Origin of the sequence: Mycobacterium sp. 2-64, from assembly GCF_035918375.1 — a bacterium.
Classification (GTDB): domain Bacteria; phylum Actinomycetota; class Actinomycetes; order Mycobacteriales; family Mycobacteriaceae; genus Mycobacterium; species Mycobacterium intracellulare.
On record NZ_CP142361.1, the window covers coordinates 2,609,059 to 2,666,729 of the forward strand.

Genomic DNA, 57,671 nt, shown 5'->3' on the forward strand with positions numbered 1-57,671 from the left:
CGTCGTCGTTGCCGCCTACGTCTACGCGTCATGGATCATCGCGGGGAACGCATTACCGGTGGGTCCGGGTCCTGATCCGATCCCGGGCGGCACCCAGGTCGCGATCGCGGTCTTCCAGATTGTCTGCCCGCTACTCGCTCTGGTCGCCATCGGCTACGTCGTCCGCAAAAGCCTGCGCGAACGTCAACTCTGCGTCGAAGCCGCCATCGTGATCGGATCGGCGATCGCATGGTGGCACGACCCCCTGATCAACTGGTTTCAGCCGGTGCTGTTCTACAACGCCGGCCTGGTCAACTTCGGTAACTGGACGCAAAACATCCCCGGCTGGCTCAGCCCGGACGGTCGATTGATGGCCGAGCCGGTGCTGATGATCGGAATGATCTACATCTGGATGCCGCTGGCTATGGGCTCGATCGCCCGATGGACCATGGGGCGAGCGCGGCACCGGTGGCCGATGCTGGGGCCCGTCCGCACGTTCTGCACCGGTTGGCTTGCGGTGTACGTCATCGAGTTTCCGCTCGAGATCTTTGCGGTGCGCCACGGCCTGCTCGGCTATCCGGCGTCGATTCCCGGCGTCACGCTCTGGGCGGGTCAGACGATGCAGATACCGCTCTACGGACCCCTCCTGTGGTCGCTGGTGCTCAGCTCCAGCGGAGCGCTGATGTTCTTTCGCAACCGCGCCGGCCAGGTCCGGGTGGAGGCGGGTGTGGAGACGCTGCGGTGGGCCGGACCACGGGTCAGAGGACTGCTGAGGGCGCTCGCGGTGACCGGGTTTCTGCACGCGGTGGCAATAGGTGTGTACGACGTGCCGGTGAACCTCGCCGGCTTCTACGCCGGGCCTACCCAGACCTACCCCAGCTATCTGCGCACGCAGTTTTGCGGACCAGGCACACCTCGACACTGTCCCGACGGCACCCGTTTCGGCGATCGCTAGGTCGCGCTACTTCAGCACCGCGGGCAGAGCGGCGAACTCCTGGCGGATCAGGTCCTCGAGCGAGCGGCCCGGTGTCGACAACCACTGGTTGAGGGCCCGCTCGACCAGCAGCATGCCGACGGCCGCCAAGAGCCGGCATTCGGTGTCGGGTGCCGGCAATCGGCGTCGCTCGGCGATCACCTTGGCGACGGTCTCGGCGTTGGCCTCATGGTTTTTCCGCTCGCGGCCTAGCAGCACGAGCGACGACGCGACAGCGTCGTGGTACTGACCGATCCTTTTACGGATGCGCTTGAGGCCGGGCGCCAGCAACGCGAAGGAATTCGCCAACGCCTCGAAATCTGACACCTTGTCCGGTTGAGCGAGGTAGACACCGCTCACGGCGTCGATGAAGTCGTACTCGCCGAAGAAAAGCACCGACTCCTTGGTCGGGAAGTAGCGGAAGAAGGTTCTCGGCGAAACGCCCACGCTCTCGGCGATCTGGTCCGTGGTGGTCTCGTCGTAACCGTTGGTGCTGAACAGGTTCAGGGCCGAATTCAGCAGAGCATTGCGGATCCGGTCCGCATGCGCGTCCCGCGGTGATCGATCGCCCCGGGCCATCCGCCATCCCCTTTCAAGTCTGGGTGTCTCGACAGTACAACGACTCTGGGTGCCGGCACATCGTTGACACTCGTTGTGATACCAACGATACTTCCAATATATGACAGTGCACTGTCATAGTGAAATTTGAGCGCTAACCGGCGCGGGCAGAGAGGACCTGGTCTCAATGACCGAGCTCGGCATCACCGGAACGCTGAACATCAACGATCTGCCCTTCACGGAGGACCGCACGCGCGCGTGGCGGGAACTGCGGGAGGCCGGCGAGGCGGTGAGTTCTGGCGAAGAGGTCGTGCTCACCAGCGCCGAGGCCGTCGAGTTCGCGGCCAAGCGACCTGAGATCTTTTCATCGGCAAAAGCTTTCGACCGCCTGGGAAGCCCGGTCCCGCTGGTACCGATCGCGATAGATCCGCCGGATCACACCCGGTTCCGCCGAATGCTTGATCCGTTCTTCAGCCCCAAGAAGATGGCTGAGCGTGAGTCCGAATTACGCAGGCAGGCCGGGGAGTTGATTGACGCCATCGTCGCGCGCGGCGAGTGCGATGTGGTGCCCGATCTCGCCACACCGTTTCCTTCCCAGGTGTTTTTGACGCTGTTCGGGCTACCCATGGCGGACCGCGACCGGCTGGTGCAGTGGAAGGATGCGATTCTGCAATTCACCGATCCGAGTAGCACCGAGGCGACCCCGGAGGTGATGGCTCACGCGCTGGAACTGTTCACCTATCTAACCGAGCACATCGCCGAGCGGCGCGCCGATTCGACCGGCGACGACATGCTCACCCAGCTGATACAAGACACCGACGAGGGTGGCATGTCCGACAACGAGATCCTCGGCCTCTGTTTCATGTTCGTGCTGGCCGGGCTCGACACCGTCACCTCTGCGGTGGGGTTTTCTCTGGCCAGGCTCGCGGCCGACACCAAGATGCGCCGCCGTATCGCGAACGACTTCGGGCTCATTCCCGCGTTCATCGAGGATATGTTGCGCGTCGACGGACCTGTTCCTTTCGCACCACGTGTCACCACCGAGGAGGTCGAGGTGGCGGGCAGGGTCGTGCCGAAGGACACCACGGTCATGCTCAGTTATGGCAGCGCCGATCGTGATCCGCGGCGGTATCAGGAAGCCGATGAGGTTCATCTCGACAGCAAGGTTGTGCACTTCGCGTTCGGACGTGGACCGCACCGGTGTCTGGGTTCGCATCTGGCGCGTCTCGAACTCCGACTCATCCTCGAGGAATGGCACTCCCGCATACCCGAATACACTCTGGCTCAAGGCAAGCCGCCACAGATGCCGTGGCCGACTGGGACGATGTCGCTGCAATCGGTTCCGCTGAACATCAAGCCGTCATCGCGGGGTCAGTAAATCTGACGGTCGTGGCGCGAAGCCTCATCCGACCTTCGGGATGATTTCCTCAGCCACCCACTGCATGTGGTCGAGGTAGGCATTCAACCCGTCCAACGCGGGCGGGTTGACCCAGGTGTCCGTCACGCCACGCTCGGCCAGCATGTTGCAGTTGTCGATGACCTGCTGGGCGCTCTGGCCAAAATGGGCATTGGGGTCGTCGACGACGGCGTGCTCCTGACCGATCGACAGCACCGCAAGGCTGTAGAACAGGGAGAACGGCCGGTCGTCGAACCCGGGCTGCGAGCGTAGGTAGTCCATCTTGGCGGGCAGTTCGTCGGGCTTGGTCAGCCATGGCGCCCAGCCGTTGCCGAACCGAGCCGCGCGGCGCAGCACCGCGTCGGCGTCCCCACCCATCCACACTGTCGGGTGGGGTTTGGAGATTGGTTTGGGCCCGAATGCGATGTCGTCGAACTTGACGAAGTCGCCGTCGAAGCTTGGCGAATCGCTGTGCCACAACTCGAACATCGCCTCAAGACACTCGTCCGCTATACGGCCACGCTGGGAGAAGGGAACGCCGATCGCGTCATACTCCTCCTTGAGCCAACCGACACCGACAGTGGTCTGGGCCCGACCGCCACTGAGCCAATCGAACGTTGCGATCTGTTTCGCGGCGATGATCGGGTTGTGCAACGGCAAAATCGTGACCATCGACCCAATGGTGATCGTCGAAGTTGCGCCCGCGACGAAGGCCTGGGCAGTGGTGGCGTCAAAGTAGTGGTCCCCGGACAACTCCACATGACCCGTCGGGGTGAGGAAGTGTTCGGGCAGGAACACCATCGAATAGCCCAGCTGCTCGGCGCGTTGGGCAGCTCGCGCGATATCAGCGCCGGTGAGCTGGTGTTCCCACGGCTGCGTGATCGCTGCGACATGCATGCAGTTGGGTAGGTACACGGCGAATCTCATCTGGCACCTTCCGATTTCATGCCCGTTGGCGGAGCGTTGACTGAATGATCCGACGCCAGGCCGAGCGACTCGCTCATTATGACAGTCTACTGTCGCCCGTCAAGCACGGGGCTGCCGCGTCCGTAGATTCAAATCTGCTGACACAGCAGCTAGTCTGATGCGATACTCGTATGCGGATACGACAGCCTACTGTCAAGATATGCGAGCAGGAGAACCATGCATACCGGCCCCGCGGTGCCCTTAACCGATCCGATCCGGGGCAGGAGCGAACCTGATCGCCTCTGGACTCTGACGAACGTTGGCGAAGCGACGCCCGATATCCTCTCCCCGCTGTGCTGGTCACTGTGGGGGACCGGTGTCGAATTCGCTTCCCGCGGCGGCCTCTACGACTTCGGCGTGCTGGGGTCATCGGCACTTCGGGTACCCGACGACCCGAATCAGTGGAGCACCGCCTGCTTCTTTGGCAGACAAGCGATGAACGTCGATCGCGCCCGCGAACTCGCCGGATTGCTGCCCGGAATGACCGGTGACGACTTCGAACGCGACTTGTTGGGCGCAGTGCGGCCCGATGCGGCTCCGACCCGTAGCGACCCCCGCCGGTTGCCGGCAGTCGTCGTCAAGGCGCCGTTGGTGCAGGTGCGAGAGCGGTCTGCTCCGGTCCGTTTGCACCAACGCCAGATGAACTGGTGGCGGGCAACCGTGCTAAATGGACGATGGCCCGATCCGCGGACTCTGCTGACTGATTCGTCGCACCGGTTCAGTGCGGCGATGCGGGTACATGTCCGCACCCGGCTGATCCTCAATGTGTGTCGCGCACAGGTCGAATCGATCGCCGTCAAGGCGGGTCGTGGTGATCTGGTGCCCGCACTGTTGGCCGGGTACGGCGGCGTGATCGAAACCGAATTGGCCGATGACGTGTGGTCGTTGGGGCACCGACGGATTACGGTGGACGAGTTTCTTTCTCGGCACGGGTTCCATGGCCCCAATGAGGGCAATGTGATCGGGCATTCATGGCGGGAGGACCCAGAAGCGGTCCTGCGTGCTGCCGCCGCCCACAGCGGCAGGCCCGAGGCCGACCGCCCGGCGGTGCGCGCAGAACGTGCAGCATCGACGCGCCGGCACGCCGAGACCGATTTGCTCTCAACGCTTCCCCCGGCGAGACGCCTATTGGTGCGCCGGCTGCTGGCATTGACTGGGGCACAGGTGCGAGCCGTGGAACTGACCAAGGCCTCATTCCTGACCGCCGTTGATGGATGCCGCGCGGCCGCCGGCGGGTTCGGTGCTGAGTTGGTCGATGCCGGGACGCTGGATCGGATTGACGACGCCTGTTACCTGACTGTGGATGAACTGCTGGCTCCGCTTCCTGCGAACGTGCGCGATTTGGTGGAGTTTCGTCGAAGCCGGCGCGAGGAGTACCGGCGCCTTGAGGTGCCGTCGGTTTTCACCGGGATGCCCGAGGCTATCGAGATGTCGTGCGAACCGCCTCCAGCGGATGCCGTCGTTCACGGAACACCCGCAGGCCCAGGGGTCTTCGAAGGCACCGTAAGGGTGGTGGTCGATGCGGAATCTCACGACACCCTCGACGACGGCGAGGTACTGGTTTGCAAGTTCGTCGACCCTGGCTGGACCGCCTTGGTCTCGCTTGCGGGTGCCCTGGTAACCGACATGGGCAGTCCCGCCAGTCACGGGGCGATCGTCGCGCGCGAGCTCGGTATCACGTGCGTGGTCGGAACGGGGAACGGCACCAGGGCATTACGCAGCGGCGACGTCGTGAGGGTGGACGGGACCACCGGTGAGATCGTGGTGCTGGTCCGGTCTCGGGCCATGGTGGAGAAGTGAGCGTCGAGCCGGGCGCGCTCTCCTCGGGTCTGCCCGTGGCCAAGGAGCAAGTCGTGACCACTTGCCCGCCGGTGTCTTGCTGGACCGAAAATCTGCTGTTCACGCCCTACGACCCTGTGCACGACGTCGGCATGTGGCTGCATCTGGGCACCGTCGCCGACATGTGGGAGATGTGGGAGGACCGTGTCCTCATCGCGCTGCCCGCGGACCAGGGAGTCTTGTCCATGTGGGCGTATCACCGCACTGTGCCCGAGCGCCGGCCCGCAGGAGCCAGCCTGGCCTTCCGCTGTGAAGAGCCGTTCGTCAAGTGGCGCATCACTTTTGACGGATTCTGTCTGCGGTCTACCTATGACGCGATGCGCAGCGCTCCGTTGTCCGACGGGCCTAAGACCCACGTCCGGCTAGATCTGGAGGTGCACGGTGTGACCCCGGTGTGGGACGCCGAGGCCAGTCCGCTGACCGAGTCGGGCGCGGGAATGGCCGAACAGAGCTGGGCCAGAGAACACTACGAGCAGCTCACCCGTGTCGTCGGCGAGGTCACCGTAGGATCGGAGACGTTCCTGTTCGATGGTGGCGGCTGGCGCGATCATTCGCGTGGACCACGCGGTGCCGACACCCTCACCGACTGGGGCGGCCACGTCATCGCCGGGGGAGCCATGCCCAGCGGCCGCGCATTCGGTTTCTGCAGGTACTGGGCCCGAGATGGGCGTACCACGCTGCAGGGTGCTTACGCGGTAACCCACGGCTCACTGCGACACGTGGAACTGGAGGAGATCCCGCCACCGGCGATGTTGCAGCGCGACGGTGAGCAATTTAACTGCAAGCTCGACGGTCAACCGATCACGGGCACCATCTGCTCGTCGCTGTGGCTGTCGATGGCCGAGGGCCTGCCCTACGGGCTGGTGGATCCGGCGCGGGCCTACACCGTCAGCTGGGCCGAGCTGACGTGGGGCGGGGAGACCGGCTACGCCTACCTCGAGAGGTCGAGTCGCACCGTACCGCCGCGTCGTTGACTATGACAGTCGACTGTCATAATGTGGCAAAGGACCCTGGACGTCGAGAAAGGCGTGTGGCGTGGCTTCGAACCTGTTTATAGCTCTTACCAACCCGATCGAAGGCGAAGATGACGCCTTCAACAAGTGGTACGACGCCCAGCATGTGCCCGAGGTTCTCGATGTTCCCGGAGTCGTTGCGGCGCAACGCTACGACATCACCGAACTGAAGGTGCCCGACGATGAGGACCTGCCAGCTCAGTTACCGCCGCCGACGCACCGTTACATGGTGATCTACGAGTTGGACGACGACCCCGAGATCGTCATGGCGCAGTTCCTCAAGCGCGTGATGGCCGGCACGCTGTCATTGGGGGAGTGGCTCGATCTGACCACTGTTTCCCTCACCGGATGGGCGCCGCGCGGCGAACGTGTACTGGCGGAGCGCTAGTGGGCGAGTTGCTCGCGGGCATCCACGCCCAGCGTGCGTGTCGGCGTTTCGATCCGGACGGCAAGGTACCTGACTCCGATGTCGAGCAGATGCTGGCGGCCGCGGTACATGCGCCGAGCGCGGAGAACACCCAGCCTTGGACGTTCATCGTGGTCCGCGACGAGAGCAACCGTGCGCTGCTAGCGGCTTGGTGGACGGAGACGTGGAACGCGGGCGGCGGCGACTACGTCAGGTATAGCGTTGAGGACAAGGTATTGGTCGCCGACCTTGAATTCGGTTTCAGCAAGGGCGGCTTCGCCGCGGCGCCGGTCGTGGTGGTGGTGTGCGCCGATACCGATCGCGTGCCCGAGGTCTACGCACCGTCATCGATCTACCCGGCCGTGCAGAACATGCTGCTCGCCGCTGCCGACCTCGGCTATGGCTCGTGTCTGACTACCGGCCTGACCACCTTCGGTGTCGATCGCGTCCGCGAACTGCTGCAACTGCCCCAGAACCTGATCCCAATGGCGGCGGTCTACGTAGGCCCGCCCGCACGCAAGCTCTCGCCACCGCGCCGCCGCCCGGCGACATCGGTGACCCACCGCGAGCAGTTTGGCAACTCATGGTGAACATAACGGAGAACTGCCAATGCCCTTAGCGATAACCGAGGAGCATCGCGCGCTCGCCGACGTGGCGGGCGCGATGGTGGCCGGGCGCGCCGGCACCGTGAGTGCACGCCGGATCCTGCTCGACCGTGACAAAGGCGGTCGGTGGTGGTCTACCGACGGACTCTGGAAAGAGATGGTCTCCACCGGGTGGCTTGGCCTGCACATCGACGAACGGTTCGACGGTCAGGGTTACGGACTGCCTGAATTGACGATTGTGCTCGAGCAGCTCGGTCGCGCCGCGCTGGGAGGACCGTTTCTGCCCACCGTCGCAGTGTCCGCGGTGATCGCCGAAGTAGGGACCGACGGGCAGCGAGAGCGGTGGTTACCGCGGCTGGTGTCTGGTGACGTGATCGCGGGCATTGGCACCAAAGGCGATGTTGTTGTTCACGATTCGCAGGTCTCGGCCACCGGGGCGCCGGCACTGGCCGAGGCGGGCGCAGACCTGTTCCTGCTGCCCGCGGGTGACGACCTCGTTCTGGTGCAGGCCGGTGACGGCGTCAGTACACGATGCGTCGACTCGGTGGACCGGCTACTTGCACCGGTTGTCGTGGTCAGCCTGAGCTCCGTGCAGGTCGCCGACGTCTTCCCGGCCGCCGCCGGGGCAGCGGTGCGCATTCTTCGGCTGCTGGCCGCGGCCGAAGCCGTTGGCGGGCTGGGTGCGTGTACCGAGATGGCGACGGCCTACGCCGCCGGCCGCGAACAATTCGGCAGGCCTATTGGCTCTTTTCAGGCGGTCAAACACCACTGCGCGAACATGCTGGTGGATACCGAGCTGGCCGTCGCGGCTACCTGGGACGCCGCCCGCGCCGTTGGCGCGGAGGCTGAGCTGGCCGCGACGATGGCAGCCGGGCATGCGCTGACCGCCTATCAGCGGGTGGCGTTGCAGAACGTGCAGGTGCACGGCGGCATCGGCTACACCTGGGAGCACGACGCCCACCTCTACATCAGGCGGGCCACCGTGTTGCAGGCCTTCGTTGGTGACCAGGATGCTTTGCGGGACAAGGTTATCGCGCTGCAAGGCAGCGGAATGCGTCGGCGGCACTCGGTGGACCTACCCCAGGGCGCCGAGCAGTATCGCCAGGCCGCACTGGATTTCCGCTCTGAACTCGAGGCGTCCGACGCCGACGATCGCCAAAGGCTCTGGGCGCGCAGCGGTTACCTGCAACCGCATTGGCCCATCCCGTACGGGCGTGGTGCAGACAGCGTCGAGCAGTTGATCATCGAGGACGCCTTGGGCGGTTTGGACAAGCCGAGCCTCGGACTGGGTGAATGGGTGGTGCCGACGCTGCTCCAGCACGGCAGCAGCGAACAGATCGAGCGATTGATCTGGCCGAGCCTCGAGGGCGAGTTGCGGTGGTGCCAGCTGTTTAGCGAACCTGGCGCCGGCTCCGATGCGGCGGCGGTAGCCACGAAGGCCAGGCGCGTCGACGACGGCTGGGTGGTCAGCGGTCAGAAGGTATGGACCAGCGACGCGGTGAACTGCCAGCGCGGACTGGCCACTGTGCGCACCGATCCGAACGTGCGCAAGCACAAAGGCATTACGGCGATGATCATTGACCTCGCCGACCCGGCGGTGCGGATTCGCCCACTCACCGAGATCACCGGCGAGACGCTGTTCAACGAGGTGTTTTTCGACGACGTCTTCGTGCCCGATCGTGATGTGGTCGGCGCCGTCAACGACGGCTGGAGCGTGGCGATGGCGGCCTTCGGCAACGAGCGGGTGTCCATCGGCGGAGGCTCGGTCACCATGACCGCCGACACTTTGATCGATCTGCTGGCACGGCACCGGCCCGACGACAGTAGTGTCGCGCGCGAGGTCGGTGCACTGCTGATCGAGTCGTATACCTTGGCCACCCTGAATCTGCGGCAGGCGGCGCGGGCAGTCTTCGACGCCGGACCCGGAATCGAAGGCAACATCGCCAAGCTGTTCGGGGCCGAGCACGCCCAGCGCGTGGCCGAGTTGGGACTGCGTCTCGCGGGCCGCGCCATCTTGGTCGGCGAGGAACAACAGGTTGTGCACGATTATCTGTTCAGCCGGTGCCTGACGATCGCAGGCGGCACGTCGGAGATCGTCAGAAACCTGATCGCCGAGCGCATTCTGGGCCTGCCGCGCGATCCGGCGCCCAAGTAGATTGGAGAGCCAGATGACCTGTGCCGTCGTCGGGATCGGCCGTACCGAGTATTCCCGCAACTCCGGCCGCACGACCCGCGCCATGGCCGTGGCCGCCTGCCGCGACGCCATCGCCGATGCCGGACTAAAGCCGACCGATATCGACGGTATCTGCACTTTCATGGCCAATGACTCTGAGCAGCCGATCTTTGTCGGGTGGGCGTTGGGTATCGACGAACTAGCTTGGGCCAATGCCATGTACGGTGGCGGCAACCTGGTGGCCGACCAAATCGCCACCGCCGCTGCGGTGATTGAGGCCGGCATGTGCAAGGCCGTGCTGGTCTACCGGTCGCTCAACGGTCGCTCGGGTTACCGGTTCGGTCACGTCGAGGGGCCGATGCAGGTGCAGCACCACGACCAGTTCGACACGGCCTCCGGATTCATGGTGCCGCCGCAGTGGTTCGCGATGTGGGCCCGGCGTCACCAACATGAATTCGGTTCAACGAGCGAGGATTTAGGCCACATCGCAATCACCCAACGCAACCACGCGGGACCCAACGAGCACGCGCTGCGTCGCGAACCCCTCACTATGGATGACTATCTGGCCGCGCGCTGGATCAACGAGCCGTTCCGGGTACTGGATTGCACATCGGAGGTCGACGGCGCGGTAGCTGTGCTGATCGCCGGCGAAGACATCGCCCGCGACGCGAAGCAACCCCCGATGTGGCTCGTCGGGTCGTCGAACTCGCAGGGAGGCTCCGGCTGGACCGAATGGGACGACCCCACCGAGATGTACTCGCGCACAGCGGGACCGAAGATCTGGGAGAAGACAGGCCTGAGTCCCTTCGACATGGACGTGGCGTGCATGTACGACTGCTTCACCTACACCGTGATGGCCACCATGGAGGGATTCGGCTTCTGCGAAAAAGGCGAAGTGGGTAAATTCTTTTCGACCGGACGCGCCACCTACGGTGGTGACGTAGTGGTCAACCCGCACGGTGGGCTGTTGTCCGAAGGCTATATCCACGGCCTCAACCACCACTACGAGGCAGCGCTTCAATTGCGGCACGCAGCTGGCGTGCGGCAGGTCGACGACGCCCAACTGGCATTAGTGACCGCGGGCGGCGGGCCTTTCGGCGGTGCGAACATCTACAGCAGGGAGCATCCGTGACGAATCCTGCACTGGCGGCACCGGTTCCAGTGCCTGACCCCGATACGGCGCCTTACTGGGAGGGTCTGAAGGCCGGCAAGTTGATGCTGTGTCGCTGCGACGACACCGGCAAGTGGATCCACCCGCCGTTGGAACGGAGCCGCTACACCGGTGGCCCCGTACACTTCGAGGAAGTCAGCGGCGACGGCACGATCTTCAGCTACATTGTGGTGCGCCAGGCGCTCGTTCCCGGACGCGTGCCCCCTTACGTCGTCGGGCTCGTCGAACTCGTGGAGCAGCCGGGTCTGCGGATCAATGCGGTCATCGATGCGGATCCAGCCGATGTCCGAATCGGGCAACCGGTGCAGATGCGCATCGTCGACCTCGGTGACAGCGGTTATCGCATACCTGAATTCGTCATCAAGTAGAGGTAGGCGACCACTATGACAACTGGTCAAAAGCCCGCCGGCACGGTTAACAACCGGGGTTTGGCAGAAGGTACGCACCGGGCGGAACACATGGCGATGCATGTCGTTCCGCTGCATCGGTGTAGTTCGGAGCTAGGGGCCGAGGTAGGCGGCAAGGCGATAGGCCTTGGGGCGCTGACCAAACAAGGTCTGTCGGTTCCCCCAGGGTTTGTAATCACCGTGAGCGCCTACCGCGAGGCCGTTGCCGCCGCTGGAGTGGCGCCACGCATCGCCGAACTACTGACGACAACGGGTACCGACCGGGACCGGTCGGCGGCAATCACCGCGTTATTCGATCAAGTCGCCCTCCCGGAGCGCCTCGCTGTCCAGGTTGTGGAGGCTTACGCCCAGATCGGTGGCGGACCAGTGGCGGTACGGTCAAGCGCGATCGCCGAGGACACGGCCGAGGCGTCGTTTGCCGGTCAGCAAGATACCTATCTGTGGATCGAGGGTGAGCCCGCGCTGCTTGATGCCGTTGTCCGTTGTTGGGCAAGTCTGTATACAACGCGGGCGATCGGGTATCGCCGGCGGTTCAACGTGGCTTCCGATGATGTCGCGATGGCGGTGGTTGTTCAGCAAATGGTGCCGGCCGTGGCGGCGGGGGTGACGATGACGTTGGAGCCGGTGACGGGAGACCGTGACCAGATCTATATCGCGTCAGCCCTCGGCCTGGGTGAAGGCGTGGTCAACGGCGATGTGGAAACCGACAGCGCCTGGGTCGATAAGGCCGCCTTATGCGTGCGCAGGCGGGAGATTGCGCGCCAGACTCGCGCCCATCGGTACGAGTCCGGGGCGGTCAGGATTGTCGATCTCGCCCCCGGCGAGGGCGACGCACCCAGCCTCGATGACGACACGCTGCTACGGGTTGCGCGCCTCGCCCTACAAATTGAGCAGAACGCCGGGTACGCCGTGGACGTCGAGTGGGCCGTGGATGCCTCCGGTGAGGTTCATCTGCTGCAGGCCAGACCGGAGACGGTCTGGAATAACCAATAGCCCCAGCCCGAAGGATGGCGCGAGCCGAACGTCCTGCACCACTACGCCGGTGAGCGCTCGGCCGGCCCACCGATGTTGTGCGCCAACCCTACTCGTGCCTCATCGACCTGGTTCGCGGCGTCCGACCGACTTCTCGGAAACGGTGCCGTTCCTCAGCTCAGCAACTTACCGGTGTCGAGGTCCGAATAGGCCTCGGCGAAGCGGCCAAGCACAGCACGCACGATCTCGACGGAATACATCTGATCGGGCGTAATGGCCCACATGCAAAACCCCCACGCCGGACTCTGCCGATAGGCGGTCCACATCTGCTCGCGATCCGGCACGGATGAGACACCGGCATCGAGCAGTCGCCCGTGGTAGTTGTCGAGCAGTTCACGCTCGTGCTCGCGACGCGAAGCAGGCGGCAGCGCGCCGATCAATGCGTATCCGACGTCGTGGGACCACGAGCCCCGCCGCACCAACTGCCAGTCCAGTAGCCCCACTCGGCCGTCGGGGAGAACATATGTGTTGCGCGGGTGCGGGTCCCCGTGCAACAGCGTGATCGGATCGTGAGCCACGCGATCCTGCAGGGTCCAGAACGCTGCCTCCATACTGTCCATGTCGGCGCCGGTTGCGTTGAGAAGCTCCCGCTTATAGGGAATGTCGATGAACGCACGGATAATCGCGAATCCATTGGTGCGCAGGAATTCTGCGAACCCTCCGGTGACGGGATGCTGCAGCCACGCCAGGTCGCCGCGCCCATCGAGCCTCGGATTCGCCCAGAACGGGGCGTGCACACGGCTCAACGTCGCCAGCAGCTCGTCGACCTGCTCGACGGGCAGACCGGCCTCCGCGTCGGGCACCCGTGCTCCGCGCATCGTGATGTCTTCGCCGATCACCAGGAACTGGGACGGTCCGTCGAGATGTTCAGCGAAGTAGGTCGTCATGGTCTCGACGTCGAGGTCGTCACGAAGATTGCGATAGAACTTCGTCTCGTCATCCAACATAACCGTCCCGCCGCCGCCCTCCGATAGCGACTCGTCGACCGCGGCGGGAAGATCGTGCACCGTGCCAAGTTGTGTCTTGACGAAAAGCTTTGAAGGTAAGCCGGTGTCGTCATCGGCGTAGTCCACGTCGAGGTGGATGTGTGAGGTGGTCCCTTGCCAGGTGGTCCGGACCCGCACGTCGGTGACCGTCACCGCGGGCCGGTGGCGACGCAGCAGCGAGGTCAGAACGGCTGGTGTCAGGTCCGCGGGCGAGCGCAGCGTGACGGGCAAGGCTTGGCTGGTCATCTCACGTCCTCATCGACGGTTTGACAGTTGACTGTCACATTAGCAGCATCTGGCCCAGGGACGTGATCAGTTTTTGACCGGCCGAAACAACGGCAACCACACCCGGCTTTCTTCCTCGCCCGACAACGCGGTCCAGTCTTCGAAAAAAACTTCGACGGCCATCCCGACGCTGATCTCGTCCGGGGCAACGTCGACCACGTTCGAAATCAGCCGTGTATCGGGCTCCTCGGCAAGCTCGACCATCGCCACGATGTATGGCGGATCGAAACCCGGAATCCAGCTCTGGCGGTTGACGGTATACGCCGCGACGGCTGCCCGTCCGGAGACGGGCTCCGGTGCAACGTCTGTGCTTCGGCAACGCCAGCAGGCCGGCCCCGGCGGGTGAAAGAAGTGGCCGCAACCATGGCAGCGGGTGATCAGCAACTCGCCGTTGCGCCCTCCGGCCCAGAACGCATGCGACTCGGCGGTTGGGCTGGGCGCCAATCGCAACTGGGGGCGCTCGTAGGCGCCGTCAGTTGAACCGATCTCGACTGTCATGATCCGACCAACGATCGACCAATGACCAGCCGCTGAATCTGGTTGGTGCCTTCGAAGATCTGGGTGATTTTGGCTTCGCGCATGTAGCGCTCGACACGGTAATCCCTGGTGTAGCCATAGCCGCCGAAAACCTGCACGGCGTCGGTGGTGACCTTCATTGCGGCGTCGGTGGCAATGAGCTTTGCCACCGAGGCGTTGCGCGAGTAGGGCAGTCCGGCGTCACGGCGGCGCGCCGCGTCCAGGTACGTGGCGCGCGCAGAGTCGACCGCGGCTGCCATGTCGGCCAGCAGGAACGCCAGGCCTTGATGATCGACGATCTTGCGGCCGAAAGTCGTCCGTTGTTGGGAGTAGGAAACCGCCTCGTCGAGTGCGGCCTGCGCCAGCCCGACGGCCACCGCGGCGATGCCCAGGCGCCCGGAATCCAGTGCGCTGAACGCAATCTGGAGGCCCTCGCCCTCGGCGCCGATCCGCCGTTTGGCAGACACGAACGCATTGTCGTAGTGCGCTGTGGTGGTTGGGATGGCATGCAAGCCCATCTTCTCCTCGGGTTTGCCGAACGTAAGTCCGTCGGTGTCCTTTTCGACCAGGAAGCATGAAATGCCTTGTCCACCTTCACCCGTGCGGGCGAAGAGGCTGTAGAAGTCTGCTATGCCGCCATGGGTGATCCACGCCTTGGCGCCGTTGACGCGGTAACCGCCATCGACTGCGGCGGCCTTACAGGTCAGTGCGGCGGCGTCGGAACCGGCCTGCGGCTCGGACAAGCTGTAGGCACCGATCGTGTGACCACCCAGCATGATCGGCAGCCACCGCTGTCGTTGCTCGTCGGTGCCGTACGCGATCAACGGATGGCAGGCGAGCACGTGGACGCTGACAGCCACGGCGACTGCCGCCCACCGGGCGGCCAATTCCTCGAGAACCTGCAGGTATACCTCGTAGGGCTGGCCGCCACCGCCCCATTCCTGCGGGTGCGGCAGTGTCAGCAGCCCAGTCTCACCCAGAGTCGCGAAGACTCCCTCGGGATAGGCCTCGCTCTTCTCATGCTCGTCGACGATTGGATCAAGCACCTTGTCGGCGACCTCGGCGGCCAGTCGAACGAGTTCGCGTGCTTCTGGCGTCGGCAGCAGTCGTTCGATAGTCATGAATGGCTGTCCTGCCACTCGCAGCCCGTGAGCTCAGCCGAGATATCCCACAACCGTCGCGCGCTGTCCGCGTCGCGCGCCTTATCTCTGAGTTTGGTGGGCTTCGGTGTGCCCCACTGGTGCATCAGGCCGCGCGGCGCAATGTAGGTGCCGTTGGGCAATGTCGTGGTGATCGCCTGAATGGTCGAGCGGGCCCCGTCAGCTGGGCTCTGTGCGATGCGCGGCGAGAGCACTCGGCCCGCCCACTGCAATACTCCCGAGCCGTTACGCGTGATCCCGGTGTCGGTCATGCCGGGATCGGAGGCATAGGCGGTCTTGCCGCGGGCGACCAATTCCCGCACAAACAGCAGGTTCGCCAGCTTGGATTCCCCGTATGCCGACCATGGGTTGTAACGGCGATGGTGATAGTTGAGGTCATCGAAGTGCATGCGAGCGGTGGTGTAGTTGGTGCTGGCCACCGCCACGACCCGGTCGCGGATCCGGTCGCCGAGAAGGCACGTCAACGCGAAGTGGCCAAGATGATTAGTGCCCATGTGAGCCTCGAAGCCGTCCGCGGTTCGTGTCAACGGCAAGCCCAACACACCAGCGTTGTTCACCAACACGTCGACATAGTCGACGGTGTCGGCGAACTTACGCACGCTGGTGAGGTCGGCCAGGTCTAACTCGCGCACTTGGACGTCGCCGGGCATCGACGAAGCGGCCTCATACGCCTTCGTTGGGGTGCGGCAGGCGATCACCACTTCGTGGCCGGCGGCGGCCATCGCATGGGCGGTCGCCTTCCCGACGCCACTATTCCCGCCGGTGACAATGATCCGCACGCAGCCGGCCCTCCTTTGCGACGTTTCACGTAAACAGTAAACTATTTATCGTTTTGATCAAATGGCTAGGAGAGACGCGATGGCTTTCCGCCCGACGAGTCCGGTTCACCCACTCGGATGAAGTGGCTGGAGCGAATCTGCGCTGTCCACGAGCGCAGTGAACGTGCAGCGGTCATCGGCGAAGCGGGCTGTGTCACTGGGCGTGAACTGATCGGCATGAGCGTCACAGCTGCGGACCTGCTCGTCGATCTCGACGTTCAGCCAGGTCAGCCCATCCCTGGGTTGCTCACCACCAACGCCGATGCGCTGGCATTGCTGTTCGGCGGTGCCGCCGCCAATCGACCACTCGCTCCGCTCGGACCTAGGCAGACCGCTGCGGAGTTGGCCGAAACGGTGCGCCGGAGCCGCTCGCCCGTCCTTCTCGCCGACGCGGCGTTCGTCGAGACGGCTCGGCAGGTCGCCGACGCGGTTGGGATACGGGTGGTGTCAATATCTTCCCTGCCAGTGTCGAGGCGTCCGTTGCATCCGGAACCAGCTCCCACGGCAATCTACCTGCACACCGCGGGAACAACCGGGGTTCCCAAAATGGTCCCGCTCACCGAGCGAGTGCTCGGCGCCCGCGCCGAGCACGCTACGCCGCTTGATCGGAATCGGCCCCGACGATCGCTATGCCACCGGCTCACCGTTGCATCACATCGGGGGACTGGGCAACGTCCTGGTAGCGCTCACGGCCGGGGCAGCGGTTATCCCCACCAACAGGTTCTCCTTCGACTGGTGGCGCAACCTCAAGCAACTCCAGGCCACCCACTGCCTGCTCGTGCCGACGATGATCGAGATGTTGCTCAGCGAGCGGCTGCTCGACGCAGTTCCGCTTAAGACATTGATCTATGGTGCTTCGCCGATCACCGTCGAGACGTTGCGACGGGTCCTTGACGTGCTGCCAGACGTCGCCATGGTAAGTCTCTACGGCCAAACCGAGGGCAGCCCGATCACCAGCCTGAGCCCAGACGATCATCGATTGGCCGCGGTCAAAAATCCCGAGATCCTGTACAGCGTCGGTCGGCCGGTGAGCGGGCTCCGTCTGCGAATCGACGAGCCGGACCGAGCAGGAATTGGCGAAGTGTTCGCCGCCGCGGCGCACCTTTCCGCCCAGGCCGCCGATGGATGGTTGCACACCGGTGATCTGGGTGCGATGGATGCCGACGGTTATCTCCGTCTTTGCGGTCGTCGACACGACATGGTGGTTCGCGGTGGGGAAAACATCTATCCGCTCGAAGTCGAGAATGTGCTCAGCGCTCACCCCGCGGTTGCCGCGGTCGGCGTTGTGGGCGTGCCAGACCCGCGACTCGGAGAAACCTTGGCCGCGTTCATAGTTCCGACAGACTTGGCTCATCCCCCACGGCCCCAGGAGCTAGGGTCCTTCGCCCGGGTCAAGCTCGCCGGCTTCAAGATTCCGCAGTACTGGTATTCGGTCGCCGAGCTGCCGCTCAGTAGTGCCGGCAAGGTCGTTCGCGCCACACTTCGGGCGGCACATCTTGCGCGTCAGGACGATGCATCAACGTGAGTTATCTGTACACGCTGGACCAGGAGGAGGGGGCGTCGCATTCCCGAGGATTTGGCGAAGACGCAACCGTCGGAGCTCTACCCGTTGGCATTTCGCCGAAGGCAATCCCGACCAGCCCAGCTAGTAGCTGGTCTGGCTCGACTTCTATCGTGAGATCCCTGGACCTTATCCGTTATATAGTTTAACGTCTTGATCTATGCCCATAGCCGTGCGAAACTGGTCGGCTCAACAGGTGGACCGAGGGGCACATCTCATGGGCCTGATTGTGGCGACGCTGGCCATTTGGTTCGAGCCGCCAGCCATGAAGAGTCGGAAATCGCTGGTCGCTTTGATCGTCGGCGCAGTTTCCGTCGGCGGGTTTCTGTTAACGCCACCGCCGCGGGTACATGCCGCTCCCGCACCCGAGGTCGAGTACGTCTACGACGTGGTGGTGCGGCGGCATTACGGATTTCCTGACAACGACGCGCTCAGCTACGGCCACGGAATTTGCGATAAGGTCGGCCGGGGGGAGGGCTACGGGCAAGTCATGGGTGACGTCAAGAGTGATGTCACCCCCAACGACGAGTTCGCGGCTAATTATCTGGTCTCGTACGCGGTCAACTTGCTTTGTCCTGAGCTGATATGGCAGCTGCGGAACTCGGCGGCTGGCTACCAACCGCCGGACGGCGCAGCCGCGGCCGGTACCTATTACTGAGTCCGTCTTCTCGTACTGAGTCAGAGGGTTGGCTGTCCCGGCGCTCGACGTGACGTCGGGTGGTCGACACCTTGATTGTAAGGTCCTTCATGACTATTCGATCGCCGCCGTCCTCGGGTACTAATTCCGGTGACCGATCAACACCTTCCGCATCAAGCGCGACGCACCCGCATCCGAACCAGTGACGTCGCCGCAACGATCCGCTAGGTACGGAATTCGCTTCAAAGGTGTTTCCGCCATATCCCTCCAAGGATCGGCGTAATTTCGCCGCGCGCACGCGAAACAATATCCTGTGTTAGCAGCCAGTTAAACTGCTGCGCACCATCGGCTTTCGGTTACTACAGGCCGGGACGCGATCGAGGTGACGACAATCAGAGTTGTCGGGTGAGGTCTCGGACAGAAGTAGTGCGATTTGAGCGCTTCAAAAGGTCAACGTACAGCGTCAAATTCGCTTTGCCGCACGAAGACTGGTGGCACACTCTAAAAATGCAAGAACGACGGAAGCGAGGGCCAGGACGCCCGCTCGCCGTGAATGCCGATGAGACGCGGCTGCGGATCATGGAAGCTGCTTTTACAGTCTTCAGCGAACGCGGTTACGACGGCGCAACGTTCCAGGCCATCGCTGAACGCGCTGACTTGACCAGACCGGCCATCAATCACTACTTCTCGAGCAAGCGGGTGCTTTATCGCGAGGTGCTGAGGGCCGCCAACAAATCTATCCTCGAGGCCGTTATTAGTCGGGCAGAATGCGAGAACACGTTTGTGGCACGCCTGACCGCGTTAATCGACGGGGCGGGCAGAGCGAATTCCACGAATGCCGCCGGATCGGCATTCCTAATCACAGCCATACTTGAATCGCAACGTCATCCGGAATGGAAGAGCGTTGACAACGATTCCGTACGGATCACTCGGGAATTTCTTATGCGCGGTGTCAATGACGCGATCGAGCGCCACGAGGTCGCCGCGGATATCGATGCGCCGGCCTTGGTCGAGACGCTGATGGTCGTGCTTTGTGGGGTGGGCCTATATGCGGGTTATGTCCGTAGCCACCAGGTGACGTCGACCGTCATCGACATGGTCCAGCAACTTCTGGAAGGCGGGCTCTGGCGAACCAGCTGAGAAGATTACTGTCGTGCAGCCACCCACGCTTCCGCGCCAAGCAATGCGTGATGGACCAGTGCCACAGATCGCCGCGCTGACTTCGCTTAAGCCAACGGGGCATGTCCGTTGCTTGCGGTGGTCCTTCGATCGCACACATACATAGAAGGCAGCAAACACCGGCAGTGCCGGCGTAGTTGCGCCAAGACCGCCATGCGTGATTATTGCGCATGGCTCCGTCAACGAGCATGTGCTCAGCGGGCGGGTGACTTCAATCGGGCGTTCTGATTCAAGCGCCTGAACCGCGCGAATGGTGTGTTCGTATCCGTGCTGCAGCATCGAACCGGAGTATGTGGGTCTGCTGCCGCAGGGGGGCTGCAGGGACCACTCGGGGACCACACGTGGTGCGCGATGTTGAACGACCTGCGCATGCGTGAACGTCGCGTGCGGCGCATCGACGGCGAAAACCGAATGTGACCTGGGCAAACGCACTGCCGTAACTTCCTGGGGGTCAAGTGGTCGCAGGTTCAAATCCTGTCAGCCCGACCAGGCCTACGAATGGCGGCGGCGAACGCCTCGCCCGCGGCCGCCGCTCGCCGTGATGAGAGCATGGGCCCGATGACAACCCACACCTGCATGGGCTGCGGCCTCAAAACCCGCTACTCCTACGGGCGCAACTGCGTGGCCTGCGGCCGACAGACCCGCCGCTCGTACTACGGCGAGTGGGCGGATCGGTATCAGCAGGCCGCGATCGCTTTTGCGGCGCCCGCGAGGATCGTCAGCATGGGCGAGAAGCATCCGACGGCCGCGTTGACGTTGGGGGTGCCCGGCTCGCTCATCGCCATGGCCGCTGTCGCCGCGTACCCGATGGTGTTCGTGCCGTTGCTGTTCCTGCTCGCCGTGGCTTTGGTGGCGTCCATCCGCTACGAGGAAGCCCGCAACCCCTCCAAGTAGGTTCTGCCCCGTCAGTGCTCACGGTCCGGCTCGGTGAGTTCCGGCGCGTTCTCGCGAGTGGCCATGCCGCCTTCGTGGCCGTGATCCGCGGGGCCGGGACGGCCGCCCTTCGGCTCGTCGTCATCCTTTTCCGAGTGCTTGCCCATCGCAATCTCCTTCGTCGACCGAAGGACTACCCGCAACGGCGCATTTGAAGACCTACCGTGCCTTCCGGAGGTCGGCGAGCGATTGCTTGAGCCCGCCGTCCATCCGGATCTGCACGGCGGCCACCGCCACCATGATCGCGGCGGTCACCAGGTGGACCACCGCGTCGGTGACGTTGTTGGGAAACGTGAACACGAACGCGACCCGATGCGAGAAGAACGCCCAAATGCCCGGCAGCGCACCGGCGATCGCGGCGAGCAGCAGATACAACACCGACCACGACTTGCGCATCGCGAAGACCAGGCCTGGAGCGAACAACGCAAGGCCGGCGACGGCATGCCACCCGTTGTAGTCCATTCCGAACAGCTGGACGGTCGGCGCGGTGGGCCCGATCGCGAAACTGGGATTCATGATGAAGCCGACCACCGCCTGAATGACGTGGAAAACACAAATGATCAGCAGCCCGACCTGGGCGAAACTCCACCTCACATGGCACCCCCTTGTGCGCGGCAAGATGCCCGAATACTACGCGTTGTAGTAGCACCCTGGCAATGGGGCCGCACCAAGCGGCTGAAGGTCAGTTCCGCCCGGGAATCTTCATCACGGTCCGCACGATGGGCAACAGCGACTTCTGCCACAGGGTCGACGGAATGCCAAGCGGCGGATCAAGATTGAACACGCGTGCGGTCGCGATCGTCTGCGATTCGGTGTACTTCAACAGGCCCTCGGGACCGTGGCGGCGCCCGACGCCGGACTGGCCCATCCCGCCCATCGGTGCGCCGAGGCTGCCCCACGCGAACGCATAACCCTCGTTGACGTTCACCGTCCCCGACCGCAGCCGCGCGGCGATCTGCTGGCCCTCGGCGGAGGAACCCGCGAACACGCTGGCGTTGAGCCCGTACTCGGTGGCGTTGGCCTTGTCGACCGCCTCGTCGACGTCGGCCACCGGATAGATCGAGACGACCGGGCCGAACGTCTCGTTGGCCGCGCACTCCATCTCCGGCGTCACGTCGGTCAGCACCGTGGGCTCGTAGAACAGCGGCCCGAGGTCGGGGCGAGCCTTGCCGCCGGCGATCACCTTGGCGCCCTTGGCTTTCGCGTCGTCCACATGGTCGGTTACGGTGTCCAGCTGGCCGGCGGAGATCAGGCTTCCCATGTCAATCGAGAAGTCATACGCGGAGCCCAGCTTCATGTTGCGCACCGCGGCCCCGAACTTGCCGATGAAATCGTCGGCGATGTCTTTCTCGACGTAGATCCGCTCGATGGAGATGCACAGCTGGCCCGCGTTGGAGAAGCATGCGCGGGTGGCCGCCTTGGCCGCCTTGTCGAGGTTGGCGCCGCGCGTGACGATCATCGCGTTCTTGCCGCCGAGCTCGGCGGAGAAACCGATCAGCCGCCGGCCGGCGTGCTCCGCGAGCTGCCTGCCGGTGGCGGTCGAGCCGGTGAACATCAGGTAGTCGCAGTTGTCGATGATCGCGGTGCCGACCACCGAGCCCGGCCCGGGCACCACCGCGTAGAGCGCTCGCGGCAGGCCGGCGCGATACAAAAGCTCGGCGCACGCGAGCGCGCAATACGGGGTCTGGCTGTCCGGCTTGAGCACCACCGCGTTACCGGCCAGCAGCGCGGGCACCGAGTCCGACGCCGTCAGGGTCATCGGATAGTTCCACGGCGAAATCACCCCGACCACGCCCTTGGGCTGGTAACCCACCGTGGTCTTGCCGATGCCCGGGAGCAGCGACTGCACCGTGCGCGGCTTCAGCAGGTCCGCGGAGACCCGCGCATAGTAATTCGCGTTGGCGACCAGGTCGACGATCTCCTCCTGTGCGGCCCATCGGGCCTTGCCCGCCTCGGCCTGCAGGAGATCCATCAGGAACTCGCGGTTCTCGACGACCAGGTCGCGATACCGGCTGATGACATCGACGCGCTCGCTGACCGGACGGTTCGCCCAGTCGGCCTGCGCCGCGCGCGCCTCGGCGAAGGCGGCTTCGACGTCTTCGGCCGTGCCGACGGGGATGGTGGTCAGCGGCTTGCCGGTGAAGACCTCGTCGATCGTCTTGGTCTGGCGTGCGGTGGCGTTCTTGATCGCGGCCAACTGGCGCAGGCGGTCGAAGACCTCGGCTGACGGTGCGGGCATGTCGTCACCTCTCAAAAAGCGCAGGCGTCCAAAACACCAGACTATTGGCTCTGCGATGCCGGGGGTCTCCGGTGCCCGTGGGCTTGTTTTGAGCGGCTATCACCGAGTGGAAGACGCTGATGAGTCCGAAGGCTTTGAGAACTCATGTAGCCTCGGGTATCGACCAACCCACGAGCCGATCAGGCAGGTGCTCTCACACAGATGATACGGCCGTCCACCGGACCGGTAGGTCCCGGACGCGTCGCCGTGCCGCCCCAACCCGCGGGCCGCTTTTCTAGATCGAGAAGTTCGCCGCTTATCTGACCTCGCGTCGATCCTCGCCACTCGCGCGTAACCACCCACAAGATCGGACGTGACCCCTTTTGCCGCGGTTCGTAAACCCGCCCTGTCCGCATGCCTCCGCTCAGCCCGAATCTCACTGATTCCATGGCGATTACCGAAGTACCTGAATACGCCCACCTCAGCGATGACGACGTCGAGAACCTCGCGGCCGCACTGGACACGATCCGTTGCGACGTCGAAGGTTCGCGCGGCACCAAGGACCGTGACTACATCCGTCGGGCCATCGCCTTTCAGCGATGCCTGGAGGTCGCGGCCAGACTGACCCTCATCGGCAGCAGATCGAAAGCCGGATGGGCTCTCGGAACCGCAGCGCTGGCTGCGGCCAAGTGCATCGAGAACATGGAACTCAGCCACAACATCAGCCACGGTCAGTGGGATTGGATGAACGATCCGGAAATCCATTCCAGTACCTGGGAATGGGACATGGTCGGTCCCTCGAAGCACTGGCAGTCCTCTCACAACCACCTGCACCACGTGTACACCAACGTCGTGGGCATGGACGACGACCTCGGATTCGGAGTCCTGCGGGTCACGCGCGATCAGGAGTGGGAGCCGAGCGCCCTGGCGCAGCCGTTGCGCGCGGTGTTGCTGGCGCTGGCATTCGAATGGGGCGTCGCGCTGCATGGCCTGTACGCGGTGCGGGATCGCGAGACAACAGAGGCCGGTAGATCTGCCCACAAACGGGTGATGATCCGCAAGATGGCTCGCCAGGCCGCAAAGGATTACGTCTTCTTTCCTGCGCTGGGCCGACGTCGATGGCGCCGCACGCTCGGCGCGAACGTGGTGGCCAACGGGTTACGCAACGTGTGGGCGTACGCGGTCATCGTCTGCGGTCACTTCGCGGACGGAGCGGAAAAGTTCACCCCGTCGGTCTTGGAGAACGAGACGAAACCCGAATGGTATCTCCGGCAGATGCTCGGGACCGCCAACTTCCGAGCCGGTCCGGCGTTGGCGTTCATGAGCGGAAACCTCTGCTATCAAATCGAACACCACCTGTTTCCCGATCTACCGAGCAATCGTTACCCCGAGATCGCTCAACGGGTTCGCGCGCTGTGCGGCAGATACGACTTGCCCTACACCACCGGTCCGCTGCTCCGGCAGTACCTGCTCACCGTCCGCACGATCTGCAAATTGGCGCTGCCCGACCGATTTTTGTCCGCGACCGCCGACGACGCGCCAGAGACAGCGTCCGAGATTAGATTTCGGGACGCCGCGGGCCGGCCGCACGTAGCAATCGCGGACACTGACGTGAGGCGACGCGGGTTGGCGACGGCGATGCTCACCCGCAGTAGACGAGGCCAGCCGGGGGGCCGCACCGCCTAGCGCGCAGTGCGGACGCAATAAGGGGGCTTTTGGATTGGCGCCCCGCGTATCTCGACGGGCGCACGAGTCCAGCGGCCGAGACAACGGCATCACCGGCCCTTGGGCCGTGTGGAATGCGTTCAGTCCCAGGGGTTTTCGTGCTCCACCGCTAGAGGGCGGTCACTCCCACCGCTTGGGGGCCTTTGGGCCCCTGGGTGATTTCGAACTGGACGCGCTGATTCTCCTCGAGGCTGCGGAAGCCGCTTTCCTGGATCTCAGAATGGTGGACGAATACATCCTTTTCGCCGCCGTCGGGGGCGATGAATCCGAAGCCCTTGTCGCTGTTGAACCATTTCACGGTTCCCTGTGTCATACGAATTTCGCTTTCTTTCGGAGCGGATGAAATTAGCTACATCCGGGTCAACCGTAACACAATCCAGCGAAAAAGTAGCGGGGATTAATTGCCGTACGCACGCTGGGGACCTGCGGAATCCGATCACGGATAAACGGGCGCTATCGAGGAAGATCGTCGCCTCAGCGCTTCTTGGTGACCAGCAGGGCTTCCGCCTGCGAGATCTCGGCGGCCTTGCCCCGCTTCGCCGCTCGTTTTTCTTTCAGGGATTTACCCGATTTCTTACCCATGGTTTGCCGGGGGGATTTATCAGACATCGCGGCCTTTTTGATTTGGGGACCTGACAGGTCCCGATTTAGCGAGCATACACCCCTCCTGACCACCCCGGCCCGCTATCAAAGCGGCCACCAACAATCCGACCTAATATTCCAAATCAAAATAATTCGGACCGCCTGCAACGGGTATGACCGGCGAAAATGCACCGCGAAGTCAGGTTAAACGGCTCAGTCGAATCCGGCGCTGATGGGTGATGTGGCCGACATGGTCTACTCGCGGGCGTCCACTTTTTGCCCGCTGATCATGAGGCTCGCGACCGTCAAGGCGTTGTTCGGGCCGGCCGCGGTCATCATGACGGTGTGCGCATCGTGTTCGTCGGTGTGCGGTGAAACCACCAGGAGGGTGATTCTCTGGCGATTGAGCCCGAGCACCTCGACGGTGTGAACCGGCTGGCGGCGGTACCCGTCGAGCCGTACCGTCTGCGGGCCGAACGCCAATTTTGCTGGCGCCGTTGCCCATTCGGTGAGGTTGTAGATGACACGACCCACGGGACCAAGCCGAACCGATAGCACTGCCAGCAGATCTGGCAGCTCCGCCGTCAGGTCGTCACTGTGCGGCCACCACGCTCCATCGACATACCCGCTGCGGGGCGACTTCGGTTTCAGGCGCAGGCGCGGTGTGTGTAGCGGCGGGGCATGCCGGCCCCCGGCAGTGGTGTGGTCGTCATGCGGCGCCATATTGACGCTCCCGTCTTGGCCGCGAAGTGGGCCAAATCATTCGAATCGACGATGACATGGCTTTGATTCGTCACGTTCGAGGTATCGCCGATGGTCTTACCCTACTCCGGTCGTGTCCGAACGCGAGCGCGAATCATGATTGCCACCGGCTTGCGACGCGGCTCTTGGCGTCGCCGTGGCGCAAACACGCCGTGGCGCAGCGGATTTCATCGAAAATGCGATGACACGGTGTTCGGGTTTGCGGCTGACCTCAACGGATCGAAACCAGTTGGTCGATCGAGTCCCGGGGCAATTCGCCGTTCACCAGGGCGCTGACCACCAGCCGATCCAGCGTGATCGCGCCCTTGTGATTATCGAGGAAGGCCGTGTCGGCAGCGTCGCGACCGGTGGCGATGCGCACCAGCGTCTGTCGCGGCGCCAGCAGCGTCGCGTCGACCACCCGCCATTGCCCCTCGACGAAAGCCTCGGCGACCGCGTGGAAGTCCATCGGATTCACCCCGGGCGCGTAGACGGATACCAAGCGGGCCGGCACGCTGACCGCTCGCAGAAGTGCCACGACCAGATGCGCGTAGTCACGGCACACACCTTCGCCGGCGAGCAGGGTGTCCACCGCCCCGTCAATCGGATCGCTCGAGCCGGGTACGTAATTGAGTCTGGTGCCCACCCAGGAACTGACGTGCTCCAGCAGCGCCGTCGGATCGCGGTCATTGCCGAATTCTGTGGCGGCGAAACCATAGAACTTGTCGGCCTCGGCGTAACGGCTCGGCCGCAGGTACATCGACTGGTCGTATTCGGTCACCGGAGCCGGATCAGTGTGCCCCACGATCGTCGCTGCGTAGTCCACGCGCAGCGTGCCGACCTCCGCGTCGAACTTGTGGATGCGGTTGCCGTGCAGTCCGCTGACCTCCAAGGGCCGGATTTGCTCTCCGTTCAAGACGAAGCGCAGCGACTCGAAGACCTCAGCACGCGGGTGCGGCGCAACGGCAATCTGGAACTCCAGCGTCGTGGCCGCAGTGATTTCGACTTCAATCTCGGCGCCCACTTCTCGTCTCATAGCGAGATAGTGCGCCGGAGGGGCCCGGATCGCCAGCCGCGCGCCGGCGATCGTCGGTGGTTGAGCATTTTTACAAACGGGTAGTGGCATAAACAATGCGCAACCAGGGGCAGTTCGACGCGATCGCCCGAGAGATGGTCCAAGGGGTCTCGGGCGTCTGTTGCGTGCTGCTCGACCGCGACCTGCGGATCCGGGCGGCAAGCCGGGCCTACGAGCGCGTCGCGCTCCGGGAACACGGCGAGTTGTCCGGGCAATACCTGTTCGACGCATTCCCCGACAATCCCAAGGACCCGCAGGCGACGGGGACGTCGAACCTCGCGTCGTCCCTCGAGATCGCGATGCGCGCCGGCCACACCCATAAGATGCGGCTGCAGCGCTACGACATCCCCGATCCCGCCGCCCCCGACGAATTCCTGCCCAAGGTGTGGAGGCCGACCAACTCCCCGCTGCTCGACCATGGCGAGCTGGTGGGGGTGGTGCATTGCGTGAAGGAAGTCTCCGAGAGCAGCCAGCTCCTTGCCGAGGTGGCCCGCGAGGTCGAGCGCGGTGACTCCTGGGATCCGGCCGAGCTGCTGCACACGCTCGAGGCCGTTAGCGCCGTGGAAGCCAGTCTTTACGCTCAGCGCCAGGAGTCGCTGGCCCTCGAGAACAAGCAACTGATGCGCGCCATCGAGACCCGAGACGTGATCGGGCAGGCCAAGGGCGTGCTGATGGAACGATTCAATATCGACGCCGGTGGGGCGTTCGGCCTGTTGACCCGCCTCTCGCAGCAGACGAACACCCGGGTCGAGCAGATCGCCCGCACGCTGGTCGAGACGAAGCGCCCTCCGCGCTCGGCCTGAGCCGCCGGCACGGGGCGGACCGCGATCGGGGCTCAGACGATGTGCAGACCCTGGGCCAGCTGCGACACCCCAACCACCGTGAACAGGATGACCAAAATCTGCCGGTGGTAGGTCCGCACCCAGTCGTGCAGCACCCGGAGCAGGGATTGCGTCTTGGCCGGCGTGACCACATACCCGACGAGGATCACCTCGACGACGGCGTACATCAGGACGGTGAACGCGACGGCGGCTCCGAACTGTGCGGTGAGCGACGCACCCGAGGCCATGATGATCGCGACGATGAAGAGGACGCCGTCGACCGGCACCGAGATCAGCCCGATCACCCACGCGACCCACGACGACCCGCCCTCCCATGCGTCGTGGATGCGGCCGAGCAGGCGCCGGACGGGGGAGCCGTCGTCGCTCGAGACATCTTGGACCCGGGTCAGCAGCCGCGGCATGGCGATGGGCGCCGCGGAGGCTGACGACGGTGCCGGCGATCGGGCGTCGGGCGAGGGTTGCGCCACCCGCTGGCGCGTCACGAAGCGCACCGTCATCGCCGCCGCGATCGACAGCCCGATCACGCCGAGGCCGATTTGAACCTTTCCGAGGGTCGCGCCCGTAGAAGGGGAAGACGAACCGTGCGCGATGTGCCCGAACATGGGGGTGAAGTTCAGCAGCATCAGGGGGAGCAAGAGCTCGGGTACGCATACCGTCAGCCCGCCGATCCAGTAGGCGAGCAGACTCGGTCCCGGCCGTGGCCGCGAGATCATCAGCAGGGCGAGCCCGAGACGAACCGGGTTGAGCGCAGCCAGAATTCCCAAGCCCAGCACTGACCCCCACATGGCCGCAGCTCTACCCGCACCTGTCGGCGCTTAAACGCCGACGGGTCGCGACCGGATGGCGCCGCGGCGGAGCGCGGCCCGCCCGAAGCTATGAGCCCGCTGTGCGTCGAATCTTGATCTTGGTCAACGGATTCGGGCGAAGCCGACGAGCGGTGTGCAAGCGCGCCCGTGAGATCAATCACAAGGCCCCGGGGTTGCCGGTTGTCCGGTCCCGCCGGCCAAAACGGCCGGTTGAATCGTGCGCCAGACGTAGCCAGCCGTAGGCGCGCAGCTTCACGCCCGAAAGCAAACGCACACTTGGTCGAACGCCGCCGTGGCAATCCGATTCGCCACAGCTACGGCGAAGCTCGATGTGTCGACCTTGCTGGCGGGGCGCTAATCGCGGTTTAGCAAGCGTCCGTACGTTTTTGCACTGTGCGGCAAACGGACTGTGTCGCCGGGTATCAATTGGCTACTGAGAATCGTCGCGCCGCGAATAGGCTGTTAAGGCCATGATTCGGCCCGCAGCTGCGGCGGGTTTATCGGTTACGCCGCGGCCACGGCGCCGCGCGCCGAGCCGCCGGACGGGGCCAGAGGCAAATATTTTTCGTTCACGTAAGCGACGCCAGGAATGCCGGGCCGGCAAATTCATTATTTCCCTAGGTCGCTTGTGAAAAAGGACGGTATGGCACCCGTGTCGTGGCGATGTCAACGGTGCCGAGCGTCAAAGTTGTTTGCTGGGCAGCGAGACACGAGTGCAACAACGGCCGCTGTTAATGTCTTACGTGAGAACGTAATTCAAATGTTTCGAAACGAGCGGCCGGGGTACACCGCGGAGCGTGAATGGCAACATTGACGTTCGTGTGGCCTACCCGGGTAGGGGGTCTGCCATGGCCGTCATGGCTCAGTTGCCACCGCGTCCAAACTCACGGGCGCCGTTTTCGACCGCATCTGATCGAGCCTGACGGCTCAATCCTTAAGTGCCGCACGGTACTTCGTGTGGTGCGCAGCGCTTGGAGTTTCGTTTCGGTGTTAGGGGGTCCATCAATGCAGCTCAATCCGTTCGACGACGACGGCGGCAGTTTTTTCGTCCTGGTCAATAACGAAGAACAACACAGTCTTTGGCCAACTTTTACTACCGTTCCCGCCGGTTGGAGAGTAGTTTTTGGGCAAGCCGACCGCGCCGCATGCCTGCACTACATCGAAGAACACTGGCCCGATATCCGGGCGAAAAGCCTCCGCGACACGCCGACCCGCGCCGGTTTGTGATGTTTACACCGATGTCATATGAAGGACTTCGGTAGAGCTTGGGGGGTTCAGTGGAGCGTGGTGGTGACCGGGCACTCCCGGTAACACGAGGCCAGCTCGATATCTGGTTAGCACAACAGGCCGGCCATTTCGACGCGGCGTGGCAGCTGGGCGTGCTGGTCCGTATCGACGGGGCGATCGACCCCCGTCTGTTGCACCAAGCTATGCGACACGTGGTCAACGAGGCCGAGAGCCTGCGGGCCTCGTTCTTCGAGGCCGACGGCCAGGTCTTCCAGAAGGCCGTCGACTACGACGACGTCGACTTGGTCTTCTACGACCTGACGGAATCGCCGGATCCGGAGCGGGAAGTCCGCGAGACTGCGGCATCGATCCAGCGAACGCCGATGCCGCTCACCGGCCCGATGATCAAATTCGCTTTGTTCCGTACGGGTCCCGACGAGTACTACTGGTTCACCGTCTGCCATCACATCGCCATCGACGGCATGGGCATCGCGCTGACCGGACGACGTATCGCCGCCGTCTACTCCGCGCTGGCCGCCGGCAAGCCAGTTCCCCCCGCCTTCTTCGGCTCCCTGCATGACCTCGTCAGCGGCGAGCTGGAATACGAGGGGTCCGCCAAATTCCGTGAAGATCAAGAGTATTGGGTTGCGCACCGCCCCGCGGGCAGCGGGGCGGACTATCCGGCACCGGCGCTGAATGACGGGCGAGACCCGTATTCACCGTCTCCGCCAGTGCAACTGGATCAGTCCGTGGTCGGCAGGGTCAAAGAATTGTCCAAGACGTTGGGCATCCGTCGGTCATCGGTACTCACCGCGGCCTGCGCGCTTCTGGTGCGGGGTTGGTGCGCCGACGGTTCCGACGAAGTCGTGCTCGACTTTCCGGTCAGCCGGCGCGTCGACCCGGAGTCGAAGACGCACCCCGGCATGCTCGCCGGCGTGGTGCCCCTGGTGCTGAAGGCCGCGCCGGACACCTCGTTCGCCGACTTTTGCCGGCATGTTGACCAGCGGTCTCGAGAGGCGTTGCGCCATCAGCAATTCCCGACGCGGACGCTGGACGGCGAAGGCGGCTTCAACGGCCCGCGGCAGGCGCCCAACCGGGTGGTCGTCAACTTCGTCCCCGCCCGCCTCACCCTCAGCCTCAACGGCATCCCGGCGACCGCGACCTACACCAGCTTCGGGCCGGTTGGCCACTTCGGACTGTTCTTCCTCGGATTCGGCGACCAGCAATTCCTGAGCACTGTCGGTACCGGGCAACCGTTTTCGAATTTCGACGTCGCGGACCTGGCCGAACGGTTGCAGCGTGTGCTGGCGACCATGGTCGCCGATCCGAGCCGGCGCCTGTCGTCGCTGGATGTGCTGCGGCGCGCGGAGCGCACACGCCTGGAAGAACTTGGTAATAAAGCGGTTTTGAACCTGCCGGCGAGCGCGCCCATGTCGGTGCCGGAACTGTTCGCCACCCAGGTGTCGCGCACGCCCGAGGCCGTGGCGCTGGTGTGTGAGGGCCGGTCGGTGACCTACCGGGAACTCGATGAGGCGTCCAACCGGCTGGCGCATCTATTGACCGGACTGGGCGCAGGCCCGGGACAGACTGTGGCGCTGATGTTTTCGCGGTCGCCCGAAGCCGTCGCGTCGATCCTGGCGGTGCTCAAGACCGGTGCGGCCTACCTGCCGATCGATCCGTCCTCGCCCGAGTCGCGGATCGGGTTCATGCTCGACGACGCCAAACCCGTTGCCGCGCTGAGCACCGTCGATCTGGCCGACCGCCTCGACGGCCACGACGTGCCGGTCATCGATGTCAACGATTCGCGCATCGACGCCCAGCGCGCCGACGCCTTGCCGGCGCCCGGTCCGGACCACGTCGCCTACCTGATCTACACCTCGGGCACCACCGGTGTCCCCAAAGGCGTCGCGGTCACGCATCGCAACGTGACGCAGCTGTTGGGATCGCTGGACGCCGGCCTGCCGCCGTCGGGCGTGTGGTCGCAGTGCCACTCGTACGCCTTCGACGTCTCGGTCTGGGAGATCTTCGGCGCGCTGCTGCGCGGCGGGCGGCTGGTCGTGGTCCCCGAGGATGTCACGCGCTCACCCGACGAACTGCACGACGTGCTGGCCGGCGAGGACGTCAGCGTGTTGACCCAGACCCCGTCGGCCGTGGCGATGCTCTCGCCCGAGCGGCTTTCGGCGGCGTCGCTGGTGGTGGTGGGCGAGGCCTGCCCGGCCGAGGTGGTGGACCGCTGGGCGCCGGGCCGGGTGATGGTCAACGCCTACGGCCCGACCGAGACGACCATGTGCGTGGCGATCAGCGCGCCACTGACGAAGGGATCCGGGATCCCGCCGATCGGTTCCCCGGTGCCCGGTGCGGCGTTGTTCGTGCTCGACGGCTGGCTGCGCCCGGTGCCGCCGGGCGTCGTGGGGGAGTTGTATGTCGCCGGCGACGGGGTGACCAGCGGCTACGTCGGCCGGACCGGGCTGACCGCGTCACGATTCGTGGCCTGCCCGTTCGGTGGGGCGGGCGCGCGCATGTACCGCACCGGGGACCTGGCGTCCTGGGGCGATGACGGTCAACTGCAGTACCTCGGCCGCGCCGACGAACAGGTCAAAATCCGCGGCTACCGCATCGAACTCGGCGAAATCCAGGCCGCGCTGGCCGCGCTCGACGGCGTCGACCAGGCCGTGGTGATCGCCCGCGAGGACCGCCCCGGCGACAAACGCCTGGTCGGTTACGTCACCGGCATCGCCGACCCCGTCGAGGCGCGCGCCGCACTGGCCGAGCGGCTGCCGGGCTACATGGTGCCGGCCGCGGTGGTCGTCCTCGAGGCGCTCCCGCTGACGCCCAACGGCAAACTCGACACCCGCGCTCTGCCGACGCCCGAATACACGACGGGCGAGTACCGCGCCCCGGGCAACGCGGTCGAGGAGATCCTGGCCGGCATCTACGCCGAGGTGCTCGGCGTGCAGCGCGTCGGCGTCGACGAGTCCTTCTTCGAACTGGGCGGCGACAGCATCTTGTCGCTGCAAGTCGTGGCGCGGGCCCGCGCGGCGGGCCTGACCTGCCGGCCCCGAGACGTGTTCGTCGAGCAGACCGTCGCCCGGCTCGCCCGGGTGGCGGGGGTGAGCGACGGAGCGGCGCAGGTGGTCGACGAGGGCGTCGGGCGGGTGCCGCCCACCCCGATCATGCGGTGGCTAGAGGGCGCGGAGCAGGCCGGCCCGGTCGATCAGTTCAACCAGACCGTGATGGTGCAGGCCCCCGCGGGGGTGACCGCGGCCGACGTCTCAATGGTGTTGCAGGCCTTGGTTGATCGGCACGCCATGCTTCGGCTGCGGGTCGAGCGCGACGGCACCGGCGGCTGGTCGTTCCACATTCCCGAACCCGGGTCGGTGTGGGCGCAGGACTGCCTGCAGGCGGTGGACGCGCTGACCGACGACGCGCTGCTTGACGCCCGTTCGCGGTTGAACCCGTTCACCGGGGCGATGCTGAGCGCGTTGTGGGTCGAATCCACCGGCCGGCTGGCGGTGATCATCCACCACCTGGCCGTCGACGCGGTGTCGTGGTGGATCCTGTTGGAAGACCTCAACATTGCGTGGGCGCTGCACAGCGCCGGACAGCCGGTGGAGCTGCCGCCGGCGGGGACCTCGTTTGCCCGCTGGGCGACAATGCTGAACGAGCACGCGCGCCACCCCGACGTCGTCGGCCAGCTGAACGCCTGGAAGCGGGTGACGGAGGCGCCCGCCGCGCTGCCCGCGGCGCGCCCCGACGTGGACACCTACGCCAGCGCCGGGCGCTTGTCGGTCGAGCTGGACGCCGAGACGACCGCGATGCTGCTCGGCGAGGTGCCGACCGCGTTCCACGCCGGGATCCAGGACATCCTGTTGATCGCCTTCGGGCTGGCATGGGCGGAATTCTTGGGTGACACCGGCGCCCCGATCGGCATCGACGTCGAGGCTCACGGACGCCACGAGGAACTCGGCGCCGACATCGATCTGTCCCGCACCGTCGGATGGTTCACCACCAAGTACCCGGTGTCCCTGGCGGTGGCCGGGTTGCGCTGGGCGCAGGTGGTTTCCGGCGACACGGCGCTGGGGCCCATCATCAAAGACGCCAAGGAGCAGCTGCGCGCGCTGCCCGACCCACTGACCTACGGGCTGCTGCGCTACCTCAACTCCGACGTCGACCTCGCCGGGCCCGACCCCTCCATCGCCTTCAATTACCTGGGACGCCAAGGCGCAGCGCCCGATTCGGCGGGGGAGGGCTGGAGCATCAGCCAGGATGGGCTGTCGTTGATCGGCGCCGCCGCGGCGGTGCCCATGTCGCTGATGCACACCGTCGAACTAAATGCCGGCACCATCGACACCGGCGCCGGGCCGCACCTGCACGCCGAATGGACTTGGGCGCCATCGGTTCTCGACGCCACGCAGATCACCCGGTTGAGCCGGCTGTGGTTCGAGGCGCTGTCCGGGGTCTGCGCACACGTCCGCAACGGCGGCGGGGGGCTGACCCCGTCGGACATCGCCCCGGCCCGTTTGAGCCAACAGCAGATCGACGAGCTGGCGCGCCGGCACAATATCGCCGACATCTTGCCGCTGACGCCGCTGCAGCAGGGGCTGCTGTTCCACTCCAGCACCGCGCAGGGCGGCGACGACATGTACGCGGTTCAACTGGATTTCACGCTGACCGGGCCGCTCGACCCCGACCGGCTGCGCGACGCGGTGCACACCGTCGTCAAGCGACACCCCCACCTGGCGGCCCTGTTCTGCGAACAGTTCGACGAGCCGGTGCAGATCATCCCCGCCGATCCCGTGGTCGAGTGGCGGTACCTCGAGCTCGACGACGGCGGCGCCGGGGAGGCCGACGCCGACGCGCGAATCGAGCGCCTGTGCGCGGCCGAACGCGCCGCGGTGTGCGACCTCGCCGGGCAGGCGGCGTTCCGGGCCGCGTTGATCCGCACCGCGGACCGGCGATTCCGGTTCGTGCTGACCAATCACCACATCCTGCTCGACGGCTGGTCGCTCCCCATCCTGCTGCGCGAGATCTTCGCCAGCTACTACGGGCAGCGCCTGCCCGCCGCCGGCTCCTACCGGGCCTTCCTCACCTGGCTGGCCGATCGCGACCTCGACGCCTCCCGCGAGGCCTGGGCAGAGCTGTTGTCCGGCTTGCAAACTCCCACCCTGGTCGCGCCCGAAGACCGATTGGGGCAGGGGCGCCGCGGCTTTGAGAAGTCTCGCGTGTCCGCGCAGACCGCCCGGGCCCTCGGCGAGCTGGCGCGCTCGCACCACACCACGCTGAGCACCGTGCTGCAGGCCGCGTGGGCGTTGGTGCTGACCTCGCTCACCGGTCAGCACGACGTCGTCTTCGGCACCCCGCGATCGCGGGTCGGCCAGCTCGAGGTCGACGACGCGGAGTCGATGGTCGGGCTGCTGATCAACACGGTGCCGGTGCGCGCCAACATCACCGCGACGACCACCACCGCCGATCTGCTGGCGCAGCTGCAGAACAGTCACAACGACGCGCTCGAGCACCAGCACCTGGCGCTCAGCGAGATCCACCGCGTCACCGGCCACGACCAGCTTTTCGACACGCTGTTCGTCTACGAGAACTACCCGATCGACAGCGGCATGACCCTGGGCGACGACGGCCTGGCAATCGCCGCGTTCACCAACCGCGAGTACAACCACTATCCGCTGACGGTGGAGGCCTTGCCCGGCCGCGAACTCGGCCTGCACATCGAATTCGACGCCGACGTGTTCGACGCCGCCGGCATCGCGTCACTCGTCGAGCGCCTGCAGCGGGTGTTGGTGGCGATGACCGCCGACCCCGCCCGGCGGCTGTCATCGATCGACCTGCTGGACCGCGACGAGCGCGACCTGGTGCTGTCGAGGATGTCCGGGGCCGGCGTGGGGGCGCCGGTGGGCGTGGCGCCGGAGCTGCTCGCCGCGGCGGTGGCGGCGGGCCCGGACGCGCCCGCCGTGATCGACGGCGCGCGGGCGTTGTCGTATCGCGAACTCGACGAGTGGTCAACGCGGTTGGCGCGCAAGCTGATCGACGCGGGCGTCGGCCCGGAGCGCGCCGTCGGTGTGGCGATCGGCCGGTGCGCGGAGCTGGTGGTGGCGTGGTGGGCGGTCGTCAAGGCCGGTGGCATCTATGCCCCGGTGGATCTGGACCATCCGGTCGAGCGCATCGCCTCGGTGCTCGACGCCGTCGACGCGGTGTGCGTGTTGACGTGCGGCACCGACGACGTCGCGGGCGCCGGGACGCGCCCGATCGTGCGTCTCGACGGTCTCGACCTGTCAGCGTGCTCGGCGCAGGAGATCACCGACGCCGACCGGCTCTCGCCCCTGCGGGCGGGCGACACCGCCTACCTGATCTTCACGTCGGGATCGACCGGCGTCCCCAAGGGCGTCGCGGTGGGCCACAGCGGCATGCTGGGCTGGGCCGCCGCCCAGCGCGAGCTGTTCGGTCTGGGCTCGGACGCGCGGGTGCTGATGGTCGCCTCGCCGACCTTCGACGCCTCGGTCGGAGAACTGTTGCTGGCGGCGGGATCTGGCGCCGCCCTGGTGGTGGCGCCGCCGCAGGTGTATGCCGGTGAGGCGCTGACCGCCTTGCTGCACGACCAGCGGGTCAGCGCGGCCATCCTGACGCCCACCGTGATCTCGACGCTGGACCGCGCCCGGCTGGATCGCCTGGACACGCTGGTCGCCGTCGGGGAGGCCTGCCTGCCCGAGCTGGTGGACGCCTGGGCGCCGGGCCGCCAGATGTTCAACGGTTACGGCCCGAGCGAGACCACCATCTGGGTCACCTGCGCGCGGCTGTCGGCGGGCGAACCCGTTCGCATCGGCGCCCCCATCTCCGGCGTGTGCGCGCGCGTGCTCGACGCGTGGCTGAACCCCGTCCCGGTAGGCGTGGTGGGCGAGCTGTACCTGAGCGGGCCGGCCCTGGGGCACGGCTATCTGGGCCGGGTGGAGTTGACCGCAGAACGGTTCGTCGCCAACCCCTTTGGCGCGCCCGGAACAAGGATGTATCGCACCGGCGACCTGGTGCGCTGGATGTCCGACGGGACCCTGGATTACCTGGGCCGCGCCGACAACCAGATCAAACTGCGCGGACAACGCATCGAACTGGGCGAAATCGAAAACACCCTGCTGGCCTGCCCGCAGGTGACCCAGGCCGCCGTCACCGTCGCGGACACCGCGACCGGCTCGCACCTGGTCGCCTACGTGACGCTCGATCACAACGCCACCACCGACCGGGATCTGCAGCAGGACGCCGAAGACGTCCAGGAGTGGCAGCACCTCTACGACGACCTGTACGGCGCCGACCTCGCGGCCAACTTCGGCGAGGATTTCCGCGGCTGGAACAGCAGCTACACCGGCGAACCGATCCCGCTCGAAGAGATGGTCGAATGGCGTTCCGCCACAGTCGATCGCATCAAGTCCCTGCGGCCCCGGCGGGTGCTGGAGATCGGCGCGGGCTCGGGGTTGCTGCTCTCACAGATCGCCCCGCACTGCGACCAGTATGTCGCCACCGACTTCTCGGCCGTCGCGATCGACAACCTGGCGCGCGCGATGGAGCGGCTGCAGCTGCCGTGGCGCGACCGCGTGGAACTGCTGACCCAACCCGCCCACGTCACCGACGGGCTGCCGCAGGGTCACTTCGACACCATCATTCTCAACTCGGTCGTCCAGTACTTCCCCAACGCGGGATATCTGGCCCAGGTCATCGACAAGGCCATGGAGCTGTTGGCGCCGGGCGGAGCGGTCTTCATCGGGGACATCCGCAACCACACCCTGCAGGGCGCGTTCCAGACCGCGATCGCGCTGGCCCGCGGCGACGCCGCCGACGCGGCCGAGATCCGTCAGCGCGTCCGCCACGCCATGCTCGGCGAGACCGAATTGCTTTTGGCGCCGGAGTTTTTCACCTCCTGGGCGCGCTCGCGCCCGGAAGCCGTCGGGATCGACATCCGCGTCAAACGTGGAATGGCCGACAACGAACTCAACCGGCACCGCTACGACGTCGCCATCCACAAGGCTCCCGCGGCCGTGCGCTCGGTGGCCGACGAGCCCACGCTGACGTGGGCGCAGTGCGACGGGCTGCGCGGCCTGCGCGAGACCCTGACGTCGCGGCGTCCCCCAGCCGTCCGCATCACCGACATCCCGCGCGCCGGACTGATCACCGACGTCGGTGTCGAGGGCGCGCTGGCGCAGGGATTGCCCCTGGCCGACGCGCTGGCCCAGGCCGACGCCGGTCCCGACGCCACCGTCGCCGAAGAGTTGCACCGCCTCGGTGAGCGCGCCGGATATGGCGTCGCTGTCACCTGGGGCGCCCAACCCGGTACTCTCAGTGCGGTTTTCATCGCCTCCGCCGACCAGGCCTTCCCGGCGCTGACCGATCTCTACGTGGCGCCCGACGGGGCCCGGCGGCGCACCATCCACGCCAACGACCCCCGGACCAACACCAAGGTCGGCGAGGTGCGCGAGCGGTTGAGCGCCTGGCTGCCGGAATACATGGTGCCGACACACATTGTGGCGCTGGAAGAATTCCAGATGACGACCTCGGGCAAGCTCGACCGCAAGGCCCTGCCCGCCCCGGACTACCAGGACGCCGATCGGTACCGCGCCCCGGCCACCGCCGTCGAGGAGATCCTGGTCGGCATCTACGCCCAGGTGCTCGGCCTGGAACGTGTGGGTGTCGACGACTCGTTCTTCGACCTGGGTGGGGATTCGCTGTCGGCGATGCGCCTGATCGCCGCGGTCAACACCAGTTTCAATTCCGACCTCGGGGTGCGGGCCGTGTTCGAGGCACCCACCGTCGCCGAGTTGGCCCTTCTCACCAGTGGGGACGCCGACCGTCCCGACCCGCTGGTCGCGGGGGAACGCCCGGCGGTGATCCCGCTGTCCTTCGCGCAGACCCGGCTGTGGTTCATCGACCAGTTCCAGGGCGCCTCGCCGATGTACAACATCACCGTGGCGCTGCGGCTGCGCGGGCACCTCGACGCCGACGCGCTGGCCGCGGCACTGGCCGACGTCGTGGGCCGCCACGAAACCCTGCGCACGGTGTTCGCCTCGGCCGACGGAATCCCGCAGCAGGTGGTGGTTCCCGCCGAACGCATCGGGTTCGCCTGCGACGTCATCGACGCGCGTGGGTGGCCGCAGGACCGGCTGCGGGAGAGCATGGAGACGGCCGCCCGGTACATCTTCGACCTGTCGCACGAAAGCCCCCTGCACACCGAGCTTTTCACCGTCAGCGACGACGAACACATGCTGGTGGTCGCGGTGCACCACATCGCCGCCGACGGGTGGTCGATCACCCCGTTCGCGCGCGACCTCGGAATCGCCTACGCGAGCCGCTGTGCGGGGCAGGCCCCCGACTGGACGCCCCTGGCGGTGCAATACGTCGACTACACGCTGTGGCAGCGCGCACATCTCGGGGACGTGGACGACCGCGACAGCCGCATCGCCGCCCAACTGGATTACTGGGCGGACGCGCTGGCCGGGCTGCCCGAACGCCTGCAGCTGCCCACCGATCGGCCCTACCCGCAGGTCGCCGACCACCGCGGCGCCCGGCTGGCGGTGGACTGGCCGGCCGAGCTACAGCAACAGGTCCGCCGGGTCGCGCGCGAGCACAACGCCACCAGCTTCATGGTGATCCAGGCCGCCTTCGCCGCGCTGCTCGCCAAGATCAGCGCCAGTACCGATGTGGCCGTGGGTTTCCCGATCGCCGGGCGTCCCGAACCCGCCCTCGACGACCTGATCGGCTTCTTCGTCAACACCCTGGTGCTGCGGGTCGACCTCGGAGAACTGGGCGGGGACCCGACCTTCGCCGAGCTGCTGGGCCAGGTGCGCCGGCGCAGCCTGGCCGCGTTCGAACACCAGGACGTGCCATTCGAACTGCTGGTGGAGCGGCTCAACCCCACCCGCAGCATGGCCCATCACCCGCTCGTTCAGGTGCTGCTGGGCTGGGAGAACTTCCCGGGGGAGGTCACCGCCCCCGCCGCCGGGCTGGCGCTGGGAGACCTGCGGGTCACCCCAATGCCGTTGCACACCAACACCGCTCGCATGGACCTGACGTTCTCACTGGCCGAACGCTTCACCGAGTCCGGCCAGCGCGCCGGGATCGCCGTGACTGCCGAATACCGCACCGACGTCTACAACGCGGACACCGTCGAGGCGATGATCGACCGGCTGCAGCGGCTGCTGGCCGCGGTGACCGCGGACCCGGAGCGCCGCCTGTCGTCGGTGGATCTGCTCGACACCGCCGAGCACGCCCGGCTGGCGCAGTGGGGCAACCAAGCGGTGCTGTCCGAGCGGATGGAGCCGGTGACCGTTGCGGGCTTGTTCGCCGCGCAGGCGGCGCGCACCCCGGACGCGGTGGCGCTGACGTTCGAAGACCGGTCCATGACCTACCGCGAGCTCGACGAGGCCGCCAACCGGCTGGCACACCTGCTGGTCGACCGCGGCGCCGGCCCGGGTGCGTTTGTGGCGCTGCTGTTTTCGCGGTCGGCCGAGGCGATCGTGGCGATCCTGGCGGTGCTCAAGTCCGGCGCGGCGTATCTGCCGATCGATCCCGCCCTGCCGGCGGCCCGGGTGGAGTTCATGGTCACCGACGCCGCCCCGATGGCCGCGGTCACCACCGCCGACCTTGCCGACAGGTTCGACGGCTTCGACCTGATCGTCGTCGACGTGGCCGACCCCGCGGTGGCGGCCCAGCCGAGCACCCCGCCGCCCGCGCCGGCGCCCACCGATCTGGCCCACGTCATCTACACCTCGGGCACCACCGGTGTGCCCAAAGGTGTTGCGGTGACTCAACACAACGTCGCGCAGTTGTTCGACGACCTGCGGCTCGGTTTCGCCTTGTCGGCCGAGCAGGTGTGGACCCAATTCCACTCCTATGCGTTCGACTTCTCGGTGTGGGAGATCTGGGGCGCGCTCCTGCATGGCGGGCGCCTCGTCGTCGTACCGGGCGGGGTGGCCCGCTCACCCGAGGAGTTCCACGCCCTGCTGGTGCGCGAGGGCGTCACGGTGCTGACCCAGACCCCCTCGGCGGTGGGGCTGCTGCCCACCGACGGCCTAGACGGCACGGCGTTGGTGATCGGCGCCGAGCCCTGCCCGCCGGAGCTGGTGGACCGCTGGGCGCCGGGTCGGGTGATGGTCAACGTGTACGGCCCGACCGAGACCACGATGTGGGCGTGCAAGAGCGCCCCGCTGCAGGCGGGTTCGGGCTTCCCGCCGATCGGCTCCCCGGTGACGCGTGCGGCGTTCTTCGTGCTCGACGAGTGGTTGCGCCCGGTGCCCGCCGGGGTGGTCGGGGAGCTGTACCTGGCCGGCGAAGGTGTCGGCGTCGGCTATTGGCGGCGCCCCGGGCTGACCGCGTCGCGGTTCATGGCCTGCCCGTTCGGCGAACCCGGCACCCGCATGTACCGCACCGGCGACCTGGTCTGCTGGGGCCGCTCCGGATCCGGGGAGGGCCAACTGCGCTACCTGGGCCGCGCCGACGAACAGGTCAAGGTCCGCGGCTACCGCATCGAGCTCGGCGAGATCCAGGCCGCGCTGTCCGCGCTCGACGGGGTCGAGCAGGCGGTCGTCGTCGCCCGCGAGGACCGGCCCGGCGACAAACGCCTGGTGGGTTACATCACCGGGACCGCGGAGCCGGCCCGCGCACGCGCCGCGGTGGCGGAGCGCCTCCCCGCCTACATGGTCCCCGCGGCGGTGGTGGTGCTTGACGCGCTGCCGATGACGGTCAACGGCAAGCTCGACGCCCGCGCCCTGCCCGCCCCGGACTACCAGGGCGGCAACGGATATCGCGCCCCGAGCACCGCCATCGAGGAGATCCTGGCCGGCATCTACGCCGGAGTCCTCGGCGTCGAACGCGTCGGCGTCGACGACTCGTTCTTCGACCTCGGCGGCGACTCGCTGTCCACCATGCGCCTGATCACCGCGATCAACACCACGCTGGAAACCGAGCTACCGGTGCGCGTCGTCTTCGAGGCGCCCACCGTTGCGCAGCTGGCGCCCCGCATCGCGGAGAGCTCGGGCCGGCTGGAACCGCTGGTGGCGGCGGAGCGGCCGGCGATCATCCCGTTGTCCTTCGCGCAGAACCGGCTGTGGTTCATCGACCAATTCCAAGGCCCCTCACCGCTGTACAACATGGCGGCGGCCCTGCGGCTGCGCGGGCGGCTCGACGCGCACGCGCTCGGCGCCGCGCTGGCCGACGTGGTGAGCCGTCATGAGAGCCTGCGCACCCTGTTCCCGTCGCACGAAGGCACGCCCCGGCAGGAGGTCGTGCCCGCCGAGCGCGCCGAATTCGGCTGGGAGGTCGTCGATGCCACCGCGTGGCCGGCGAGCCGGCTGGACGACGCCGTCAAGGCGGTAACTCGCCACGCCTTCGATCTGGCGGCCGAAATCCCGATTCGGGCACGGCTTTTCACCATCACCGAGGACGAGCACCTGCTCGTGATCGCGGTACACCACATCGCCGCGGACGGCATGTCGCTGACGCCGCTGGGCGCCGACCTGAGCCTGGCCTACACCAGCCGGTCCGCCGGGCGCGCGCCCGACTGGGCCGACCTGCCGGTGCAGTACATCGACTACACGCTGTGGCAGCGCGCCCAACTCGGCGACCTCGACGACGGCGACAGCCGCATCGGCGCTCAACTGGCGTACTGGGAGCGCGCCCTGGCCGGCATGCCCGAGCGGCTCGAGCTGCCCACCGATCGCCCCTACCCGACGGTGGCCGATCAGCGCGGCGACAGCGTGGTGGTCGACTGGCCGGCCGAGCTGCAGCAGCAGGTGCGCCGGGTGGCCCGCGAGCACAACGCGACCAGCTTCATGGTGGTGCAGGCCGCCCTGGCCGTGCTGCTGTCGAAGGTCAGCGCGAGTTCCGATGTGGCGGTGGGCTTCCCGATCGCCGGGCGGCGCGACCCCGCGCTCGATCAACTGGTGGGCTTCTTCGTCAACACCCTGGTCCTCCGCGTCGACCTGGCCGGCGATCCCAGCTTCGCCGAACTGCTGGACCGGGTCCAGGCCCAGAGCCTGGCCGCGTTCGAACATCAGGACGTGCCGTTCGAGGTGCTGGTCGAGCGGGTCAACCCCACCCGGAGCCTGACCCATCACCCGCTGGTGCAGGTGATGCTGGCCTGGCAGAACTTCGCCGGCCACGACGACCCCGCCGCCGGCCTGGCGCTGGGTGACCTCGAGGTGACCTCCGTGCCCGTCGAGGACCAGTCGGCCCGCATGGACCTGGTGTTCTCCCTGGCCGAACGGTGGACCAAGCGCGGGGAGGCCGCCGGCATCGGCGGACGGGTGGAATTCCGCACCGACGTGTTCGACGCCACGACCATCGAGGCGCTGATCGGCCGCCTGCAGCGGGTCCTGACCGCGATGACCGCCGAACCCGCCCACCCGCTGTCGTCGGTGGATCTGCTCGACGAGGCCGAGCACGCCCGCCTGAAAGAGCTTGGCAACCACGCGGTTTTGACCCGGCCGGCCGGCGACGCGCCGGCGTCGATTCCGGAGCTGTTCGCCGCGCAGGCCGCGCGGGCCCCGGAATCCGTGGCGCTGGTGTGCGGCGACCTGTCGGTGACCTACCGGGAACTCGACGAGGCGTCCAACCGGTTGGCGCACTGCCTGGCGTCCGCGGGCGCGGGCCCGGGACGGGTTGTGGCGCTGCTGTTTTCGCGGTCCGCCGAAGCCGGCGCGTCGATCCTGGCCGTGCTCAAAACGGGAGCGGCCTACCTGCCGATCGACCCCTCCTCGCCGGACGCGCGCATCGAGTTCATGCTCGGCGACGCGAAACCGGTCGCCGCGGTCACCACCGCCGACCTGGCCGAGCGGCTCGACGGTCGCGGCGTGACGATCATCGACGTCGACGATCCCCGCGTCGACACCCTGCCCGACACGGCCCTGCCGGCGCCGGGGCCGGACCACCTCGCCTACCTGATCTACACCTCGGGCACCACCGGTGTGCCCAAAGGCGTTGCCATCACTCACCGCAACGTCACCCAGCTGCTGGGATCCCTGGACGCGGGCCTGCCGGCCGCGGGGGTCTGGTCGCAATGTCACTCGCTGGCGTTCGACGTCTCGGTGTGGGAGATCTTCGGCGCGCTGCTGCGCGGCGGGCGGCTGGTGGTCGTCCCCGAGGCGGTGGCGGCGTCCCCGCACGACCTGCACGACGTCCTGGTCGCCCAGCAGGTCAGCGTGTTGACCCAGACCCCGTCGGCGGTGGCCATGCTCTCGCGGGAGGGGCTGGACTCCGTGTCGCTGGTGATGGCCGGGGAGGCCTGCCCGGCCGAGGTCGTCGACCAGTGGGCGCCCGGGCGGGTGATGGTCAACGCCTACGGCCCGACCGAGACCACGATGTGCGTGACCATCAGCGCGCCGCTGGCGGCCGGGACGGGGCCGGTTCCCATCGGCTCGCCGGTCCCCGGGGCGGCGCTGTTCGTGCTCGACGACGCGTTGCGGCCGGTGCCGCCCGGCGTCGTCGGCGAGCTGTACGTCGCCGGATCCGGTGTCGCCGCAGGGTATGTCGGCCGGCCCGGCCTGACCGCGTCGCGGTTCGTCGCCTGCCCCTTCGGTGGGGCCGGAACGCGCATGTACCGGACCGGCGACCTGGTCCGCTGGGAACCCTCGGGATCCGGTGTGGGCCAACTGCTCTGCCTCGGCCGCGCCGACGAACAGGTCAAGATCCGCGGCTACCGCATCGAGCTCGGCGAAATCCAGTCCGCCCTGGCCGGAATCGACGGCGTCGCGCAGGCAGTCGTCGTCGCGCGCGAAGACCGTCCCGGTGACAAGCGGCTCGTCGGCTACGTCACCGGCAGCGCCGACCCCACCCAGCTGCGCGCCGCGCTGAGCGAACGGCTGCCCGCCTTCATGGTGCCCGCCGCGGTGGTGACGCTCGACGCGATTCCGTTGACCCCCAACGGCAAACTCGACGCGCGCGCCCTGCCCGCACCGGAATACACGGCCGGTCGGTACCGCGCGCCGGAAACGCTCACCGAGGAAATCCTGGCCGGCGTCTACGCCGGAGTCCTCGGCGTCGAGCGGGTCGGGGTCGACGACTCCTTCTTCGACCTGGGCGGCGACAGCATCTCCGCGATGCGCCTGGTCGCCGCGATCAACGCCAGCCTCGACGCCGGCCTCCCGGTGCGCGCCGTGTTCGAGGCGCCCACCATCGCCCAGCTGGCCCCCCGGATCGGTGAGGGCGGCAGCGGGCTGGAGCCGTTGACGGCCGCCGAGCGGCCGGCGGTCATCCCGTTGTCGTTCGCGCAGAACCGGTTGTGGTTCCTGGACCAATTGCAAGGGCCCTCACCGGTGTACAACATGGCGGCGGCGCTGCGGCTGGACGGGCCGCTCGATGCGGACGCCCTGGGTGCGGCACTGGGCGACGTGGTGGTCCGTCACGAGAGCCTGCGCACGGTGTTCGTCGCGCCCGAGGGACTACCGCAGCAGGTAGTGATCCCCGCCGACAAGGCGGACTTCGGGTGGGAGGTCGTCGACGCCGGCACCTGGTCGGCGGACCAGCTGGACGAGGCGATCGGCGCCACCGCCCGCTACACCTTCGACCTGTCGGCCCAAATCCCGTTGCGGGCAGAGGTTTTCCGCATCCGCGACGACCGGCACGTGCTGGTCGCCGTCGTGCACCACATCGCCGCCGACGGCATGTCCCTCACCCCGCTGGTGCGTGACCTGGGCGTGGCGTATGCCGCCAGGTGCGACGGGCGCGGCCCCGACTGGTCGCCGCTGTCGGTGCAATACGTCGACTACACGCTGTGGCAGCGTGCGCAGTTCGGCGATCTCGACGACGGCGACAGCCGCATCGCCGCCCAACTGGCGTACTGGGAAGAGGCCCTGGCCGGAATGCCGGAGCGGCTGCCGCTGCCCACCGACAGGCCCTACCCGCTGGTGGCCGACCAGCGCGGCGCCACGGTGGAGATCGACTTTTCGGCCGAGCTGCAACAGCGGGTCGCCGACGTGGCGCGCCGACACAACGCCACCAGCTTCATGGTGGTCCAGACCGCCCTGATGGTGCTGCTGTCGAAGATCAGCGCGAGTTCCGATGTGGCGGTGGGTTTCCCGATCGCCGGCCGCCGCGACCCCGCGCTCGACGAGCTGGTCGGGTTCTTCGTCAACACACTCGTATTGAGGGTCGATCTGGAAAATCTGGGCGGCGATCCCACCTTCGCCGAGCTGCTGTCCCAGGTGCGCCACCGCAGCCTGGCCGCCTACGAGCACCAGGACGTGCCCTTCGAGGTGCTGGTCGAGCGGCTCAATCCCGCCCGCAGCCTGAGCCATCACCCGCTGGTGCAGGTGATGCTGGCCTGGCAGAACTTCGCCGGGCAGGAGAGCGGGCCCGCCGCGGGGCTGGCCCTCGGCGATGTCGACGTCACGCCCATCCCGGTCGACACCCACACCGCCCGAATGGATTTGACGTTCTCGATGCGCGAGCGCTGGAGCGATGCGGGTGAACCCGCCGGAATCGGCGGCACCGTGGAATTCCGCACCGACGTCTTCGACGCCGACAGCATCGCGGCGCTCATCGGCCGGTTGCAGCGCGTGCTGCTCGCGATGACCGCCGACCCCGCGCAGGCGTTGTCGGCGGTGGACCTGCTCGACGACGCCGAACACGCCCGACTGGACGCCCTCGGCAACCGCACGGCGCTGACCGGACCGGCCACCGAGACCGAGTCGATCCCGGCGCTGTTCGCCGCCCAGGCGGCCCGCACCCCGGACACCGCCGCGGTGGTATGCGACGGCCACTCGATGACCTACCGCGAGCTCGACGAGGCGTCGAACCGGCTCGCGCACCTGCTCGCCGCCCGGGGCGCGGGCCCGGGACAGGCTGTGGCGCTGCTGTTTTCGCGCTCGACCGAGGCGATCGTCGCCATCCTTGCCGTGCTGAAGACCGGGGCGGCCTACCTGCCGATCGATCCGGCGCTGCCGGCCGAGCGGATCGGCTTCATGCTCTCCGACGCCGCCCCGATCGCCACGCTCGCCAGTCCCGGGCTCGCCGACCGGCTCGAGGGCCACGACGTCACGGTCATCGCCGTCGACGATCCCGAGCTCGAAGACCGGCCCGCGACCGCGTTGCCGGCGCCGGGGCCCGACCACCTCGCCTACCTGATCTACACCTCGGGCACCACCGGCGTACCCAAAGGCGTTGCGGTCACGCACCGCAACGTCACCCAGCTGCTGGCCTCGAAAGACTCCGGGTTGCCGCGCACCGGCGTGTGGTCGCAATGGCATTCGCTGGCCTTCGACGTGTCGGTCTGGGAGATCTTCGGTGCCCTGTTGCACGGCGGCCGGCTGGTCGTGGTGCCCGAATCCGTCGCGCGCTCACCGGAAGACCTGCACGCGCTGCTGGTGGCCGAGCGGGTCAGCGTCCTCAGCCAGACCCCGTCGGCGGCGGGCGCGCTCGCGCCCGCGGGCCTGGAGTCGGTCGCGCTGGTGGTCGCGGGTGAGGCTTGCCCGGCCGAACTCGTGGACCGCTGGGCGCCCGGCCGGGTGATGATCAACGCCTACGGGCCGACCGAAGCCACGGTCTACGCCGCGATCAGCGCGCCGCTGCGGCCCGGAGCGGGCGCTGTGCCGATCGGATCCCCGGTGCCCAACGGGGCGTCGTTCGTGCTCGACGAATGGCTGCGACCCGTGCCGCCCGGCGTCGTCGGAGAGCTGTATGTCGCCGGCGCCGGCGTGGCCTGCGGCTACTGGAAGCGCGCCGCCCTGACCGCGTCGCGGTTCGTGGCGTGCCCCTTCGGCGCGCCCGGATCGCGCATGTACCGCACCGGCGACCTGGTGCGCTGGCGCGCGGACGGGCAACTGGACTACCTCGGCCGCGCCGACGAGCAGGTCAAGATCCGCGGCTACCGCATCGAGCTCGGCGACGTGCGGGCGGCGCTGTCCTGGGTGGCCGGCGTCGAGCAGGCGGTCGTCGTCGCCCGCGAGGACCGGCCGGGGGACAAGCGCCTCGTCGGTTACGTCACCGGCACCGCCGACCCCGCCGCGGTCCGCGCCGCGCTGGCCGAAAGGCTGCCGGGCTACATGATTCCGGCCGCCGTGGTCGTCATGCAGGCGCTGCCGCTGACCCCCAACGGCAAGCTGGACACCCGCGCGCTGCCCGCGCCGGAATACTCCGACGCCGACCAATACCGCGCCCCCGACAACGCCGTCGAAGAGATCCTGGCCGGCATCTACGCCCAGGTGCTCGGGCTCGAGCGGGTCGGCGTCGACGACTCGTTCTTCGACCTTGGCGGGGACAGCATTTCGTCGATGCAGGTGGTGACGCGGGCGCGCGCCGCCGGCCTGGTGTGCAAGACCCGCGACATCTTCGTCGAGCAGACCGTGGCGCGGCTGGCCCGCGTGGCCGAGGTGGTCGACACCGACGCCGCCGTCCTCGACGAGGGCGTCGGACCCGTGGCGGCGACCCCGATCATCCGCTGGCTGCAAGACGTGGAAAGCGTTGGCGGACAGGTCGATCAGTTCAACCAGGCCATGCTGGTGCAGGCGCCTACCGGGGTGACCGAGGCCGACGTGGTAACCATGCTGCAGGCGCTGCTGGATCGCCACCCCATGCTGCGGCTGCGCGTCGACGGCTCGGGCGTCCAGGGGTCCGGCGACTGGTCGCTGACGGTGCCCGAGGCGGGCTCGGTCGACGCGGCCGACTGCCTGCACGTGGTGGACGAGGTGGCCGACGCGGCGGTCACCGAGGCGCGGTCGCGGCTGAACCCGGCCGCCGGCGTGATGCTCAGCGCGCTGTGGGCCGGCGCCACCGGGCAGCTCGTGGTGATCGTGCATCACCTCGCCGTCGACGGCGTGTCGTGGCGAATCCTGTTGCAGGACTTGAACATAGCCTGGGCCCAGCATCACAGCGGGCGGCCGGTCGAGTTGCCCGCCGCGGGCACCTCGTTCGCGCGGTGGTCGTCGCGGCTCGCCCAGCATGCGCGCCGCCCCGACGTCGTCGATCAGGCGGAGCGCTGGACCGAGGTGGCGGCGACACCGCCGGCCCTGCCCGCCGTCCGCCCCGACGTGGACACCTTCGCCACGGCCGGACACCTCTTCATGGAGCTGGACCCCGAGACCACCGGCGCCCTGCTCGGCGAGGTGCCGTCGGCGTTCCACGCCGGCGTGCAGGACATCCTGCTGATCGCGTTCGCGTTGGCGTGCGCGGAGTTCAGCGGCGGCCGCGCGCCCATCGGCATCGAGGTCGAGGGCCACGGCCGGCACGAGGAACTGGGCCGCGACATCGACCTGTCCCAGACCGTGGGGTGGTTCACCACCAAATACCCGACGGCGCTGAACGTGCGCGGCGTCTCCTGGGGGCAGGTCGTCACCGGCGGGACCGCGCTGGGCGCGGCGCTCAAAGACGCCAAGGAACAGCTCCGGGCGCTGCCTGACCCGCTGACCTACGGGCTGCTGCGCTACCTCAACCCCGAGATCGACCTGGACGGCCCCGAACCGCCGATCGGGTTCAACTACCTGGGGCGCCAGGGCGGCGCGGGTGAGCTCACCGCCGACATGTGGCGGCCCGTGCCGGACGGCTGGTCGGTCACCCGCGCCGCCGCGTCGACAGCCATGCCGTTGATGCACACCCTCGAACTCAACGCGGCCACCGTCGACTCCGCGGACGGCCCACGCCTGCACGCCAACTGGACCTGGGCGCCGTCGGCGCTCGACGACGAACAGGTCGCCCGGCTGGGCCGGTTGTGGTTCGCGGCGCTCGCCGGCATCTGCGCCCACGTGCGCTCCGGCGGCGGCGGATTGACGCCGTCGGACATCGCGCCCGCGCGGCTGAGCCAACAGCAGCTCGATCAGCTTGCGCGCCAACACCGTATCGCCGACGTGCTGGCGTTGACCCCGGTTCAGCAGGGTCTGCTGTTCCACGCCAACACCGCGCCGGCGACCGACGACCTGTACGCGGGACAGCTGAACATCAGCATCGCCGGCCCGCTCGACCCGAACCGCCTGCGCGACGCCGTGCACACTGTCGTGAGCCGGCATCCGAACCTGGTGGCCCGCTTCTGCGACCGGTACGACGAGCCGGTCCAGATCATCCCGGCCGATCCCGCGCTGGCCTGGCGGTACCTCGAGCTGGATGGCACCGACACCGACGCGATCGAGCGCCTGTGCGCCGCCGAACGCGCGGCCGTCTGCGGCGACCTCGCCGAGCAGCCCGCGTTCCGGGTGGCGTTGGTACGCACCGCATCCGAGCGCTACCGGCTGGTGCTGACCAACCACCACATCGTGCTCGACGGCTGGTCGATGCCGATCCTGCTCGGCGAGATCTTCGCCGCCTACTACGGGCAGCGGCTGCCGGCGGCGGCGCCCTACCGAAGCTTCGTCAGCTGGCTGGCCGACCGCGACCTCGACGCCGCCCGGGCGGCCTGGGGCGAGGTGTTCGCCGGCTTCGACACCCCCACCCTGGTCGGGCCCCAGGACCGGACGGAGCTCGGCCGGCAAAGCGTCGAATCATTCGCGCTGCCCGCCGACCTCACCCAGGCCGTCGCCGACCTGGCGCGCTCCTGCCACACCACCGTCAACACCGTGCTGCAGGCCGCCTACGCGCAACTGCTGGGCGGGCTGACCGGCCAACGCGATGTCGTGTTCGGCACCACGGTGTCTGGCCGTCCCGCCGAAATCGCCGGCGCGGACACCATGGTGGGCCTGCTGATCAACACCGTGCCGGTGCGGGCGAACATCGGCGCCGCCACCACCACCGCCGACCTGCTCGACCAGCTGCAGGGCGCGTACAACCACACGCTCGACCACCAGCACCTGGCGCTCAACGAGATTCACCGCATCACGGGGCAGGACGCGCTTTTCGACACCCTGTTCGCCTACGAGAACTACCCGATCGACGCCAGCGCGCTGTCGGGCAACCACGAACTCGCCGTCACCGACATCAGCAGCCGCGAATCCACCCACTACCCGCTGACGGTGCAGGCCCAGCCCGGTCGCGAGATGCGCCTCCAAGTCGAATACGACACAGACGTTTTCGACGCGGCACGGATCGCGACGCTGATCGAACGATTGCGGCGAGTGCTGGCCGTCATGACCGCCGACCCCGCGCGGCGGCTGTCGTCGATCGACCTGCTCGAGCCCGCCGAACACGACCGGCTGGACGCGTGGGGCGACCGGGCCATCCTGACCCAGCCCGGCACGCCGGCGTCCATCCCGGAGTTGTTCACCGCCCAGGCGGCGCGCACCCCGCACGCGCCGGCGGTGACCTACGAGGGCCGGTCCATGACCTACCGCGAGCTCGACGAGAGCTCGAACCGGCTGGCGCACTTGCTGATTGACCGCGGGGTGGGCCCCGGCGAGTCCGTGGCGCTGCTGTTCGGAAAGTCGGCCGACGCGATCGTGGCCATCCTAGCGGTACTGAAGACCGGCGCGGCCTACCTGCCGATCGACCCGGCCCTGCCGGCGGCCCGCATCGAGTTCATGCTCGGCGACACCGCGCCCATGGCCGCACTCACCGTCGCCGCGCTCGCCGACAAGCTCGACGGCCACCACCTGATGGTCATCGACATCCACGACCGCGCCGTGGCCCGCCAGCCCGTCACGGCGCTACCGGCGCCGGCACCCGAACACGTCGCCCACATCATCTACACCTCCGGCACCACCGGCGTGCCCAAAGGCGTTGCGGTGAGCCACCACAACGTGACCCGGCTGTTCGACGCGCAGGCCGTCGGCGTCGAATTGTCGGCCGACCAGGTGTGGACGCAGTTCCATTCGTACGCCTTCGACTTCTCGGTGTGGGAGATCTGGGGTGCGCTGCTGCACGGCGGGCGCCTCGTCGTGGTCCCCGATTCGGTGGCCCGCTCGCCGATGGACTTCCACGCCCTGCTGGTCGGCGAGAAGGTCACCGTCTTGAGCCAAACCCCGTCGGCGGTGCGGATGCTCTCGCCGCAGGGACTGGATGCCGCGGCGCTGGTGATCGGCGCGGAGCCCTGCCCGCCGGAACTGGTGGACCGCTGGGCGCCCGGGCGGGTGATGGTCAACGTCTACGGCCCGACCGAGGCCACGATCTTCTCGACGACGAGCACGCCGTTGAGCGCGGGTTCGGGTGCGCCCCCGATCGGCTCGCCGGTCCCCGGGGCCGGGTTGTTCGTGCTCGACGGGTGGCTGCGCCCGGTACCGGCCGGCGTGGTCGGCGAGCTGTACGTGGCCGGGCGCGGCGTGGGCTACGGCTACTGGAAGCGGTCCGGGCTGACCGCGTCGCGGTTCGTGGCGTGCCCGTTCGGCGAGCCGGGATCCCGCATGTACCGCACCGGCGACCTGGCGCGCTGGGGCACGGACGGCCAGCTGCAATACCTCGGCCGCGCCGACGAGCAGGTCAAGATCCGCGGCTACCGCATCGAGGTCGGCGAGGTGCGTTCGGCGCTGGCCGCGCTCGACGGGGTGGACCAGGCCGTCGTCGTCGCCCGCGAGGACCGCCCCGGTGACAAGCGCCTCGTCGGCTACATCACCGGACCCGCCGACCCGGCCGGCGCGCGCGCCGAGCTGGCCGAGCGGTTGCCGGCCTATATGGTTCCGGTGGCCGTGGTGGCGCTCGACGCGCTGCCCATGACCGTCAACGGCAAGCTCGACACCCGCGCCCTGCCGGCGCCCGAATACTCCGCCGCCGGGTATCGCTCGCCGACCACCCCCACCGAGGAGATCCTGGCCGGCATTTACGCCCACGTGCTCGGCGTCGAGCGGGTCGGGGTCGACGACTCCTTCTTCGACCTCGGCGGCGACAGCATCTCGGCGATGCGCGTCATCGCGGCGATCAACAGCGCCATGGACACCGGCGTTCCGGTGCGCGTCATCTTCGAGGCGCCCACCGTCGCCCAGTTGGCGCCGCGCATCGGGGAGGACACGGGCCGGCTGGACCCGCTGGTGGCGGGCGCCCGGCCGGCGGTGATCCCGCTGTCGTTCGCCCAGAGCCGGCTGTGGTTCCTCGACCAGCTGCAGGGACCGTCCCCCGTCTACAACATGGCCGCGGCGCTGCGGATGCACGGGCGGCTCGACGCGCACGCGCTCGGCGCCGCGCTGGCCGACGTGGTGGCCCGCCACGAGAGCCTGCGGACGGTGTTCGCCGCGCCGCAGGGAACACCCCAGCAGGTGGTGCTCCCCGCCGAGCGGGCCGATCTGAGCTGGCGGATGGTCGACGCCCGCGGGTGGTCGGCCGGCCGGCTGCGCGAGGCCATCGACATCGCCGCCGCCGAAACCTTCGACCTGGCGACCCAAATCCCGCTGCGCGCTTCGCTTTTCCGCGTCGCCGAGGACGAACACGTGCTGGTCGCCGTGGTCCACCACATCGCCGCGGACGGCTGGTCGCTGCGACCGCTGGTGCGCGACCTGGGCATGGCGTACGCCAGCCGGTCCGCCGGGCGGGCCCCCGACTGGGAGCCCCTGCCGGTGCAATACGTCGACTACACCCTGTGGCAGCGCGACCAGTTCGGCGAGCTGGCCGACAGCGGCAGCCGCATCGCCGAGCAGCTCGCCTACTGGCAGGAGGCGCTGGCCGGCATGCCCGAGCGGCTTCAGTTGCCCACCGACCGGCCCTACCCGCAGATCGCCGATCAGCGCGGCGCGGCCGTCGAGGTCGACTGGCCGGCGGACCTGCAGCAGCAGGTCGCCGGGCTGGCCCGCGAGTACAACTCGACCAGCTTCATGGTGGTGCAGGCCGCCCTGGCGGTGCTGCTGTCGAAGATCAGCGCCAGCACCGACGTGGCGGTGGGCTTCCCGATCGCCGGGCGGCGCGACCCCGCCCTCGACGAGCTGGTCGGCTTCTTCGTCAACACCCTGGTGCTGCGGGTCGACCTGGCCGGCGATCCCTCCTTCACCGACCTGCTCGCCCGGGTGCGCGCCCGCAGCCTCGAGGCGTTCGAGCACCAAGACGTGCCCTTCGAGGTGCTGGTCGAGCGGGTGAACCCGGCGCGGAGCCTGAGCCATCACCCGCTCGTGCAGGTGATGCTGGCCTGGCAGAACTTCGCCGGCCAGGACGGCGACCCCGGTGCCGGGCTGGCCCTGGGCGACGTGCGGGTCACCTCGATCCCGCTGGACACCCAGGTGGCCCGCATGGACCTGGTGTTCTCGCTGGCCGAACGCTGGACCGACGGCGACGAGCCCGCCGGGATCGGCGGGCGGGTCGAGTTCCGCACCGACGTGTTCGACGCGGACAGCATCCGGGCGCTGATCCGGCGGCTGGAACGCGTCCTGACGGCGATGACCGCCGACCCCACCCGCCCGATGTCGGCGGTCGACCTGCTCGACGCGGCCGAGCACGCCCGGCTGGACGCCCTGGGCAACCGCGCCGTGCTCACCGCACCGGCGACCGAGGCCGGCTCGATCCCGGCGCTGTTCGCCGCGCAGGCGGCGCGCACCCCCGACGCGGTGGCCCTGAGCTTCGAAGGCCGCTCGTGGACCTACCGCGAGCTCGACGAGGCCGCCAACCGCCTCGCGCACCGGCTCGCCGGCTTCGGCGTGGGGCCCGGCGAGCGGGTGGCCCTGCTGTTCGGCCGGTCGGCCGACGCGATCGTCGCGATCCTCGCGGTGCTCAAGTCCGGCGCCGCGTACCTGCCGATCGACCCGGGGCTGCCGGCCGAGCGGATCGGGTTCATGCTCTCCGACGCCGCCCCGATGGCCGCGATCAGCACCGGCGAGCTCGCGGCGCGGCTGCGCGGGCATCACGTCGTCGTCCTCGACGTGAACGACCCCGCGATCGACGCCCAGCCGGCCACCGCTCTGCCGGCGCCGGACGCGGACGACATCGCCTACCTGATCTACACCTCGGGCACCACCGGGGTGCCCAAAGGCGTTGCGGTGAGCCACCGTAACGTCGCCCAGCTGCTGGCAGCCCAGGACTTGGGCCTGCCGCGCGAAGGCGTGTGGTCGCAGTGGCACTCGCTGGCCTTCGACGTCTCGGTCTGGGAGATCTTCGGCGCGCTGCTGCACGGCGGGCGGCTGGTGGTCATCCCCGACTCGGCGGTGCGATCCCCGCGGGACTTCCACGCGCTGCTGGTCGACGAACGGGTCAGCGTGATCAGCCAGACCCCGTCGGCGGCGGGCGTGCTGTCGCCCGAGGGGCTCGAATCGGCCACCCTGGTGGTCGCGGGGGAGGCCTGCCCGACGGAGCTGGTGGACGCCTGGGCGCCGGGACGGGCGATGATCAACGCCTACGGCCCCACCGAGGCGACGGTGTACGCGGCGGTCAGCGCGCCACTCAAGGCCGGATCGAACGTCGTTCCCATCGGATCGCCGGTGCCCGGCGCGGGGCTGTTCGTGCTGGACGAGTCGCTGCGGCCGGTGCCGCAAGGCGTCGTCGGCGAGCTGTATGTGGCCGGCGCCGGCGTGGCCTGCGGCTACTGGAAGCGGTCCGGCCTGACCGCGTCGCGGTTCGTGGCATGCCCGTTCGGGGCGCCCGGATCGCGCATGTACCGGACCGGTGACCTGGTGTGCTGGGGCTCCGACGGGCAGCTGCAGTACCTGGGCCGCGCCGACGACCAGGTCAAAGTCCGCGGCTACCGCATCGAGCTCGGCGAGGTGCGTTCGGCCCTCGCCGCCCTCGACGGGGTGGACCAGGCCGTCGTCATCGCGCGCGAGGACCGTCCCGGCGATAAGCGTTTGGTCGGCTACGTCACCGGCGCAGCGGACCCGGCCCAGCTGCGCGCCCGGCTGGGCGATCGGCTCCCGGCCTACATGGTCCCGGCGGCGGTCGTGGCGCTCGACGCGCTGCCGCTGACCCCCAACGGCAAGCTCGACGCGCGGGCCCTGCCGTCACCGGAATACACCGACGCCGATCGCTATCGCGCCCCCCAGACCCCGGTCGAGGAGACCCTGGCCGGCATCTACGCCCAGGTCCTGGGGGTCGAGCGGGTCGGGGCCGACGATTCGTTCTTCGACCTGGGCGGGGACAGCATTTCTTCGATGCAGGTGGTGACCCGGGCCCGGGCCGCGGGCCTGGCGGTGCGGACCCGCGACATCTTCACCGAGCAGACCGTGGCCCGGCTGGCCCGGGTGGCCGGCGTGGCCGACGGCGAGGACGGCGTGGTCGACGAGGGCACCGGGGCGATCACCGCCACCCCGATCATCCGCTGGCTGCGCGGGGTGGAAAGTGCGGGCGGTCCGGTCGACCAGTTCAACCAGACGATGGTGCTGCAGGCCCCCGCCGGGGTCACCGAGGCCGACGTGGTGACCGTGTTGCAGGCCCTGCTGGATCGGCACGCCATGCTGCGCCTGCGGGTGGACCGCGATTCGGACGACGACGCCGGCGAGTGGTCGCTGCAGGTGCCCGAGCCGGGTTCGGTGGACGCCGCGCACCGCGTGCTCTCGGTGGACGAACTGACCGACGCGGCGGTCGTCGAGGCGCGGGCCCGGTTGAACCCGGCCGCCGGGGTGATGCTCAGTGCGCTGTGGGTCGCACCCACCGGCCAGCTGGTGCTGATCGTTCACCACCTGGCCGTCGACGGGGTGTCCTGGCGGGTCCTGCTGGAAGACCTCAACATCGCCTGGGGCCAGCACCACCACGGGCAGCCGGTGGCGTTGCCCACCGGCGGGACGTCGTTCGCCCGCTGGGCGTCATTGCTGGCCGAGCGCGCGCACGCGCCCGCGGTGACCGAGCGGGCCGAAGCCTGGCGTCGGGTGGCGGCGACCCCGCCCGCGCTGCCGGCCGTGCGTCCCGGCCTGGACACCTACGAGACCGCCGAGAACCTGTCGGTGCTGCTGGACGTCGAGACCACCCGCACGCTGCTCGGCGAGGCGCCGGCCGCTTTCCACGCCGGGATCAACGACATCCTGCTGGCCGGGTTCGCGCTGGCCTGGGCGGAATTCCTGGGCAACGCGGGCGCCCCGATCGGCGTCGACGTCGAGGGCCACGGCCGCGACGAGGAGCTGGCCGCCGGCGTGGACCTGTCCCGCACCGTGGGCTGGTTCACCGCCAAATACCCGGTGGCCCTCAACGTCGGCGGCCTGTCCTGGGCGGACGTCGTGGCCGGCGCGCCGATCCTGGGCGCGCTGCTCAAAGACGCCAAGGAGCAGCTGCGCGCCCTGCCCGACCCGCTCACCTACGGGTTGCTGCGCTACCTGAACGACGAGGTCGACCTGGACGGCCCCGACCCGACGATCGGGTTCAACTACCTCGGCCGGCTGGGCGGGGCGGCCGCCGAACTTTCCGACGAGCTGTGGCGGATCAGCCGGGACGGCGCGGCGGCCACCGCCGCCAGCACCGCGGTGCCCATGCCGCTGATGCACACCGTGGACCTCAACGCCGGCACCATGGACACCGAGGACGGCCCCCAGCTGCACGCAACCTGGACGTGGGCGCCCTCGGCGCTCGACCGCGAGCAGGTGGCCCGGCTGAGCACGCTGTGGTTCCAGGCGCTGGCCGGCATCTGCGCGCACGTGCGCGACGGCGGCGGCGGACTGACCCCGTCGGACATCGCGCCCGCCCGGCTGAACCAGCCGCAGATCGACCAGCTCGAGCGGACCCACCGGGTGGCCGACGTCCTGCCGCTGACCCCGTTGCAGGAGGGGCTGCTGTTCCACGCCACCACCATGCGGGGCTCCGACGACCACCTCTACGTGGTCCAGCTGGACCTCAGCCTCGCCGGTCCGATCGACCGCGACCGGCTGCGCGACGCGATGCACGCGGTGATCACCCGGCATCCGCACCTCGTCGCCCGGTTCAGCGACCGGTTCGACGAGCCGGTGCAGATCATCCCCGCCGACCCGGCGATGGCCTGGCGCTACCTCGAGGTCGCGGCCAACGGGTCCGAACCCGAGGAGCAGATCCAACGCCTGTGCGCGGCCGAACGCGAAGCCGTCTACGACCTGGCCGACGAGCCCGCCGTGCGGGCGGTGCTGATCCGCACCGGGCAGGACCGGCATCGGCTTGT

32 protein-coding genes and 1 pseudogene (2 of these 33 only partly in view) are annotated in these 57,671 nt (G+C 67.6%); 19 read left to right on the forward strand and 14 right to left on the reverse strand.

The annotated features are described in order from the left end of the window. Positions 1-934 carry the 3' portion of a spirocyclase AveC family protein gene (locus QGN31_RS12435; protein ID WP_014384899.1) on the forward strand. Its footprint begins 107 nt before the window's first position, so only the last 934 of its 1,041 coding nucleotides appear in the window; its start codon lies beyond the left edge, outside the window; its stop codon occupies positions 932-934. Positions 935-940: 6 nt separating this feature from the next. Here QGN31_RS12435 and QGN31_RS12440 read toward each other — a convergent pair whose 3' ends face one another. Beyond that, the gene (locus QGN31_RS12440; protein WP_014384898.1) at positions 941-1,531 is read right to left on the reverse strand and encodes a TetR family transcriptional regulator; all 591 of its coding nucleotides are present in this window, start codon (positions 1,529-1,531) and stop codon (positions 941-943) included. 166 nt (positions 1,532-1,697) lie between these two features. Between QGN31_RS12440 and QGN31_RS12445 the strand changes: the two genes are divergently transcribed. Beyond that, positions 1,698-2,888 (forward strand): cytochrome P450, encoded by a 1,191-nt coding sequence (locus tag QGN31_RS12445; RefSeq protein WP_014384897.1) that lies wholly within the window; start codon positions 1,698-1,700, stop codon positions 2,886-2,888. Between the two features lie 24 nt (positions 2,889-2,912). Here the strand turns inward: QGN31_RS12445 and QGN31_RS12450 are convergent, their stop codons facing one another. Further along, positions 2,913-3,833 carry a TIGR03619 family F420-dependent LLM class oxidoreductase gene (locus QGN31_RS12450; protein ID WP_041784995.1) on the reverse strand — a complete coding sequence of 307 codons (921 nt, stop codon included), beginning with the start codon at positions 3,831-3,833 and terminating at the stop codon, positions 2,913-2,915. 216 nt (positions 3,834-4,049) lie between these two features. On the opposite strand from QGN31_RS12450, the gene QGN31_RS12455 reads away from it, so the two are divergent. The 8 genes from QGN31_RS12455 to QGN31_RS12490 all read left to right on the forward strand — a co-directional run bounded on the left by QGN31_RS12455 (position 4,050) and on the right by QGN31_RS12490 (position 12,479). Beyond that, positions 4,050-5,672 (forward strand): PEP-utilizing enzyme, encoded by a 1,623-nt coding sequence (locus QGN31_RS12455; protein ID WP_014384895.1) that lies wholly within the window; start codon positions 4,050-4,052, stop codon positions 5,670-5,672. Next, positions 5,669-6,685, forward strand: a complete 1,017-nt coding sequence (locus QGN31_RS12460; RefSeq protein WP_201358719.1) for a 6-phosphofructokinase — start codon at positions 5,669-5,671, stop codon at positions 6,683-6,685. Before QGN31_RS12455 ends, QGN31_RS12460 begins: the two co-directional genes overlap by 4 nt. 61 nt (positions 6,686-6,746) lie before the next feature. Then, on the forward strand, positions 6,747-7,112 hold the full coding sequence (locus tag QGN31_RS12465) for a DUF4286 family protein (RefSeq protein ID WP_064939858.1): 366 nt from the start codon (positions 6,747-6,749) through the stop codon (positions 7,110-7,112). Further along, on the forward strand, positions 7,112-7,720 hold the full coding sequence (locus tag QGN31_RS12470; protein WP_014384892.1) for a nitroreductase: 609 nt from the start codon (positions 7,112-7,114) through the stop codon (positions 7,718-7,720). The genes QGN31_RS12465 and QGN31_RS12470 overlap by 1 nt, the downstream gene beginning before the upstream one ends. Positions 7,721-7,739: 19 nt before the next feature. Continuing rightward, a complete protein-coding gene (locus tag QGN31_RS12475; protein WP_014384891.1) occupies positions 7,740-9,890 on the forward strand; it encodes an acyl-CoA dehydrogenase in 2,151 nt (716 codons plus the stop codon). 13 nt (positions 9,891-9,903) lie between these two features. Then, positions 9,904-11,040, forward strand: coding sequence for a thiolase C-terminal domain-containing protein (locus QGN31_RS12480; protein ID WP_014384890.1), 1,137 nt, complete (start codon positions 9,904-9,906; stop codon positions 11,038-11,040). Next, positions 11,037-11,447, forward strand: a complete 411-nt coding sequence (locus QGN31_RS12485; RefSeq protein WP_041784994.1) for a Zn-ribbon domain-containing OB-fold protein — start codon at positions 11,037-11,039, stop codon at positions 11,445-11,447. The genes QGN31_RS12480 and QGN31_RS12485 overlap by 4 nt, the downstream gene beginning before the upstream one ends. Positions 11,448-11,543: 96 nt before the next feature. Further along, positions 11,544-12,479 carry a PEP/pyruvate-binding domain-containing protein gene (locus QGN31_RS12490; RefSeq protein WP_232065658.1) on the forward strand — a complete coding sequence of 312 codons (936 nt, stop codon included), beginning with the start codon at positions 11,544-11,546 and terminating at the stop codon, positions 12,477-12,479. A 152-nt stretch (positions 12,480-12,631) separates the two neighbouring features. Here the strand turns inward: QGN31_RS12490 and QGN31_RS12495 are convergent, their stop codons facing one another. From QGN31_RS12495 to QGN31_RS12510, 4 genes are all read right to left on the reverse strand, one after another. Continuing rightward, the gene (locus tag QGN31_RS12495) at positions 12,632-13,750 is read right to left on the reverse strand and encodes a phosphotransferase (RefSeq protein ID WP_014384887.1); all 1,119 of its coding nucleotides are present in this window, start codon (positions 13,748-13,750) and stop codon (positions 12,632-12,634) included. A gap of 66 nt (positions 13,751-13,816) precedes the next feature. Beyond that, on the reverse strand, positions 13,817-14,173 hold the full coding sequence (locus QGN31_RS12500) for a Zn-ribbon domain-containing OB-fold protein (protein ID WP_407937421.1): 357 nt from the start codon (positions 14,171-14,173) through the stop codon (positions 13,817-13,819). 110 nt (positions 14,174-14,283) lie between these two features. Next, entirely contained in the window at positions 14,284-15,426 is a 1,143-nt protein-coding gene (locus tag QGN31_RS12505) for an acyl-CoA dehydrogenase family protein (RefSeq protein ID WP_014384885.1), read from the reverse strand. Further along, on the reverse strand, positions 15,423-16,244 hold the full coding sequence (locus QGN31_RS12510; RefSeq protein ID WP_014384884.1) for an SDR family NAD(P)-dependent oxidoreductase: 822 nt from the start codon (positions 16,242-16,244) through the stop codon (positions 15,423-15,425). Before QGN31_RS12510 ends, QGN31_RS12505 begins: the two co-directional genes overlap by 4 nt. 117 nt (positions 16,245-16,361) lie before the next feature. Between QGN31_RS12510 and QGN31_RS12515 the strand changes: the two are divergent. The 5 genes and pseudogenes from QGN31_RS12515 to QGN31_RS12535 form a co-directional block, all read left to right on the forward strand. Then, positions 16,362-16,814: pseudogene (locus QGN31_RS12515) on the forward strand (AMP-binding protein); the annotation flags it as partial. A 70-nt stretch (positions 16,815-16,884) separates the two neighbouring features. Continuing rightward, positions 16,885-17,808 (forward strand): class I adenylate-forming enzyme family protein, encoded by a 924-nt coding sequence (locus QGN31_RS12520; protein ID WP_014384883.1) that lies wholly within the window; start codon positions 16,885-16,887, stop codon positions 17,806-17,808. 253 nt (positions 17,809-18,061) lie between these two features. Beyond that, on the forward strand, positions 18,062-18,502 hold the full coding sequence (locus QGN31_RS12525; protein ID WP_014384882.1) for a DUF732 domain-containing protein: 441 nt from the start codon (positions 18,062-18,064) through the stop codon (positions 18,500-18,502). Positions 18,503-18,988: 486 nt separating this feature from the next. Continuing rightward, positions 18,989-19,621, forward strand: coding sequence for a TetR/AcrR family transcriptional regulator (locus QGN31_RS12530; RefSeq protein WP_041784992.1), 633 nt, complete (start codon positions 18,989-18,991; stop codon positions 19,619-19,621). Between the two features lie 537 nt (positions 19,622-20,158). Next, positions 20,159-20,554: a hypothetical protein gene (locus QGN31_RS12535; RefSeq protein ID WP_014380287.1), complete on the forward strand. Its 396-nt coding sequence runs from the start codon at positions 20,159-20,161 to the stop codon at positions 20,552-20,554. Positions 20,555-20,565: 11 nt separating this feature from the next. Here the strand turns inward: QGN31_RS12535 and QGN31_RS12540 are convergent, their stop codons facing one another. The 3 genes from QGN31_RS12540 to QGN31_RS12550 form a co-directional block, all read right to left on the reverse strand. Continuing rightward, positions 20,566-20,700 carry a hypothetical protein gene (locus tag QGN31_RS12540; protein ID WP_268968543.1) on the reverse strand — a complete coding sequence of 45 codons (135 nt, stop codon included), beginning with the start codon at positions 20,698-20,700 and terminating at the stop codon, positions 20,566-20,568. 52 nt (positions 20,701-20,752) lie between these two features. After that, positions 20,753-21,187 carry a DUF4383 domain-containing protein gene (locus QGN31_RS12545; RefSeq protein ID WP_008257329.1) on the reverse strand — a complete coding sequence of 145 codons (435 nt, stop codon included), beginning with the start codon at positions 21,185-21,187 and terminating at the stop codon, positions 20,753-20,755. Positions 21,188-21,275: 88 nt separating this feature from the next. Then, positions 21,276-22,832 (reverse strand): succinic semialdehyde dehydrogenase, encoded by a 1,557-nt coding sequence (locus tag QGN31_RS12550; RefSeq protein ID WP_201409274.1) that lies wholly within the window; start codon positions 22,830-22,832, stop codon positions 21,276-21,278. Positions 22,833-23,258: 426 nt separating this feature from the next. On the opposite strand from QGN31_RS12550, the gene QGN31_RS12555 reads away from it, so the two are divergent. Next, positions 23,259-24,497 carry a fatty acid desaturase family protein gene (locus QGN31_RS12555; protein WP_201409275.1) on the forward strand — a complete coding sequence of 413 codons (1,239 nt, stop codon included), beginning with the start codon at positions 23,259-23,261 and terminating at the stop codon, positions 24,495-24,497. Between the two features lie 148 nt (positions 24,498-24,645). Here the strand turns inward: QGN31_RS12555 and QGN31_RS12560 are convergent, their stop codons facing one another. The 4 genes from QGN31_RS12560 to QGN31_RS12575 form a co-directional block, all read right to left on the reverse strand. Continuing rightward, complete coding sequence (locus QGN31_RS12560; RefSeq protein WP_009954002.1) at positions 24,646-24,849, reverse strand: cold-shock protein; 204 nt, start codon at positions 24,847-24,849, stop codon at positions 24,646-24,648. A 161-nt stretch (positions 24,850-25,010) separates the two neighbouring features. After that, positions 25,011-25,145 (reverse strand): hypothetical protein, encoded by a 135-nt coding sequence (locus tag QGN31_RS12565; protein WP_014380282.1) that lies wholly within the window; start codon positions 25,143-25,145, stop codon positions 25,011-25,013. 228 nt (positions 25,146-25,373) lie between these two features. Then, a complete protein-coding gene (locus QGN31_RS12570) occupies positions 25,374-25,841 on the reverse strand; it encodes a DUF5994 family protein (RefSeq protein WP_225346552.1) in 468 nt (155 codons plus the stop codon). Between the two features lie 250 nt (positions 25,842-26,091). After that, positions 26,092-26,883, reverse strand: coding sequence for a transglutaminase-like domain-containing protein (locus QGN31_RS12575; protein WP_009953999.1), 792 nt, complete (start codon positions 26,881-26,883; stop codon positions 26,092-26,094). A gap of 107 nt (positions 26,884-26,990) precedes the next feature. Between QGN31_RS12575 and QGN31_RS12580 the strand changes: the two genes are divergently transcribed. Then, complete coding sequence (locus QGN31_RS12580) at positions 26,991-27,737, forward strand: ANTAR domain-containing protein (protein WP_014380280.1); 747 nt, start codon at positions 26,991-26,993, stop codon at positions 27,735-27,737. Positions 27,738-27,769: 32 nt separating this feature from the next. Here the strand turns inward: QGN31_RS12580 and QGN31_RS12585 are convergent, their stop codons facing one another. Beyond that, positions 27,770-28,561 carry a GAP family protein gene (locus QGN31_RS12585; RefSeq protein WP_029384534.1) on the reverse strand — a complete coding sequence of 264 codons (792 nt, stop codon included), beginning with the start codon at positions 28,559-28,561 and terminating at the stop codon, positions 27,770-27,772. A gap of 1,026 nt (positions 28,562-29,587) precedes the next feature. On the opposite strand from QGN31_RS12585, the gene QGN31_RS12590 reads away from it, so the two are divergent. Together QGN31_RS12590 and QGN31_RS12595 are read left to right on the forward strand one after the other, a co-directional pair. Continuing rightward, positions 29,588-29,809, forward strand: a complete 222-nt coding sequence (locus tag QGN31_RS12590; protein ID WP_008257310.1) for an MbtH family protein — start codon at positions 29,588-29,590, stop codon at positions 29,807-29,809. Positions 29,810-29,859: 50 nt separating this feature from the next. Then, positions 29,860-57,671 carry the 5' portion of a non-ribosomal peptide synthase/polyketide synthase gene (locus QGN31_RS12595; RefSeq protein ID WP_201409280.1) on the forward strand. 3,430 nt of this gene lie beyond the right edge of the window, so the window shows 27,812 of its 31,242 coding nt (coding positions 1-27,812); the start codon lies at positions 29,860-29,862; its stop codon lies off the right edge, out of view.

Bases quoted from the DNA above. Each gene is read 5' to 3' on its own strand.
- QGN31_RS12495 (WP_014384887.1), bottom strand. From the start codon at position 13,750: ATGACCAGCCAAGCCTTGCCCGTCACGCTGCGCTCGCCCGCGGACCTG.
- QGN31_RS12505 (WP_014384885.1), bottom strand. From the start codon at position 15,426: ATGACTATCGAACGACTGCTGCCGACGCCAGAAGCACGCGAACTCGTT.
- QGN31_RS12555 (WP_201409275.1), top strand. From the start codon at position 23,259: ATGGCGATTACCGAAGTACCTGAATACGCCCACCTCAGCGATGACGAC.
- QGN31_RS12490 (WP_232065658.1), top strand. From the start codon at position 11,544: ATGCATGTCGTTCCGCTGCATCGGTGTAGTTCGGAGCTAGGGGCCGAG.
- QGN31_RS12540 (WP_268968543.1), bottom strand. From the start codon at position 20,700: ATGGGCAAGCACTCGGAAAAGGATGACGACGAGCCGAAGGGCGGCCGT.
- QGN31_RS12535 (WP_014380287.1), top strand. From the start codon at position 20,159: ATGGCGGCGGCGAACGCCTCGCCCGCGGCCGCCGCTCGCCGTGATGAG.
- QGN31_RS12445 (WP_014384897.1), top strand. From the start codon at position 1,698: ATGACCGAGCTCGGCATCACCGGAACGCTGAACATCAACGATCTGCCC.
- QGN31_RS12475 (WP_014384891.1), top strand. From the start codon at position 7,740: ATGCCCTTAGCGATAACCGAGGAGCATCGCGCGCTCGCCGACGTGGCG.
- QGN31_RS12550 (WP_201409274.1), bottom strand. From the start codon at position 22,832: ATGCCCGCACCGTCAGCCGAGGTCTTCGACCGCCTGCGCCAGTTGGCC.
- QGN31_RS12530 (WP_041784992.1), top strand. From the start codon at position 18,989: ATGCAAGAACGACGGAAGCGAGGGCCAGGACGCCCGCTCGCCGTGAAT.
- QGN31_RS12450 (WP_041784995.1), bottom strand. From the start codon at position 3,833: ATGAGATTCGCCGTGTACCTACCCAACTGCATGCATGTCGCAGCGATC.
- QGN31_RS12525 (WP_014384882.1), top strand. From the start codon at position 18,062: ATGGGCCTGATTGTGGCGACGCTGGCCATTTGGTTCGAGCCGCCAGCC.
- QGN31_RS12455 (WP_014384895.1), top strand. From the start codon at position 4,050: ATGCATACCGGCCCCGCGGTGCCCTTAACCGATCCGATCCGGGGCAGG.
- QGN31_RS12585 (WP_029384534.1), bottom strand. From the start codon at position 28,561: ATGTGGGGGTCAGTGCTGGGCTTGGGAATTCTGGCTGCGCTCAACCCG.
- QGN31_RS12590 (WP_008257310.1), top strand. From the start codon at position 29,588: ATGCAGCTCAATCCGTTCGACGACGACGGCGGCAGTTTTTTCGTCCTG.
- QGN31_RS12565 (WP_014380282.1), bottom strand. From the start codon at position 25,145: ATGTCTGATAAATCCCCCCGGCAAACCATGGGTAAGAAATCGGGTAAA.
- QGN31_RS12560 (WP_009954002.1), bottom strand. From the start codon at position 24,849: ATGACACAGGGAACCGTGAAATGGTTCAACAGCGACAAGGGCTTCGGA.
- QGN31_RS12570 (WP_225346552.1), bottom strand. From the start codon at position 25,841: ATGGCGCCGCATGACGACCACACCACTGCCGGGGGCCGGCATGCCCCG.
- QGN31_RS12440 (WP_014384898.1), bottom strand. From the start codon at position 1,531: ATGGCCCGGGGCGATCGATCACCGCGGGACGCGCATGCGGACCGGATC.
- QGN31_RS12480 (WP_014384890.1), top strand. From the start codon at position 9,904: ATGACCTGTGCCGTCGTCGGGATCGGCCGTACCGAGTATTCCCGCAAC.
- QGN31_RS12580 (WP_014380280.1), top strand. From the start codon at position 26,991: ATGCGCAACCAGGGGCAGTTCGACGCGATCGCCCGAGAGATGGTCCAA.